The sequence below is a fragment of the Jeotgalibacillus salarius genome, assembly GCF_004405125.1.
Taxonomy (GTDB): domain Bacteria; phylum Bacillota; class Bacilli; order Bacillales; family Jeotgalibacillaceae; genus Jeotgalibacillus; species Jeotgalibacillus salarius.
Map to the genome: position 1 here is coordinate 1 of NZ_SORX01000009.1, position 57,671 is coordinate 57,671.

General features: G+C 40.8%; 51 protein-coding genes and 2 riboswitches (1 of these 53 running past the window's edge). Of the genes, 33 read left to right on the top strand and 18 right to left on the bottom strand.

Annotation, left to right across the window (positions count from 1 at the left end; genetic code table 11):
- Positions 1-95 precede the first annotated feature (95 nt).
- Together E2626_RS13735 and E2626_RS13740 are read right to left on the bottom strand one after the other, a co-directional pair.
- Positions 96-1,919, bottom strand: a complete 1,824-nt coding sequence (locus E2626_RS13735; RefSeq protein ID WP_134382357.1) for a methyl-accepting chemotaxis protein — start codon at positions 1,917-1,919, stop codon at positions 96-98.
- Positions 1,920-2,114: 195 nt separating this feature from the next.
- Positions 2,115-2,414 carry a DUF6509 family protein gene (locus E2626_RS13740; protein WP_134382358.1) on the bottom strand — a complete coding sequence of 100 codons (300 nt, stop codon included), beginning with the start codon at positions 2,412-2,414 and terminating at the stop codon, positions 2,115-2,117.
- A gap of 89 nt (positions 2,415-2,503) precedes the next feature.
- On the opposite strand from E2626_RS13740, the gene E2626_RS13745 reads away from it, so the two are divergent.
- The 4 genes from E2626_RS13745 (at position 2,504) to E2626_RS13760 (ending at position 8,603) form a co-directional block, all read left to right on the top strand.
- Positions 2,504-3,025 (top strand): type 1 glutamine amidotransferase domain-containing protein, encoded by a 522-nt coding sequence (locus E2626_RS13745; protein WP_134382359.1) that lies wholly within the window; start codon positions 2,504-2,506, stop codon positions 3,023-3,025.
- A gap of 251 nt (positions 3,026-3,276) precedes the next feature.
- Positions 3,277-4,785, top strand: a complete 1,509-nt coding sequence (locus E2626_RS13750) for a potassium/proton antiporter (protein WP_134382360.1) — start codon at positions 3,277-3,279, stop codon at positions 4,783-4,785.
- Between the two features lie 262 nt (positions 4,786-5,047).
- Positions 5,048-6,778 carry an ABC transporter ATP-binding protein gene (locus tag E2626_RS13755; protein WP_134382361.1) on the top strand — a complete coding sequence of 577 codons (1,731 nt, stop codon included), beginning with the start codon at positions 5,048-5,050 and terminating at the stop codon, positions 6,776-6,778.
- Positions 6,768-8,603, top strand: coding sequence for an ABC transporter ATP-binding protein (locus E2626_RS13760; protein ID WP_134382362.1), 1,836 nt, complete (start codon positions 6,768-6,770; stop codon positions 8,601-8,603). The genes E2626_RS13755 and E2626_RS13760 overlap by 11 nt, the downstream gene beginning before the upstream one ends.
- Positions 8,604-8,674: 71 nt before the next feature.
- On the opposite strand, the gene E2626_RS13765 is transcribed toward E2626_RS13760, so the two are convergent.
- Positions 8,675-9,625: a cation diffusion facilitator family transporter gene (locus E2626_RS13765; RefSeq protein ID WP_424955138.1), complete on the bottom strand. Its 951-nt coding sequence runs from the start codon at positions 9,623-9,625 to the stop codon at positions 8,675-8,677.
- A 127-nt stretch (positions 9,626-9,752) separates the two neighbouring features.
- On the opposite strand from E2626_RS13765, the gene E2626_RS13770 reads away from it, so the two are divergent.
- The 4 genes from E2626_RS13770 (at position 9,753) to E2626_RS13785 (ending at position 13,059) form a co-directional block, all read left to right on the top strand.
- Entirely contained in the window at positions 9,753-10,880 is a 1,128-nt protein-coding gene (locus tag E2626_RS13770) for a DEAD/DEAH box helicase (RefSeq protein WP_134382364.1), read from the top strand.
- Positions 10,881-10,965: 85 nt separating this feature from the next.
- Positions 10,966-11,625 (top strand): cobalamin B12-binding domain-containing protein, encoded by a 660-nt coding sequence (locus E2626_RS13775; protein WP_134382365.1) that lies wholly within the window; start codon positions 10,966-10,968, stop codon positions 11,623-11,625.
- Positions 11,626-11,628: 3 nt separating this feature from the next.
- The gene (locus E2626_RS13780; RefSeq protein ID WP_134382366.1) at positions 11,629-12,375 is read left to right on the top strand and encodes an STAS domain-containing protein; all 747 of its coding nucleotides are present in this window, start codon (positions 11,629-11,631) and stop codon (positions 12,373-12,375) included.
- Positions 12,376-12,402: 27 nt separating this feature from the next.
- Complete coding sequence (locus tag E2626_RS13785) at positions 12,403-13,059, top strand: potassium channel family protein (protein ID WP_134382367.1); 657 nt, start codon at positions 12,403-12,405, stop codon at positions 13,057-13,059.
- Between the two features lie 34 nt (positions 13,060-13,093).
- Here the strand turns inward: E2626_RS13785 and E2626_RS13790 are convergent, their stop codons facing one another.
- Positions 13,094-13,738 (bottom strand): SOS response-associated peptidase, encoded by a 645-nt coding sequence (locus E2626_RS13790; protein ID WP_134382368.1) that lies wholly within the window; start codon positions 13,736-13,738, stop codon positions 13,094-13,096.
- A 149-nt stretch (positions 13,739-13,887) separates the two neighbouring features.
- On the opposite strand from E2626_RS13790, the gene E2626_RS13795 reads away from it, so the two are divergent.
- From E2626_RS13795 to metH, 3 genes are all read left to right on the top strand, one after another.
- Complete coding sequence (locus tag E2626_RS13795) at positions 13,888-14,427, top strand: DUF4352 domain-containing protein (RefSeq protein ID WP_134382369.1); 540 nt, start codon at positions 13,888-13,890, stop codon at positions 14,425-14,427.
- Between the two features lie 376 nt (positions 14,428-14,803).
- Positions 14,804-14,909: riboswitch (SAM riboswitch) on the top strand.
- An 89-nt stretch (positions 14,910-14,998) separates the two neighbouring features.
- Positions 14,999-16,849: a bifunctional homocysteine S-methyltransferase/methylenetetrahydrofolate reductase gene (locus E2626_RS13800; protein ID WP_134382370.1), complete on the top strand. Its 1,851-nt coding sequence runs from the start codon at positions 14,999-15,001 to the stop codon at positions 16,847-16,849.
- A complete protein-coding gene (gene metH / locus E2626_RS13805; protein WP_208528153.1) occupies positions 16,797-20,264 on the top strand; it encodes a methionine synthase in 3,468 nt (1,155 codons plus the stop codon). The genes E2626_RS13800 and metH overlap by 53 nt, the downstream gene beginning before the upstream one ends.
- A gap of 213 nt (positions 20,265-20,477) precedes the next feature.
- Here metH and E2626_RS13810 read toward each other — a convergent pair whose 3' ends face one another.
- Positions 20,478-21,500 carry an aromatic acid exporter family protein gene (locus E2626_RS13810; RefSeq protein ID WP_134382372.1) on the bottom strand — a complete coding sequence of 341 codons (1,023 nt, stop codon included), beginning with the start codon at positions 21,498-21,500 and terminating at the stop codon, positions 20,478-20,480.
- Between the two features lie 109 nt (positions 21,501-21,609).
- Positions 21,610-21,712: riboswitch (TPP riboswitch) on the top strand.
- Positions 21,713-21,819: 107 nt separating this feature from the next.
- On the opposite strand from E2626_RS13810, the gene thiT reads away from it, so the two are divergent.
- The gene (thiT, locus tag E2626_RS13815; protein WP_134382373.1) at positions 21,820-22,392 is read left to right on the top strand and encodes an energy-coupled thiamine transporter ThiT; all 573 of its coding nucleotides are present in this window, start codon (positions 21,820-21,822) and stop codon (positions 22,390-22,392) included.
- A 481-nt stretch (positions 22,393-22,873) separates the two neighbouring features.
- Positions 22,874-23,626: a type I methionyl aminopeptidase gene (map, locus tag E2626_RS13820; RefSeq protein ID WP_134382374.1), complete on the top strand. Its 753-nt coding sequence runs from the start codon at positions 22,874-22,876 to the stop codon at positions 23,624-23,626.
- Positions 23,627-23,661: 35 nt separating this feature from the next.
- On the opposite strand, the gene E2626_RS13825 is transcribed toward map, so the two are convergent.
- The 3 genes from E2626_RS13825 to recQ all read right to left on the bottom strand — a co-directional run bounded on the left by E2626_RS13825 (position 23,662) and on the right by recQ (position 27,025).
- Positions 23,662-23,997, bottom strand: a complete 336-nt coding sequence (locus tag E2626_RS13825) for a DUF3810 domain-containing protein (protein WP_166786832.1) — start codon at positions 23,995-23,997, stop codon at positions 23,662-23,664.
- A 70-nt stretch (positions 23,998-24,067) separates the two neighbouring features.
- On the bottom strand, positions 24,068-24,823 hold the full coding sequence (locus tag E2626_RS13830; protein ID WP_134382376.1) for a tryptophan-rich sensory protein: 756 nt from the start codon (positions 24,821-24,823) through the stop codon (positions 24,068-24,070).
- 51 nt (positions 24,824-24,874) lie between these two features.
- On the bottom strand, positions 24,875-27,025 hold the full coding sequence (gene recQ / locus E2626_RS13835; protein WP_134382377.1) for a DNA helicase RecQ: 2,151 nt from the start codon (positions 27,023-27,025) through the stop codon (positions 24,875-24,877).
- A gap of 153 nt (positions 27,026-27,178) precedes the next feature.
- Here recQ and E2626_RS13840 point away from each other — a divergent pair, with 153 nt between their 5' ends.
- From E2626_RS13840 to E2626_RS13875, 8 genes are all read left to right on the top strand, one after another.
- Positions 27,179-28,975, top strand: coding sequence for a M3 family oligoendopeptidase (locus tag E2626_RS13840; protein ID WP_134382378.1), 1,797 nt, complete (start codon positions 27,179-27,181; stop codon positions 28,973-28,975).
- A gap of 142 nt (positions 28,976-29,117) precedes the next feature.
- Positions 29,118-29,663 (top strand): GNAT family N-acetyltransferase, encoded by a 546-nt coding sequence (locus tag E2626_RS13845; protein ID WP_134382379.1) that lies wholly within the window; start codon positions 29,118-29,120, stop codon positions 29,661-29,663.
- Positions 29,664-29,869: 206 nt separating this feature from the next.
- Positions 29,870-30,205 (top strand): lmo0954 family membrane protein, encoded by a 336-nt coding sequence (locus E2626_RS13850; protein ID WP_134382380.1) that lies wholly within the window; start codon positions 29,870-29,872, stop codon positions 30,203-30,205.
- Between the two features lie 30 nt (positions 30,206-30,235).
- Positions 30,236-30,826 carry a PspA/IM30 family protein gene (locus E2626_RS13855; RefSeq protein ID WP_134382381.1) on the top strand — a complete coding sequence of 197 codons (591 nt, stop codon included), beginning with the start codon at positions 30,236-30,238 and terminating at the stop codon, positions 30,824-30,826.
- 93 nt (positions 30,827-30,919) lie between these two features.
- Complete coding sequence (gene liaF / locus E2626_RS13860) at positions 30,920-31,651, top strand: cell wall-active antibiotics response protein LiaF (RefSeq protein WP_134382382.1); 732 nt, start codon at positions 30,920-30,922, stop codon at positions 31,649-31,651.
- Complete coding sequence (locus E2626_RS13865) at positions 31,648-32,667, top strand: sensor histidine kinase (RefSeq protein ID WP_134382383.1); 1,020 nt, start codon at positions 31,648-31,650, stop codon at positions 32,665-32,667. Before liaF ends, E2626_RS13865 begins: the two co-directional genes overlap by 4 nt.
- Positions 32,664-33,296 (top strand): response regulator, encoded by a 633-nt coding sequence (locus E2626_RS13870; protein WP_134382384.1) that lies wholly within the window; start codon positions 32,664-32,666, stop codon positions 33,294-33,296. Before E2626_RS13865 ends, E2626_RS13870 begins: the two co-directional genes overlap by 4 nt.
- Before the next feature lie 73 nt (positions 33,297-33,369).
- Positions 33,370-33,972: a DUF1349 domain-containing protein gene (locus E2626_RS13875; protein ID WP_166786833.1), complete on the top strand. Its 603-nt coding sequence runs from the start codon at positions 33,370-33,372 to the stop codon at positions 33,970-33,972.
- Positions 33,973-34,001: 29 nt separating this feature from the next.
- Here E2626_RS13875 and E2626_RS13880 read toward each other — a convergent pair whose 3' ends face one another.
- Both E2626_RS13880 and msrB read right to left on the bottom strand, forming a co-directional pair.
- The gene (locus tag E2626_RS13880; protein WP_134382386.1) at positions 34,002-34,559 is read right to left on the bottom strand and encodes a beta-class carbonic anhydrase; all 558 of its coding nucleotides are present in this window, start codon (positions 34,557-34,559) and stop codon (positions 34,002-34,004) included.
- An 88-nt stretch (positions 34,560-34,647) separates the two neighbouring features.
- On the bottom strand, positions 34,648-35,796 hold the full coding sequence (msrB, locus tag E2626_RS13885) for a peptide-methionine (R)-S-oxide reductase MsrB (RefSeq protein ID WP_134382387.1): 1,149 nt from the start codon (positions 35,794-35,796) through the stop codon (positions 34,648-34,650).
- A 166-nt stretch (positions 35,797-35,962) separates the two neighbouring features.
- On the opposite strand from msrB, the gene E2626_RS13890 reads away from it, so the two are divergent.
- From E2626_RS13890 to E2626_RS13910, 4 genes are all read left to right on the top strand, one after another.
- Positions 35,963-36,430 carry a GyrI-like domain-containing protein gene (locus E2626_RS13890; RefSeq protein WP_134382388.1) on the top strand — a complete coding sequence of 156 codons (468 nt, stop codon included), beginning with the start codon at positions 35,963-35,965 and terminating at the stop codon, positions 36,428-36,430.
- A 150-nt stretch (positions 36,431-36,580) separates the two neighbouring features.
- Positions 36,581-37,078 (top strand): preQ(1) synthase, encoded by a 498-nt coding sequence (gene queF, locus E2626_RS13895; protein WP_134382389.1) that lies wholly within the window; start codon positions 36,581-36,583, stop codon positions 37,076-37,078.
- A gap of 680 nt (positions 37,079-37,758) precedes the next feature.
- Positions 37,759-38,874 carry a hypothetical protein gene (locus E2626_RS13905; RefSeq protein WP_134382390.1) on the top strand — a complete coding sequence of 372 codons (1,116 nt, stop codon included), beginning with the start codon at positions 37,759-37,761 and terminating at the stop codon, positions 38,872-38,874.
- Between the two features lie 654 nt (positions 38,875-39,528).
- Positions 39,529-41,496: a DUF262 domain-containing protein gene (locus E2626_RS13910; protein WP_134382391.1), complete on the top strand. Its 1,968-nt coding sequence runs from the start codon at positions 39,529-39,531 to the stop codon at positions 41,494-41,496.
- Positions 41,497-41,950: 454 nt separating this feature from the next.
- Here the strand turns inward: E2626_RS13910 and E2626_RS13915 are convergent, their stop codons facing one another.
- Positions 41,951-42,700, bottom strand: a complete 750-nt coding sequence (locus E2626_RS13915; protein ID WP_134382392.1) for an esterase family protein — start codon at positions 42,698-42,700, stop codon at positions 41,951-41,953.
- Between the two features lies 1 nt (position 42,701).
- A complete protein-coding gene (locus E2626_RS13920) occupies positions 42,702-43,874 on the bottom strand; it encodes an ATP-grasp domain-containing protein (RefSeq protein WP_134382393.1) in 1,173 nt (390 codons plus the stop codon).
- A 262-nt stretch (positions 43,875-44,136) separates the two neighbouring features.
- On the opposite strand from E2626_RS13920, the gene E2626_RS17250 reads away from it, so the two are divergent.
- The 4 genes from E2626_RS17250 (at position 44,137) to E2626_RS13935 (ending at position 47,388) form a co-directional block, all read left to right on the top strand.
- Positions 44,137-44,289, top strand: coding sequence for a hypothetical protein (locus tag E2626_RS17250; protein ID WP_166786834.1), 153 nt, complete (start codon positions 44,137-44,139; stop codon positions 44,287-44,289).
- Entirely contained in the window at positions 44,286-45,119 is an 834-nt protein-coding gene (locus E2626_RS13925) for a DUF421 domain-containing protein (protein WP_134382394.1), read from the top strand. Before E2626_RS17250 ends, E2626_RS13925 begins: the two co-directional genes overlap by 4 nt.
- A gap of 168 nt (positions 45,120-45,287) precedes the next feature.
- Positions 45,288-46,133, top strand: a complete 846-nt coding sequence (locus E2626_RS13930; protein WP_134382395.1) for a YitT family protein — start codon at positions 45,288-45,290, stop codon at positions 46,131-46,133.
- A 124-nt stretch (positions 46,134-46,257) separates the two neighbouring features.
- Entirely contained in the window at positions 46,258-47,388 is a 1,131-nt protein-coding gene (locus tag E2626_RS13935) for a nitric oxide synthase oxygenase (protein ID WP_134382396.1), read from the top strand.
- Positions 47,389-47,446: 58 nt separating this feature from the next.
- Here E2626_RS13935 and mreBH read toward each other — a convergent pair whose 3' ends face one another.
- From mreBH to E2626_RS13960, 6 genes are all read right to left on the bottom strand, one after another.
- The gene (gene mreBH / locus E2626_RS13940; protein ID WP_134382397.1) at positions 47,447-48,454 is read right to left on the bottom strand and encodes a rod-share determining protein MreBH; all 1,008 of its coding nucleotides are present in this window, start codon (positions 48,452-48,454) and stop codon (positions 47,447-47,449) included.
- Between the two features lie 276 nt (positions 48,455-48,730).
- Complete coding sequence (locus E2626_RS13945) at positions 48,731-50,407, bottom strand: methyl-accepting chemotaxis protein (protein WP_134382398.1); 1,677 nt, start codon at positions 50,405-50,407, stop codon at positions 48,731-48,733.
- Between the two features lie 10 nt (positions 50,408-50,417).
- Positions 50,418-51,395 carry a BMP family lipoprotein gene (locus tag E2626_RS13950; protein WP_134382399.1) on the bottom strand — a complete coding sequence of 326 codons (978 nt, stop codon included), beginning with the start codon at positions 51,393-51,395 and terminating at the stop codon, positions 50,418-50,420.
- A gap of 171 nt (positions 51,396-51,566) precedes the next feature.
- Positions 51,567-52,073, bottom strand: a complete 507-nt coding sequence (locus E2626_RS13955; RefSeq protein WP_134382400.1) for an acyl-CoA thioesterase — start codon at positions 52,071-52,073, stop codon at positions 51,567-51,569.
- A gap of 65 nt (positions 52,074-52,138) precedes the next feature.
- Positions 52,139-52,282, bottom strand: coding sequence for a hypothetical protein (locus tag E2626_RS17255; protein ID WP_166786835.1), 144 nt, complete (start codon positions 52,280-52,282; stop codon positions 52,139-52,141).
- Positions 52,283-52,371: 89 nt separating this feature from the next.
- A complete protein-coding gene (locus E2626_RS13960) occupies positions 52,372-53,601 on the bottom strand; it encodes an aminopeptidase (protein ID WP_134382401.1) in 1,230 nt (409 codons plus the stop codon).
- A 187-nt stretch (positions 53,602-53,788) separates the two neighbouring features.
- Here E2626_RS13960 and motA point away from each other — a divergent pair, with 187 nt between their 5' ends.
- From motA to E2626_RS13980, 4 genes are all read left to right on the top strand, one after another.
- Positions 53,789-54,589 (top strand): flagellar motor stator protein MotA, encoded by an 801-nt coding sequence (gene motA, locus E2626_RS13965; RefSeq protein WP_134382402.1) that lies wholly within the window; start codon positions 53,789-53,791, stop codon positions 54,587-54,589.
- A complete protein-coding gene (gene motB, locus E2626_RS13970; RefSeq protein WP_134382403.1) occupies positions 54,576-55,406 on the top strand; it encodes a flagellar motor protein MotB in 831 nt (276 codons plus the stop codon). The genes motA and motB overlap by 14 nt, the downstream gene beginning before the upstream one ends.
- 218 nt (positions 55,407-55,624) lie before the next feature.
- Positions 55,625-57,004 carry an alanine/glycine:cation symporter family protein gene (locus tag E2626_RS13975; RefSeq protein WP_134382404.1) on the top strand — a complete coding sequence of 460 codons (1,380 nt, stop codon included), beginning with the start codon at positions 55,625-55,627 and terminating at the stop codon, positions 57,002-57,004.
- 156 nt (positions 57,005-57,160) lie between these two features.
- A protein-coding gene (locus E2626_RS13980) for a class I SAM-dependent methyltransferase (RefSeq protein ID WP_208528152.1) crosses the window boundary here: on the top strand, positions 57,161-57,671 show its 5' portion. 479 nt of this gene lie beyond the right edge of the window; the window shows 511 of its 990 coding nt (coding positions 1-511); its start codon is at positions 57,161-57,163; its stop codon lies off the right edge, out of view.

The window sequence follows — 57,671 nt, forward strand, 5'->3', positions numbered from 1 at the left end:
GTCCGCGGAAAGCGAAGGAATGATCCGGCACGGCTTATGAAATTCAACAACCTGAGGTTTCAGCTTTTTAGAAAATAAAAGCTGAAACCTTTTTCTTATGAGGCCTTTTCGTTATCTTCTTTTGGATCATTTTCAAATTCTTCATCGAAATGTTCCTCATGTTGGTCATCTTCATATTCATATACAATTTCCGAATTGTCACTTTCCTCATAGACTTCATTTTCATCCGGGAGCTCAAACGTTGCAATCAATCCCTGTAGCTCTTCTGCCATTCCAGTTAATGCTGAGGCAGAGGAGGTGACTTCTTCCATCGAAGCTAATGTCTGCTGTGCAGCGGCGCTGACACTGGCAGAGTGATCATTTGTATCCTTTGCAATACCAGTCATACTGCCAACTGTATCTGTCACTTCGTCTGACTTTGCAGCGATGGACTGTGCAGTTTCATTCATCTGCTCAATCTGTGTGGTCATCTGCTCTACGGAACCTACGATCAGCTGGAACTTCTCTCTTGTTTCCTGTGCAGAAGTAATTCCACGTTCAACTTCTGCTTTTACAACGTTCATGGTTTCAACAGAACGAGAAGAGTCTTTTTGCATTTCCGAGATCAGATCATTAATTTTATGTGTGGACCCTGCAGATTGTTCAGCAAGCTTTCTGACTTCATCTGCAACCACGGCAAAACCTTTTCCGTGTTCACCGGCACGTGCAGCTTCAATCGCAGCATTCAGTGCTAACAGGTTTGTCTGATCCGCAATCCCTCTGATCACTTCTAAAATAGAGCCGATTTCATCAGTACGGGAAGACAGGTTTTGAATTGCCTGATCCGACTCGCCGACACGCTGATTAATTGATTCCATATTATTCACTGTTTTTTCTACTAATGCGCCCCCATCATTGGCATGAGAGAGGGACTCGTTTGAATAGCCTTCAATGACATTGGCACTCTCAGCGATTGCCTGAATCCCAGTCGTCACATTACGCAGTGATTCAACACTGCGGCCGGCAGCTGAAACCTGGTCTTCAGAACCGCGTGAAATTTCTTCGATAGAACCTGCAGTCTGCTCCGTTGCTTTAGATGTCTGTTCTGCGTTAGCTGAAAGTTCTTCAGAGGAAGCAGCTACCTGAGCGGAATTTAGTGAGATTTTTTGAATCAGATTTTTCAAATTATCCTGCATGGCATTAAAAGAATGCTGCAGCTTCGCAATTTCATCGTTCCCTTTAACAGATATCGGCTGTTCTCTTAAGTCTCCGGCTGCAACACGCTCTGCCATTGCAGTCATAGATTTCAGCGGTTTTGTAATTCGGGATGTAAGAATGATACCCATTAAAATCGCGATGATAAATGCTGCTCCCATGATGACTGCAGAAAGTGTCCGTGCTTGAGCAATTGCCGCATTCGATTCTTCTAGCGTAGTCGTAATTTCTCCATTAATTGCAGTGATCATTTCATTCGCTTCATCTGCAAGCTGATTAGCTAAAGGAGTCATTGATCCTGTTGCTCTTGCTCGTGCTATATCAGGATTAGATTCAAAAAGTGGAAGGAGGCCTTCACCAATTGTTAGCATCTCTGCATTTTTTTCTGTAATGGATGCCAGCAGCTGTGAGGAAGAATCTCCAGAAATCAGTGTTTCGATTCTTTCTCCAAGTACTGCTGTTTCTTCATTTAACTCATAAAAGCGGTCCAGATAGATCGTTTGAGAGGATAATAAATAACCTCTGTATGTACTATTTTGTTCATGAACTGTACTCTCGAGCTCCAAAATGGCTGCCCTGGCTTCAAATAATGACTCAGTAACTTCTTCAAATGTCTGGCTCATTTCCCGCATATTCATATAAGAATAAACGCCGGATGCTGCGAAAATCAGCGCAACGATCAGAAATGCAGAAACCAGCTTTTGACCTACAGACCCTTTCATCATGTCATCCTTCCTCCATGTATATATAGGTATAAAGTAATAATCATTTCATCCTCATATTATGGGAATATTTATTTCGAGTCAAGAAAATATTTTGACGATTCTTAAATTTCTAATAGAGTTATCTTGAAAAAAATTTTTCAAATAGCAAAAAAGCAGGTACCCCAATGAAGGGGATACCTGCTTCAAGCGTTACGATTAATTTTTTTCAAGGGCTTCCTGCCATCGTGAACTGCAGAAAGATTTGATTGCCTGAATTTCTTCATCTTCAAGCTCAAAGTCTAATGCATCACCATCACTGGTTTTGATCAAATCATATTTCAGCAGTTGTTCTTCGCCGTCCTCAACTTTGTAAAGCGCCTTAATGCTAACGCCGCCATCCTGATAGAGTTCATCGTCCTCTTCAACTTCTACTTCAAGCATAAATTCGAAACGATCTCCTGTAAGAATACCAAATGAGTCATTTATTTTTTCAACTGTGTAAGATTTAATGTCCATATACAACTCCACCTTTCAAGTATGATTGTTTCAGTATACAACAAAGTGGCTATTGTATGTACCAGAGGCAAAAAAGGAGGCAGTTTAATATGAAATTAAAAGATAAGAAAATAATTGCTTTAGTAAGTGATGACTTTGAAGATTTAGAACTATGGGTCCCGGTGATGAGATTGCGTGGGGAAGGAGCCGTTGTTCATATTGTTGGAGAGAAAAATGGTGAGGTATACAAAGGAAAATATGGTGTGCCCGCACAAAGCGACTATGCATTCAATGAAATCAATGTAAGTGAATATGATGGAATTCTTGTGCCAGGCGGGTGGTCACCAGATAAGTTAAGACGTTATAAAGAAGTGATTGACATGGTTCAGTATATGGACCAGCATAAAAAAGTGATCGGCCAGATCTGCCATGCAGGATGGGTACTGATCTCAGCAGGGATATTGGAAGGACGAAACGTCACAAGCACACCTGGTATTAAAGATGATATGACCAACGCTGGTGCGATCTGGCATGATGAGGCAGTAGTAACTGACGGTCACATTATTTCAAGCAGAAGACCGCCTGATTTACCGGCATATGGCAATGCATTGGTTGAGGCATTCAGTTTGTAAATAGCTGTTTGCTTATATAATCAGCATGTTGCCATATAATAGTTTTAAGAGATGAATTGCCCGCAATGTCAAAATTTTTAGCATTGCGGGCAGTCTTTATGTTGATTGGTGAGAATTCTTCAACAGGTATCCAACATTCATTCCGGTCAATTTACATTCGCTCTGAATGATCATGATCAAGTCTTCACAAGCACCTTCAATGACACTTTTTGTTATAATTAATTTACCGCACGAATTGAAGGAGTGAGCTTGTGGATTTTACGGTAGACGGTTTAATTTTTCTTATGGCTGCCATGCTGATCATCGGGGTAGCTGCTACAAAATTCTCTTCACGTTTAGGAATGCCCTCGCTAGTTCTGTTCTTAATCGCTGGTATGTTACTCAGCGAAGTTATCTACTTTGAAAACACCGAATTTGTTCAGCTCGTTGGAATATTAGCGTTAATTATTATCTTGTTTGAAGGGGGAACGCAAACCAGATGGCAAAGTATTAGACCGGTGCTTGGAGCGTCAACTTCACTTGCAACATTTGGTGTCGTGATCACTTCAGGTATTGTGGGTCTTGCGGCTGTCTGGATTCTCGATTTAACCTGGCTTGAAGGCCTGCTGCTCGGTGCCATTGTAGGTTCCACAGATGCGGCAGCAGTATTTTCTGTCCTGGGTACTAAAAATATTAAAGCCAAGTTGACTTCCACGCTTGAAGCAGAGTCTGGAACCAATGATCCAATGGCTGTATTTTTAACTGTCATGTTTATCGAACTCATTCAAATTCCCGAAACAGGAACCTGGTCATTGATAGGTGCTTTCATCATGCAAATGTCTGTTGGGCTAGCGGCCGGACTGATTCTTGGCAGGCTGACAGTGTTCACAATTTCGAGAATAAACCTTGATGCTTCAGGACTCTATCCTGTACTTGCGCTGTCATTCGCTATTTTTACATATGCCAGTACAACTTTTATGAATGGAAGCGGCCTGTTGGCAGTTTACGTAATGGCCGTTGTTGTAGGGAACTACGAAATACCATACCGCCATTCGATATTACGATTTAATGAAGGTTTTGCATGGATGATGCAGATTGTAATGTTCATCATGCTTGGGCTGCTCGTCTTCCCTAATCAGCTTCTCGAAAATATATGGCAGGGAATCGTGCTGTCGCTCATTTTAATGCTGGTTGCACGGCCTGTTGGCGTATTTTTGAGTATGCTTGGCATGAGGTATAACGGTAAAGAAAAAATATTTGTTTCCTGGGCAGGTTTAAAAGGAGCAGTTCCAATCGTATTAGCTACTTATCCAATCGTAGCCGGGATAGATAACGCTATGCTTATATTTAATACGGTATTTTTCGTTGTGCTTACTTCTGCACTTATCCAAGGCGGAACGCTTTCATGGCTGGGTAACAGACTGGGGCTTGCCGGAGAAGAGAAACCGGCAAGTCCATACAGCCTTGAACTTGTTGCTCTTGGAAAAACTGAATCTGAAATGATTGAACTGACAATACCTAAAGATGCTGTTGTGGCCGGGATGAAGCTGGCGGATATTACGCTGCCGAAATACACGCTGATTACGGCAGTGATCAGAAAAGAAAAAATCCTGACTCCAACTGGCGTAACAAGGCTAAAAGAAGGAGACACACTTTACGTTCTAACAAAAAAGAAAACCCGTGACCTTGTAAAGATCCGTTTTTATCAAAAGAGCTGGAAAGAAGAGCAGGATGAAGAGAGAAATACAGTTAAAGCAAAAAAGTCAGGCTCAAAAGCCTGACTTTTTTTGCTTCAGAGAAAGTAGGTCTTTTGACGCGAATGCGACAATTCGGATGCTGAAACCGACAACTTGCTGCTATTAACTGATGAAAACGGACGCCGAACTGACAAAACTCCTTCCAGTACCCACAAATTCCGATTCACAGCTCACATTCATGATCATCCAGCATTCGCAAACGTAAATCTCTCTGAAAACTCTTAAAATTGTGGTAAAGTACGAGTATGTATTTCGAGTCTCAAATGTTTTGGAAGGAAGAATGTGTATGACAAAAATCACTTCGTTTTTAACACCATATAAAATCGCTATCATGATTGCCCTTTTATTAATGCTGACTGAACTGGCAGTTGAGCTCGTTCAGCCTCTTATTATTTCGTACATTATTGATCAAGGAATTCAGCAGAATAATTTATCGGCTGTGCTGATGTGGGGAGCCGTGCTTGTCGGATGCTCGCTGGCTGCATTTGCAGCGGGTGTAACGAACTCGTTTTACTCTTCTCACGTCAGCCAGAGTTTTGGGTTTGATATTAGAGAAGCGCTATACAAAAAAGTGCAGGAATTTTCGTTCTCCAACTTTAGTGTATTTCCGACTTCTTCATTGATCACCCGTCTGACAAACGATGTAACGATGCTGCAGAATACTGTGTTTATGAGCTTGAGAATTATGATGCGTGCTCCGCTTTTAGTGATCGGAAGTGTCATTATGGCACTGCTTGTTAATCCGATGCTTGCACTCGTGCTTGTCATTTCTGTACCGGTTCTCATTTTATTTTTGCTAGTCATTATGAGTAAAGCGGGAAATTTATTTAAGTCTGTTCAGGAACGTCTTGATCATGTAAATAACGTAATGCAGGAAAACCTGATTGGTATTCGACTGATTAAAGCTTTTCTGAGAGGTAAGCATGAGATGAAAAGATTTCATCAGTCGAGTGAGCAGTTGATGGATAAAACGGTTTCAGCACTGCGCCTGATAGAAGTAACAATGCCTGTGATTCTATTATTAATGAATTTAAGTATTCTTGTGATTCTCTGGTATGGAACAGTGGAAGTTAATACCGGGGGAGCAAGTGTAGGTGAGGTTGTAGCGATTGTGAATTATGCGACCAGAATGACTGGTGCGCTGTCTATCGTTACGATGATTATTATGGTTTTTTCAAGGGCAAAAGCGTCAAATGCACGTATCAGTGAAGTGTTAAATACCGACGTTGACCTTTATGATCAGGAGTCCAGTAAAAGTTTTATGATTAAAAAAGGTGAAGTAGCTTTTGAACATGTCAGTTTTACATATCCGGAAACGTCTGTGAAAGTGCTGGATGATCTTTCATTTACAGTAAAAGCAGGTGAAAGAGTCTCGGTGCTGGGCGGAACAGGTTCAGGTAAGTCAACGATTTTTCAGCTTATACCTAGGCTGTATGATGTGAATGAAGGAGCTGTAAAAATTGATGATCAGAGTGTCCATGAGATGACACTGAAAAATTTACGCAGCCAAATCGGATTCGTCCCACAGGAAGCCATGCTGTTTACAGGAACGATTCAGGAGAATATTAAATGGGGAAATGAACAAGCAACGTTTGAAGAAGTGCAGGAAGCAGCTCAGCGCGCACAAATTCATGACACAATCATGAGCCTGCCGAAACAATATGACACAATCCTCGGACAAAAAGGGGTTAATCTCTCAGGCGGACAAAAGCAGCGTCTGTCAATTGCCAGGGCACTCGTTAAAAAACCGGTCATCCTCTTGCTGGATGACAGTACGAGTGCATTGGATATGAAAACAGAAACAAAACTCCTCAATGCGCTTGAAGAGTTGTCCTGTACGACTATTATGATTACACAAAAAATCAGTACAACAATGGCTTCTGATAGGGTGCTATTGATTGAAGATGGAAAACTGCTTGATGAAGGCAGTCATGAAGAGCTCGTGAAAACGTCTGATCTTTACAGAAAAATCGTTGAATCACAGGCAGGAAAGGAGGCTTTGCCATATGCTGAATGAAATTAAACGCCCTTTTCGCTATAAAAGAAGAACACTTGAAGAATTGGATGAATCAGCTGCCGGGACAAAAAAACGTAAAGCAGATGATTTTGCAGGTACTGTGAAAAAGATCTGGCGCTATCTGTCTATGAATAAAGGAAAGCTTTATCTTGTGTTACTTATGGTTTTCATCAGTTCGGCTATGGCATTGCTTGGTCCATTTCTTGTCGGAATGGCGATAGACGATTATATAGTGAATGGTGATGCAGATGGATTGATCCAGCTGATCTGGCTGCTTGCTGTTGTTTATATTATTTATTCACTCTCGATGTGGTTTCAGGCGATGTGGATGGTCAGAATCGCTCAGCAGACAGTTTTTACGATGCGTACACAGCTTTTTAATCACTTGCAAAAGCTCCCTATCCCTTTCTTTGATAAAAGGCAGCATGGTGAACTGATGAGCCGTGTGACGAATGATATGGAAAATGTCAGTTCAACGTTAAACAGTTCGGTCATCCAGATCGTTTCAAGTGTGCTGACGCTGGTCGGGACGGTTGGAGTTATGCTTTACTTAAGCCCGCTTCTGACATTGATTACAGTCCTTGTTATTCCAGCAATGGTACTTGGTTTGAAGTGGATTACAAAGAGAACTGGCAGGCTGTTTAAAGAACAGCAGCGTAACCTCGGAGAACTGAATGGTTACATACAGGAAACACTGTCAGGCCAAAGAATTATTAAAACATTCTCTCAGGAAGACCGGGTTATTCACCAATTTGAAGAGAAGAATGAAAAGCTGAGACTGGCAGGTTTCTGGGCACAAACATTTTCAGGATTTATCCCGAAGCTGATGAACTTTTTGAATAACCTGAGCTTTGCAGTGATCGCGCTGGTCGGGGGCGTACTTGCATTGAATGGCCAAGTTACCATTGGTGTTATCGTTATTTTTGTGGAGTATTCACGCCAGTTCACGAGACCGCTGAATGATTTGGCTAATCAGTTCAATACGCTATTATCAGCAGTCGCTGGTGCAGAGCGGGTATTTGACATTATGAGCGAAAGTGAAGAAAGAAAAGATGAGAAGGATGCGAAAGAGCTTGAAACGCTTGAGGGCCATGTTGCATTTAAAAATGTTTCTTTCTCATATGAAGAGGATGAGATGATTCTCCGTGATATCTCATTTGCGGCATCTCCCGGTGAAACGATCGCGCTGGTCGGACCAACCGGTGCCGGCAAGACCACGATTATTAATTTGCTGTCCCGCTTTTATAATCCAACGGGCGGTAAAGTGTACATTGATGGCACAGACCTCACAAAAATAAAGCGTTCAAGCCTGAGAAGTCACATGGCATTTGTGTTGCAGGATTCAATTCTCTTTCAGGGAACGATTCGTGAAAATATTCGCTACGGCCGGTTAAATGCGTCGGATCAGGAAGTTGAAAAAGCAGCTGACATGGCGAATGCGGGAAGTTTTATAAATAAAATGCCTGACGGTTATGACACGGTTCTGAAAGCGGACGGTGAAGGAATCAGTCAGGGACAGAGACAGCTGCTTGCTATTGCGAGAGCGATGCTCGCAGATCCTGATTTGCTGATTTTGGATGAAGCGACCTCAAGTATTGATACAGTGACGGAAATTAAAATTCAGGAAGCACTTGAAGTACTCATGAAGGGAAGAACAAGTTTTGTAATCGCCCACAGACTGAATACAATTCAGAGTGCTGATCAGATTCTGGTATTAAATAATGGACAGCTGATAGAACAGGGTAATCATGAAGAGTTGCTGCAGCAAAATGGTTTTTATGCAGATCTTCAGCGAGGTCAGCTGAAGGAACAGCTCCTTGGTTAATAAAAATATGAGGCAAAGCCGGCAGCCCCGGCTTTGCCTCATATTATGTGTTACAGATGCAGGAGTTTCAGTTAATGAAGAGGCTGCCAGTCTGTTGTCATATTATCTTCGTCAAAGTAGATCACAACATCTGATACATCCTTTTGTGCATAAATTAGCAATGAAAGACGATCCCGTATATCATCTGCTTCTGCAACCGTTAAAGTATGATCAACTTCCAGGCTGGTCTCAACGTGCAGACTTTCTCCTTCTTTCACCACATTCAGGCTCTTAATATCCTTCACGTTTTCATCTTTTAAAATAATTTTACTGATGTGCGCACGCATTTCTTCATCAGTTTCACCAATGGCACCACGTGCATTTTCAAGGAAAACACGTCCAACTACATAAAACATCATTAAACCAATCATCACTGAAGCAATGCCTTCAGCTTTGTGAAAGCCGGTAACATAAGAGATCAAAACAGCTATAATTGCTAAAATGCCTCCACTGGTAGCAACAAAATCCTCCATATAAACCAGCTTAGTCGCCGGTTTTGCCTGATTCAAGTGTGTAAAGCTTTTGGTAAAGACACTGACTCCTTTACCCTCGGCCCCGACTTCGTGTAGTATCTCTTTACCGGCTTTATAGAATACGAACAGTTCAAGGACGACACTAATGGCCAGAACGCCGAGTACAATTGCGATACCGGATGTCTCAACCGGGTGAAGAAAATGGTGAATACCTTCTTTTATGGTTTCATAGGACAACACTCCGACGATCAGGACTGCACCGAGGCAGACAAGATTAACAACCCGTCCGAATCCATTAGGGAATCGTGGTGTTGGTGCTTTCTTTGACAGCGCAGACCCGATAAAAACAAAAAACTGATTGGCAGCATCACCGAAGGAGTGCATCATTTCTGCAAACATTGCCACATTTCCTGTGATTAAATAAGCCCCCATTTTAAGTAATGCAATAAAAGTATTTACGATTGCAGCAAGCAGCGAAGGCTTATTTCCGCCTTTTAGCAGTTTAAACATTTTAAGTTCTCCTTTCATTGTCAGCTTTCCATCTATATTCCCCAATTCTTGTGATTTTCTCCAACCTGCGTAAATTTAATGAAAATGGTACAATAAGAAGCAATGAGATGAACGGAGAGTGGATACGATGCTAGAGAAAACACTGACTAAATGGAATGAATCCGGATTTGAAAAAATGACAGCTGTCCAGGAGAAAGTAATTCCGCTAATGATGACTGGTAAAGACGTGATTGCGGAGTCCCCAACAGGTACTGGAAAGACACTTTCATATGTATTGCCTTTAATTGAAAATCTAAAAGCTGATCAGAAGCTGCCACAGGCACTAATTCTCGCGCCTTCAAAGGAGCTTTCAATGCAAATTCTTGATGTATTGCAGGTATGGGGAAAAGAGGCAGGGCTGAAATCAGCATCAATCATTGGTGGTGCCAACCCGAAAAGACAGCTTGAAAAATTAAAGAAACAGCCGCACGTAATCGTAGGTACACCAGGACGTATCCTGGAACTGATTCGTCAAAAGAAATTGAAAACGCATGAAATCAGAACAGTGATTCTTGATGAAGCAGACCAGCTGCTTTTACCTGAACATAAAGAATCAATCGGAGAGATTATTAAAAGCACACTTGCAGATCAGAGGCAGCTGGCAATGTTCTCAGCAACACTGTCGGCAGATGTCATTCAGGATGGTCAGGGAATCATGAAGACGCCTGAAGTCATTAAAGTTGGACGTGAGGATATTAACCTTGGTGACGTACGCCATCAGTATATGGTGTGTGAAAACCGTGAAAAAATAGATATGATCAGAAGAATGGTCCGTATGGATGCAATGAAACATGAAAAATCGCTTGCCTTTATGCAGGAAGTGCTTGAAGTCATGACAGCAGCGGAAAAACTGAACTATAAAAACCTGGAGATTGCTGTACTGCACAGCGATCTGACAAAAGAACAAAGAGCCACTTCTATGCGTAAATTCCGAAAAGGCGAGCTGCCGTTACTTTTAGCAACTGATCTGGCAACGAGAGGCCTTGATATTGAAGAAGTGACTTATGTGATACACATGGATGCTGCAGAATCACTCGATCAATATATCCACCGTTCAGGCAGAACTGGCAGAGCAGGAGCAAAAGGTACAGTATTATCATTTGTCACACCTGGTGAAGTAAAGAAAATCAAGCGTTATACGAAGGAATTGGGCGTTGAACTTGAAGAAGTAACGATGTATCGGGGAGACTGGGAAACAGTGACACCTGTATCCTGAAAGTGGAATAGTTGACTTTCTATAGTAAAAACATGAGAATTTGTTTATAATTTGGACGCACTAATGAGCAGGGAGTGATCGATAAATGGAGACAGTGACGCATTTTACTCATGTACTTCTTGATGGTGATCAGGAAAAGGCATGGGAATATGTTGTGAATGAAGTAGAAAATGGCACGTCTACTGAAGATATTTTTTATCAGCTCCTGACGCCGGCAATGGTTGAAATCGGAAAGAAGTGGCAGGAAAATGAAATAACAGTTGCAGATGAGCATCTGGCAACAACTACCTGTGATTTTACACTTGCCCGCTATAAACATGAGATTATCCTGCCGCGTATGAAAAACACGCCGACTGACCAGGGAAAAGCATTATTTTTCTGTGTTGAACAGGAAGAACATGACCTGGGCATCCGGATGATTGCGCAAATCTTTGAAGAAAGCGGTTATGAAGTCCGCTTAATGGGAGCAAACCTGCCCGTGGAATTCGTCCTGACGATGGCAGTTAACTGGAAGCCGGATATTATTGGTATGTCAGCGAGTATGCTGAGACAGGGAGAAAAAGTACCCTCCTATATTCAGCGGCTGATGGAGCGATTTGAAGATATTGAACTATTAATCGGAGGCCGTTTTTTATCGCTTCCTGATCAGCTTTTAGATAAAGCTGATGATTCAAAAGTGACGATGATTCAAGAAGGAAGCGAGCTGTCAGCGTGGATTTCTAATCGCGCTAAAGGAGGAAAATAAAAGTTGATCCACCTTGATGCCATGCCTATGCCGATGGTGATCATTGATCATTCTTTGAATATTATAGAAGCCTCTGGAAAAGCTGAGAAATTGTTCGGCAGATCGGCTTCATTTCTAAACTGGGTTGATCATGAGAGCAAAGATAAAGCTGTCAGGTTTATGCAGCATAAGCATGTAGAAAAATTAGAACTGAATTTAGTCACTGCAGAAGGTGTTATCTCGTTATTTACTGTTTTTATCAACTGGGATAAAAACACGGCAGCTGTTGTTCTTCAGCTGGAAGATCAATTAATTGTGCAACTGATGAATAAAGTGAAAGAACACCAGCGTCGTCTGGAAGAAAGTGATATGGAACTCATTTTAAAAAAGAATGAATTGGAAGTTTCATTTGGCCGTATCAGTGAATTGAGTACTGCAGCCATTCATTTAACGGATGAGGTCGTATTGATCCCTATTTTTGGAGATTTGTCTGTATCGCTCATTCATTATAATCAGGAACGTATTTTAAACAACATTTATTCACAGAATATAGATGAAGTCATTATTGATCTGCAATCTGTTGGCCGTATGGACGAAGCAGGTGTAGAAGAATTAATGAAAATGATTCAAAGCTTTTCTCTTTTTGGGGCAGAGTGTACAATTACCGGTGTGAAACCGGAACATGCGCCTTTTCTTAATCAATTTAAAACAATTAAAAAGCTTACATTTATTAATAATCTTGAAGATAAGGTTGCCCGCATCATTTGCTAAAGGACAAGTAAAGAAAGAAGGATTGACATGAACAAACAATTTGCAGTACTCGGACTTGGCAGCTTCGGAGGACACCTGGTTGAAGAGTTTCATGCAATCGGTGCAGAAGTGTTTGCGATGGACCGTAATGAAGAGTTAGTAGATAAGTACTTCGATATTGCGACGCATGTCATCCATGGAGATGCACAGGATGAACAGCTCCTGGTTCAGGCCGGTATCAGAAACTTTGATCTGGTTGTTGTATCATTCGGTGAAAACATTGAAGCCAGTATACTTACAACCATTATTTTGACTGATCTCGGTGTAAAAGAAATCTGGGTTAAAGCATCAAGTCTTTATCATCAAAAAGTACTGGAGAAAATTGGTGCTACACGAGTGATACGTCCTGAAAAAGATATGGCCCGTCGTATTGCACATAGGCTGGCTTCAAAACACTTTATCGATTATGTAGAGTTAACTGAAGAACATTCGATGGTTGAAATTAAAGCCACACCGAGAATTATTGGCAAAACGATTGCAGCGCTGAATGTTAGAAACCGTTTTGGCTGTAACATTGTGGGCATATACAGAAGTCATGATATGATCGTGTCACCGAGCGGAGAAGATCGTATTGAAAAAGAGGATGTCCTGATCGTGATTGGTGAGAACAGAAAGCTGCACCGGTTTGAGAAGCAGGGTGTCTGATCAAATCAGGTTAATAGCGGGAAAATCCAGATCTCTATGAAGAGGATCTGGATTTTTTGAATCGTTTTCCTGAAATTTCATCTGCTGTAATCAGGTCACTCGGGCAAGGCTTTAATAATTGTTGAAGGGAGGCTTTGCTTTCGTCCGGATTGAGCCATTGATCGAACGAAGAACGTTCAAGAATGACTGGCATCCGGTTATGAATATCAGACATCAGCTCATTCGGTTCAGTAGTTAAAATCGTACAGCTTCTGATCAACTCTTCACCATTTCTCCAGGATTCCCAAAGCCCGGCAAATGTAAGAGGGTCACCATCTTGCCTTGTTATTTCAAATGGCTGTTTAGTCTCCCCTGTTTTTTTCCACTCATAGAAAGAAGTTGCCGGAATGAGGCAGCGCTTCGATTTGAATGCCTCTCTAAAGCTGGGTTTTTCAGATACCGTTTCTGAACGTGCATTGAACGTTTTAAAACCGATCTTATCATCCTTAGCAAATGGAGGAATTAATCCCCACCTGAAAGTGGCAGGATAACGTTTACCATTCAGTTGTACGACAGCAGCGGCATGCTGACTGGGTGCCAGATTCTGATTAGGTGTATATCCGAAATCATCACGCATTTCAAATTGATAGTAAGCTTGCAGATCAATCATTGCTTCTACTAAAGAAAACCTTCCGCACATGAAACATCTCTCCTTTAAAGAAATTGTAACAAAATATTGCGAAGATAGAGAAGATTTAAACTTATTTCCTAATAAAGGTAATCAGTTGATTTGTTTCGACTTACGAATCATAATGTTACAAGACATACATATCTAGGAGGGTATTCCAAATGAAGAAATTTTGGTTAGTATCTGCATTAGCAGCTGCACTTATGCTTGCTGCGTGCTCAGAAGATTCAACAGAGCCTGCAGAAACAGAAGAAGAAACGGCAACAGAAGAAGTAGAAACAGAAGAAACGCCAGAAACAGAGGAAGAGACGACTGAAAGCGAAGAAGAAAATTCAGAAGAACCGGCTCTTGCGCTCGTTGGCGACGAAGTAACAGCAGGCGATCTGACGATGACAGTTACTGATGCGGGGGTTACAGAGGAAATTGATGAGACAAACCGTGTATACGAAATTAATATGACTGTAACCAATAATGGTGAAGAAGAAATGTCTTTATCTACAGAAGATTTCACTTTAACTGATTTAACAGATGAGGAAAAATCAGCTTATGGTGAACCAGCAGAATGGACAATTGCTGCCGGAGAAACTGCTGAAGCTTCACTGCAATACGAATCAGCAGCAACAACTGCATTCAAACTTTTCGGCACTTTTAACGAAGAAGAAGTTGAATGGAGACTCCAGGGAATCACTTCATTAGACTGATCCGAAGATTTATAAATTTTGTTTACCATTAATATTTAGTAAAAGTATAAAATAATTAATACGGGAAAGTGACGCTTTATTTAAAGAGTCACTTTCTTTTTTAATAGCTATATTAAAGCTAATTGTTTTTTTAGCACAGCTGGTGATTGAAGCGGAAGGGGACGACTCCAGCAGGAGAAATCGGACAGGTAAGACCCCGCAGGCGCTTGCGCCGTGGAGGCTTGATTGAACCGGAGCCAAAAGACGGCTCATGCGGAAAGCGTTCCCCTGGAGCGGAAATCAACAGCCAACTTTTTAGCAACATTTTAAAAGCCTCACTATTGACATAACGGTCTTTCTTCTTGTAAAGTTGTCATAATTAATTGAATAGCGTGGATTCTTATCATGAGAGGCGGAGGGAACAGGCCCGTTGAAACCTCAGCAACCTTCACATATGTGAAAAGGTGCTAAATCCATCCTGCAACATGCAGGGAAGATGAGAAGCTTAGATACTTAAAGCCTTCTTATTTATTCCTTAAGAAGGCTTTTTTGTATAGACAAGAATCCATAAGCATACAGGAAGGGTGAAAAAATGAATTTACTGGAAGAAATGAAAAATAGAATTCTGATTGGTGATGGCGCAATGGGTACCCTCCTGTATTCATATGGTTCTGACCAGTGCTTCGAAGAACTGAATTTGTCACAGCCAAATCACATTCAGCAAATTCATCAGGCTTATATTGAAGCAGGTGCAGATGTCATACAGACAAATACTTATGGTGCAAACTATCATAAGCTCGAACGCTATGGACTGGAAGAGAAAGTAAAAGAAATCAATACCGCTGCTGTTAAAAATGCAAAAGCAGCTGCCGGAGAACATACATTTATACTCGGTACGATCGGCGGAATCAGAAGCTTTCGTCCTCAGTCGATCGATATAACTGAAATTAAGCGAACATTCAGAGAGCAGCTTTATTGTTTACTCTTAGAAGGAGTAGATGGTCTGCTATTCGAAACATATTACGATTTTGAAGAGCTGGCAGCAGTGATTGAGATTGCCAGAAAAGAAACGGACCTTCCGATTGTTGCTCATATTTCAGTACAGGATCCTGATGTGATGCAAAGCGGTAAGCCTGTTGCTGAAGCACTTCTTGAGCTCGAACAGCTTGGAGCAGATGTGGTAGGTCTGAATTGCAGACAGGGCCCTTTCCATATGATCAAGTCACTGGAGCAGGTTCCGCTGCCGAAAAAAGCTTACTTATCGTGTTATCCGAACGCGAGTTTGCCTTCTTATTCAGAAGGCTCTCTTCAGTATAGTAATAATGCTGACTATTTTGGTGAAGTCGCCCCTGCATTCAGAGAACAGGGAGTAAGGCTCCTTGGAGGCTGCTGCGGTACGACACCTGACCACGTCAGATCATTCAGTCAGGCATTAAAAGGACTAACACCTGTCACAGAAAAAAAAGTGGAGAAAGCGGAAAAGATTATTCTGCGATCACACCAGAAGGATCTGCCTGAACCACTCACTGACATTGTAAGAGCCAGAAAATCAGTGATCGTTGAATTAGATCCACCTAAAAAGCTTCATACAGATAAATTTATTGAAGGTGCAAAAGCTCTCAATGCAGCCGGAGCAGATGCAGTGACACTGGCTGATAACTCACTGGCAAGCCCGCGTATTTCAAATGACTCTCTAGGGTATCTGATCAAGCAGCAGGGTGTACGTCCACTCGTTCATTTAACTTGCAGAGACCGCAATCTGATCGGTCTTCAGAGTCACCTCATGGGGCTTCATACCCTGGGACTGCACGATATTCTAGCGGTAACAGGAGATCCGACAAAGGTTGGAGATTTCCCCGGTGCGGCTTCAGTCTATGACGTCTCATCATTTGAACTGATCGAGATGATTCAGCAGCTGAATAACGGGATGTCGATGTCAGGGAAAGACCTTGGAGAAAAGGCGTCATTTACAATTGGCGCTGCATTTAACCCGAATGTCCGCAGCATAGAAAGAGCAGTACAGCGTCTTGAAAAGAAAATTACAGCTGGAGCTGATTATTTCATGAGCCAGCCTGTATTTTCAGAAGAAAAGCTAATTGAGACAGCTGACTCAGTTAAAGGTTTAGGTAAACCTGTTTACATTGGTCTAATGCCGCTGACCAGCAGTAAAAATGCAGATTTCCTTCATAATGAAGTACCCGGAATTAAACTGACTGAACAGGTAAGAGATCGTATGGCAGCCGTATCAGGTGATCGGGAAAAGTCTTATCAGGAGGGACTTGCCATTACAAAGTCATTAATTGATACAGCGCTGGATCTCTTTAACGGTATTTATCTGATCACACCATTTATGCGTTATGAAATGACAGCAGAACTAACACGCTATGCCAATGAGCAGGCGGCAAAGCGAGGAGGAAACCAACGTGCGCACATTATTCACTAAACAACTGGAAAAAAGAATTCTTATTATGGATGGTGCGATGGGTACCATGCTTCAGGATGCAAATCTTTCAGCAGAAGACTTTGGCGGAGAAGAACTCGAAGGATGTAATGAAAACCTGAACCGCACCCGTCCGGACGTTCTTGAAAAGATACATGATGCATACTTCGAAGCCGGTGCAGACATTGTGGAGACCAACACGTTTGGCAGCATGAGTGTCGTGTTAGAAGAGTATGATATTGCGTCTGAAGCTTATGAGCTTTCACGACTCGGAGCTGAGATTGCTAAAAAATCAGCACAAAAATGGTCTACAGTAGAGTATCCGCGTTTTGTGGCGGGTTCAATGGGACCGACAACAAAAACATTAAGCGTCACGGGCGGAGCTACATTCGAACAGCTGAAAGATTCATATGCTGAACAGGCAAGAGGCCTGATTGATGGTGGCGCAGATTTGCTGCTAATTGAAACGAGTCAGGATTTATTAAATGTAAAAAGTGCCTTCCTTGGCATTCAGGACGCTTTTCAAAAGACAGGCAAAGAGTTGCCAATGATGATTTCCGGAACGATTGAGCCGATGGGCACGACGCTTGCGGGTCAGACCATTGATTCGTTCTATATTAGTGTCGAGCATATGAATCCTGTATCAGTAGGATTGAACTGTGCAACAGGCCCTGAATTCATGCAGGACCACATCCGTTCACTTGCTGAAATCAATCAGTCTTTCGTCAGCTGTTATCCAAATGCCGGCCTCCCTGATGAAGAAGGTATTTATCACGAAACACCTGAAACGTTAGCGAAAAAGCTGAGCGGTTTTGCTGAAAAAGGCTGGCTGAATATTGTGGGCGGATGCTGTGGTACAACGCCGGATCATATCCGTGCAATCGCGGCAGAAATGAAAAAGTATAAGCCACGCAGCTATAAGCCGAAAAAGGAACATACTGTGTCAGGCATTGAACCGCTGATCTATGATGATCCATCAATGCGGCCGCTAATGATCGGAGAACGTACAAATGTGATCGGATCTAGAAAGTTCAAGCGTCTGATTGCAGAAGGAAAGATTGAAGAAGCATCAGAAATTGCGCGTGCCCAGGTGAAAAAAGGAGCACATGTGATTGATATCTGTCTTGCTGATCCTGATCGTGAAGAAGAAGCTGATATGGAAGTCTTTATGCAGGAAGTTGTAAAGAAAGTGAAAGTTCCGCTTGTAATAGATTCCACAGATGAAAAAGTGATTGAAGTGGCATTACGCTATTCACAAGGGAAATCAATCATTAACTCAATCAACCTTGAAGATGGACTTGAACGGTTTGATGCAGTTGTTCCACTTGCAAAGCAATATGGTGCTGCGCTTGTCGTCGGCACAATTGATGAAAAAGGAATGGGCGTTACAGCTGAAAGAAAGCTCGAAATTGCAAAACGCTCTTATGAGATCTTAACAAAAGATTATGGTGTGGATCCGACAGACATTATTTTTGATCCGCTTGTCTTTCCGGTAGGAACTGGTGATGAACAATATATTGGGTCTGCCAATGCAACCGTTGAAGGCATTAAACTCATTAAAGAAGCTTTTCCGGCAGTGCAGACCGTCCTTGGGGTCAGTAACGTATCATTCGGCCTGCCACCAGTAGGACGTGAAGTATTAAACGCCGTATATCTCTATCACTGTACACTTGCAGGGTTAGATTATGCCATCGTAAACACAGAAAAACTTGAGCGCTTTGCTTCGATCAACCCTGAAGAAGTAGAAATGGCTGAAAAGCTTTTGTTTGATACAACAGATGAAAATTTAGCAGAATTTACTGCTTTCTATCGCGGTAAAAAGAAAGAAACATTATCTGACCTACCTGATATGACGCTTGAAGAAAGACTTTCTTATTATGTAGTAGAAGGGACAAAAGAGGGATTACTGCCTGACCTTGAGCAGGCTTTAAAAGAGTATGATGAACCCTTATCGATCATTAACGGCCCTCTAATGACAGGCATGAAGGAAGTTGGCCGGCTGTTCAATGACAATCAGCTGATCGTTGCTGAGGTATTACAAAGTGCCGAAGTGATGAAAGCAGCCGTTGCATTTCTTGAACCGCATATGGAAGCATCTGATGAATCTTCTTCTAAAGGAAAAGTCATACTTGCTACAGTTAAAGGGGATGTCCATGATATCGGCAAGAACCTCGTAGAAATTATTTTAAGTAATAACGGCTACGATGTTGTCGATCTCGGTATTAAGGTAACGCCTCCAGTGTTAATTGAAGCAATTGAACGTGAAAAGCCGGATATCGTCGGTTTATCAGGACTGCTTGTAAAATCAGCTCAACAGATGGTGATTACAGCAGGTGATATGCGTGAAAAAGGGCTAGATGTTCCGATTCTGGTTGGTGGCGCAGCTTTGTCCCGTAAATTTGTAGATACTAAAATCTCGAATCATTATGATGGACTTGTTTTATATGCGAAAGATGCAATGAATGGTCTCAGCCTTGCAAACCAGCTGCAGGACGAACTAGAACGTGCAAAGCTCAGTGAAGAAATCTTTGCCAAACAGGAAAAGCTGCAGTCTCAGGAGCCGCGTCCTGCGAGAGAAACGGCAGTAGGTGTATTAGAAAAAGCTCCAGTACGTGAGGCGCCTGTTTTTGTGCCGAATGATACAAAGCGCCACGTGATCAGCTCCTATTCAGTTGCGCACGTTGAAGCCTATATCAATATGCAAATGCTGCTTGGGCATCACCTGGGCGTAAAAGGAAAGATCTCCAGACTGCTTGAAGAAAAAGATGAAAAGACGTTGAAGGTTAAGTCGACAGTTGATCACCTGATTGAAGATGTGAAAAAGGAAGGATTGATCACACCAGCCGCAGTGTATCAGTTTTTCCCTGCTCAAAGTGAAGGCGATGACGTCATCATCTACCATCCCGAAACAGGTCAGGAGATTGAGCGTTTCACTTTCCCACGTCAGCCAAGATCACCATATCTCTGTTTATCAGATTATCTCCGTTCAAAAGAGAGCGGTATAATGGATTATGTCGGATTTTTCACTGTTACAGCAGGCAGGGGGATCCGAGAAAAAGCCCAGCAGTATAAAGAAGAGGGTAGATTCCTCGAAAGTCATGCACTCCAGGCACTTGCGCTTGAAACAGCTGAAGGGTTTGCAGAGCTGTTACATCAGCAAATGAGAGATCGCTGGGGCTTCCCGGATCCCGTTGACTTTACGATGCAGGAACGTTTCAGTGCAAAGTATCAGGGTCAGCGCTTTTCATTCGGCTATCCTGCATGCCCTGAGCTTGAAGATCAGGAAAAACTATTTAAGCTGATCAGTCCGGAAGATATCGGTGTTCAGCTGACGGATGGGTTTATGATGGAGCCTGAAGCGAGCGTTTCAGCGATTGTATTTGCCCATCCTGATGCGAGATATTTTAATGTGATGTAGGTATATGCCGTAGTTTTCGACATTCGATAGATGTTGTTAGCCAGTATTGGGTCATGTTCGAGTGTAAATGACCTGGGTTCACTACTTAAAGTGGAATGTTCGACGAATAACAGCTACACTTCGAAACTTAGTGACTATTGACTTATAACCATGAGATCATCTTATTCATAAAAAAAGCCGGGGGAGCAATCCCCCCGGCTTTTTTTGAATACTCTAGAGTTCTTCCGGTTTTGCACTTGGCACGTTTACGAAAGATTTTCGCTTTTTCAGTAATGCGTGGATTGTTAAGAGTTCAAAATAAATATAGCTTTTATCCGGCAGTTCTTCTTCATCTGTTTCACCTTTTAATTCATGTCGCAGAAGAGCAAGTGCCTCAGCATCCATCGGTTCCTGCTCACCGCTCCTGATAATCCTGTTGTTCAGTTGAGAGACGAGTGTGCGGACGGCCTGTTTTTCTTTGATTGACCACCCGGGTGCATCATCTGATGGCAGTGAAATCAGGTTCGCTAAATGAAAAGACAGCTGTCTCAGGAGGTAAATCTTCTTTTGCAGCGTCTGTATTTCATTCATTTCCTCACGTTTATAAGAATGGTAGTGCCATTCCTGCAGTTGAAACCTGCAAAACATTTCTGCACGATCAAGATTGGTGCGAAGTTGATTAGAGGCACTTTCCAAGTTAATCGGTGAGTTTTTCTGGTCCAGAAGCTCGTTTGTTCTTTCAGCGAGAAGCTGTGTAAGTTTAGCTTCCGCCTCACCTATTAATGAAGTGATTTGAACTTTATACTTTGGTGGCATCAGTACAAAGTTGACTAAAGTTGAAGTCAAAATTCCAATACCGGTTGTGCCAAGCCTTTTGACAAACTCCATAAGAAAATGATCTTCCGTCCCTGGAATCATTGCAACTGCAGTCAGCGTAGCGACCAGCATGCCAGCATCCAGCTTTAATTTATAGCATATCCAGATCGTCAGGACTGCTGAGATCGTGTATGTAATGGCAATATCGCCGAGTAAAAATGTAGCAAGCATTGCAATGAAGGCACCGATCGCAGATGCAGGAAAACGGATTAAGCCTTTTTTTATTGAATCTGCTGCGGTTGGTTCAATTGTGACAATTGCCGTGATTACTGCAAACACGACTGGCAGATTTAATAGCTGGCAGATCAGTGCAGTTAAAAATACTGCAACACCCGTCTTTAAAATTCTGCCGCCGATAAATCTTCTTTTTAACCATTGCATATGAGTCGGGAACCTCCTTTTTTAGTAAATTAGACGTGTTATAGTATAGCATACAAAAAGTGGGGGAGATGACATGATTCCGAATATAAGTTACAATACTAATAGATGCAATTTCCACAAGGGGAGCCATATAGGCTGAGAGTGAACAGATTTGTTCAGACCCTTCGAACCTGTAAGTTAATGCTTACGCAGGAATGTGGATGGAAACGGACTTTTCAAGGGTCCCGGGTTTCTATCCCAGGGGCCCTTTTTCTATGGAGTGGCCCGTTGAATTCCCCTGTGTGCGAGCTGCATCGATTTCGCAAAAGGAGGAAAACATATGGAGCGTAAAAAGTTATTATTTTTAGTTGAGGTTGCGATCTTTTCAGCAATCGGGATTATTCTTGACCAGTTTTCATTCAGTCTCTGGCCGCAGGGAGGTTCTATCAGCTTTGTGATGGTGCCCATTATTCTGATGGCATTTCGCTGGGGGTTAAAAGGCGGTCTGTTAACAGGATTTCTAGTAGGTCTGCTGCAGACAATGTTCGGTGCCTATATTATTGATCCTGTTCAGGGGATACTTGATTATCCGCTGGCATTTACTGTGATTGGATTTGCAGGTCTGTTTGCAGGGGTTGTGAAGCGTTCACTTGAAGAAGGATCGATGAAAAAAGCTGCCGTGTACATCACAGCAGGTGTATTTATCGGTGCACTGTTAAGATTCATCTGTCATTTTCTTGCAGGTGTTATCTTCTTCGGTTCAGGAAGCGAAGGTGTTCCTGCGTGGCTGTTCTCACTTGGCTATAACGGTTCATACATGGGCCCTGCCTTCATCCTGACATCAATCGTTCTTGCGACGCTACTGATCTCAGTACCACGAGTTGCAACAAACCGTCAGATGACAAGTGCCTGATATGTTTAAATAAACGGTTCATTTACGCTTCAGGCAGACGCTTTCCGGACGGAGGTTGCCAAGCCTCCTCGCCTTCGGATGCGGGGTCTCGGCTTCACTCTACTCGTCCCGGAGTCGCCGCCTTACGCTTTAATGAACCTTAAATTTAATATGGAAAAGAAGATGGCTTTTAACAAAAACGTCATCTTCTTTTTATTTATAGTGTGGGGGTATATTACTAACTACAAACTTAATAAGTAGTTTATTATCTAAAAGGGTTACATACATAGTTTAATTGGAGCGTAAGGGGTCGACTCCAGCGTGAGAAGCCGGACAGGTGAGACCCCGCAGGCGCGAAGCGATGAGGAGGCTAACCGCCGGCCACGCGGAAAGCGTCCCCCTGCAGCGGAAATTAAACGGTTATTAAAAGTCAGCATCTTTCATGCAATCCACACCATACATATGATATAGTGAACCATTATAAAGCAAGGAGAGAATCAGAATGATTGTACAGAATAATGAAGAACTAGATGCGCTGAAAAAAATCGGTTCAATTGTTGCTGAGATACGCGATGAGATGCGTGAAGCGACTAAACCCGGTGTTACAACTGCTGAACTTGATAAAATCGGACAGCAGAAATTTGAACAATATGGAGCTATTTCAGGCCCAAAAGGTGAATATGACTTTCCTGGTTATACATGCATCAGTGTAAATGATGAAGTGGCACATGGCATTCCTGGTGATCGTGTAATTAATGAGGGAGACCTTGTTAATATCGATGTTTCCGGATCACTTGACGGCTACTTTGCTGATACAGGTATCTCCTTTGTCGTTGGTCATAACGCTGAGCTTGAAAAGTTATGTGCAACAGCAGTTGAAGCTTTTACATTGGCACTGAAAAAAGCGAAAGCAGGCTCTAAGAAAAGTCAGCTCGGAAAAACAGTATCCCGTGTTGCCAGGCAGAATGGTTATCAGGTTATTACAAACCTGACTGGACACGGAGTTGGAAAATCACTTCATGAAGCACCAGACCATATTCTTAACTATCATGATCCATGGGATAACGAATTGTTAAAAGAAGGTGCAGTGCTGGCATTTGAACCATTTATTTCTTCAGGCGCCGACTTTGTTGAAGAGCAAAACGACGGCTGGACTTATAAGACACCTGATGGCAGCCTTGTTGCACAAATCGAACATACGATTGTGATTACAAAAGGTGAGCCGATTATTTTAACAGAATCAAAAGAGGCATAATAAAAAGGACTTGTGGATGCCACAAGTCCTTTTTATTATGCCTGAATTTCTTTCGCTTTCTTCCGCTGTTCCATAAATATTGCACCTGCAAGCAGGAAGAAGGAAATGGCGGTCGGAATGGAAATCCATGATGAAATCAGCAGCATGATTAATACACCGGTTCCACCTGGAGTCGGGTTCTGAGTGGCGATCTGATCAACCTGCAGCACATAGTAAGCAGCAATTACGATTGTCAGGACCAGGAATAAGATATTGGTAACCCATAGCCACTTAACACCTTTTTTATATCCGAAAACAATTGAAATAATCATTAACACAGGCCCCACAAGAAGTGTGGCCAAAAACATTGCAAACAATAACTGCCCGTCCAACATAAAACCTCTCTTCAAAAAATCTTCTTTCACTATTTTAACCTATTAGTAAAAAAATTGCCCGGCTGATTTATTTAAAAGATAATTTTCTACTGCTGAAACTGCTTTTCTTCTTTTTGCGAAGTGCAAAGATTCCTATAAATATGACCACGCTTAAAACATAAGCGGCAAAGACTACTGCGGATTCTCCACCTTCGTTTTTTACGCCTATGCCAATAAAGGCCCAAATAAACACAAGTGGATAAACCCAGTCGCTTTCCTTATAACGAATACCAAGCGCAATAGCAGCAGCAACAATCAGCAGTGCGACTGTCCAGATGACCGATGAAATTCCGAGGCCGTCCCAACCTGCTTCATTCACTGTATAAGCCGTGTTTGCCACAACTGCGACACTGACCCAGCCCATATAGACAGAGAAAGGGAGAAGGTCCCAAAAGCTGTGCTTCGTATGTTTGATTTTTGAGTAAATAATGATAATGGAAATTAATAGTCCAACGATAACAGCAACTGATACTGGAAAGAACTCGTAGTGCCAAAGGAGAATCCAGGAAATATTTAATATACAGCTTATTAAAAACATAAATGATGTAGTTTTATAGACATCTCTTTTCCTTTGAGATCTAAAAGCACCTCTAAGCACCCACAGTCCTAAAAGGAGGTAAATCAAACCCCATATTGAAAATACATAGCCTGCAGGAGTGAATAACACGTTCAGTCGATTTGAAATCTCTCCTGTTGTCTGGCCGTTAATTGGAATAATATTAGCCAGTGCATTTACTGTTACGACCGCAGCAAGTGCAATTAAATTGGTCCAAAATTGCTTCATCAGAAAACCTCCTGTCATCACTCTATTCCCTGCGGACAGAAAAAAAACCTTTTACACCAGCTGATTTTTTACAAGGACCATTTTGATTTGTACATAGCTTACTTCTTCAGGGAGTGATTCTTTTAATGACTTAAGTCCCGGCATTTCCATTTCAGCTCTTTTGGTTAGAATCATTTTTTCAGTTTCTTCATCAAACCAATTTTGGAAGTCGAGCGGATAACCTTCCTCAAAAGCTTTTTGCAAATGTTTTTCGATAGTCTGTGAAGTCAGTGCTCTCAGTTTGGCGATTTCACCGATAGATTGCCCGTCCTGATAAAGTTCATAGCTGAAGAGGTGACTTGGAAGATCAGGATCGCCCGTTACTTCAGGCTGCTTCTGCATAGTTGTTTTTTCAGGAAGTGGTACCATATTTTTATTTTTACCATGTTCTTTAACATAATCAATAATCACTTCTGAGAAAGGAGTGCCGTATGCATCGAGCTTTCTTTCGCCAACACCTTTAATCAAACGCATTTCTTCTTCAGATTCAGGATAATGCTGGGCCATTTCACGCAGTGTAGCGTCTGAAAAGATGACGTAAGGGGGCACAGCATGCTCTTTTGCCAGCTGGGAACGCACCTGTCTGAGCTGTTCAAACAGTGACTCATCATAGTCCGTCTGCTGCTGATGCAGTTGGAATCCTGACTTCAGCCAAACTTCTCTTTCATTTTTTAAAACTGGTACAGCGTCCTGCGTTAAACGGAGAATCGGATATTGTCCGCCATCAAGCGCAAGATAGCCTTCCGCAATTAACAGCTGGATCAGCTCAGTAATTTGTTTTTCAGTTTTTTGATTCATAAGACCATAAGTTGTCACGCGTTCTAAGCCGGTTTCGAGCAATTTTTTTGTGCGTGAACCTTTTAAGACTTTCGCTGTCATTCCCGTTCCGAAACGCTCGCCCATTCTTTTTACTGTCGATAAAATCATTTGGACTTCTCTCGTCCGATCAGTCTTTTCACGGCTGTCAAGGCAGCTGCTGCAGTGCCCACAGTCAGAGGTCATCTGGTGATCTTCGAAGTACTCAAGTATAAATCGGGGCAGACAGCTGTGACTGTGGCAGTAGTTGATCATCTGCTGAAGTTTTTCGTACTCCTCATTCCGCTTCCGTTCGTTTGCGATAGACTGCTCTATTAAGAATTTTTGCAGCATAGAATCCTGCGGGCTGTATAGAAGATAACAGTCAGCAGGTTCTCCATCACGACCGGCACGACCGGCTTCCTGATAATAAGATTCCATATTCATCGGCAGCTGATAGTGTATAACAAACCGTACGTTACTTTTATCGATGCCCATCCCGAATGCATTTGTAGCAACAATGAGCTTTGCTTCATCATAGATGAACTGACGCTGTGCTTCATTACGGTCCTGTTCGGAAAGTCCGGCGTGATAGCAGACGGCACTAGCATTTTGCTGATTCAGCCAGGTGGTCAGCTGGTCTGCTTCTTTTCTTGTTGCTGTATAAATGATCCCTGTCTCATCCTGTTTTTCCTTTAAAAAGCTGGTGAGAAATGAATGCTTGTCTGCACCTTTTACGACATGGAAAGACAGGTTATCACGTGCAAATCCTGTATTGACAATGTGCTGAGGATCAATTGACAGGAGAGCGGTGATATCCTGAATCACTTTATCCGTAGCAGTCGCTGTCAGTGCTGTCAGAACCGGAAGATTTGGGAGCAGACGGATTGTATCGACAATTGTCCGGTAACTTGGTCTGAAGTCGTGACCCCATTGTGAAATACAATGCGCTTCATCAAAAGCAATAAGCGACAGGTCAATATCCGAAATCGCATTGAAAAATGAAGAAGAATCAAAGCGTTCGGGAGCAGCGTAAATAAATTTATAGCGGCCTTCCCTCAGGCCCTGAAGCCGTTCTCTTGTTTCTGCTGCAGTGAGCGTGCTGTTTATGTAAGTGGCAGAAATACCATTTTCATTCAGTGCATCAACCTGGTCTCTCATCAGTGAGATCAGTGGTGATATCACGAGGGCAGTACCGTCGCTGACTAAGCCGGGAATTTGGTAACACAGTGATTTACCTCCGCCTGTTGGCATGATCCCGAGTGCATTTTTCCTATCAAGTATTGATTCGATCATCCGGTCCTGTCCCGGCCTGAATGAATCATACCCGAAGTATGTATGTAACACCTGCTTTGCCTGTTCAATCATGATGAATCATCCCTTCTAGTATTGCTATTTTGTTATTTTAACACGAATGACAAGTGTTAAAGTGCGTAGAAACTAATTGTTTCGGATGTCGAATTATTGTGATAAAATATTACTTGCAGGATTCAGAATATTTGAAATTGGGAGGAATTTTTTATGTCTACAGCTACATATCCGGAAACATGGGATTTAGAAGTATTTTTTAAAGGTGGAAGTGATTCTGCCGAGTTAAAACAGCATTTACGTACATATGAAGAAAAGACTGCAGCATTTGCAAATCAGGTTAAGCAATTTGAAACACCTGATTCAAAAAAAGATGCGGATCAGATTTACAAACTGATTCAGGAAGCGAAAGAATCAATGATGGGACTTCGACAGGCAGGTGCATTTGCAAGCTGTCTGGAGGCGGAGGATATGAATGATTCCGGAGCGGGTGTTCTTCGCGGTAAAGTTACGTCGTTATTTGCAGATTTTGGTACAGCTTTTCAGGCATTTCAACAAAAGCTTTCCAAGTCTGATGAGCATGTGTGGAGTGAGCTTTTAGAGGATGACAAATTAAGTGAATATGCTTTTATTATGACAGAATGGCGAAAAGATTCAAAAGATAAATTATCAGAAGATGAAGAAGGCCTGATCAGTGCGCTGAGCGTAGATGGTTATCACGGCTGGGGACAGATGTACAACGCACTTGTTTCTGAAATGACGATTGATGTTGAAGTCGACGGAGAAACAAAAACACTGTCAGTAGGTCAGGCGAATAACCTGAAATCACATTCTGATGCGAAAGTAAGGGAAGAAGTTACGAACAAACTTGAAGAAGCGTGGAAAAAGCAGGAGAATTTATTTGCACAAACGTTGAATCATCTGGGCGGCTATCGTCTTGCTAAGTATAAAAAGCGCGGCTGGAATGATTTTATGAAAGAACCTTTGGAGTACAACCGTATGAAAGAGGAAACGCTTGATGCAATGTGGGGAGCCATCAGTAAAAGTAAAGAGCCTTTTGTGAAATTCCTTGAACATAAAGCAAAGCTGCTTGGTCTGGAAAAGATGAAATGGGCTCACATTGGTGCTCCGATTTCTTCAAGTGTAAAAACATTGTCTTACAGTGAAGGTGCTGAATTCATCCTGAAGCATTTCAAAAAATTTGGTCCGGAAATGGCATCATTTGCTGAAAAAGCTTTTAAGGATGGCTGGATCGAAGCAGAGGATCGTGCCGGCAAACGACCGGGCGGATTCTGTACCGGTTTCCCACAAAGTGAGCAGTCACGTATTTTCATGACTTACAGCGGTTCAATGTCCAATGTTGCGACGCTGGCACATGAATTGGGTCATGCATTCCATACGTACGCACTTCGTCCAATGGATCCGTTAAATCGCATGTATGCAATGAATGTGGCTGAAACAGCATCCACTTTTGCTGAAATGATTGTATCAGATGCTGCTGTAAAAGAAGCGGATACGAAAGATGAGCAGGCAGCTCTGTTGGAAGATAAAGTTTCGAGAAGTATTGCTTTCTTTATGAATATCCACTCAAGATTTATTTTTGAACAGCGTTTTTATGAAGAACGTAAAGAAGGTTTTGTTACGGCAAAACGTTTGAATGAACTGACAATAGAAGCACAGAATGAAGCGTATGCTGGCGCTGTTGAAGATAACGAGCCGCACTTCTGGGCATCTAAACTTCACTTCCATATTACAGGGGTCCCATTCTACAACTTCCCTTACACATTTGGCTACCTGTTCTCACTAAGCGTGTATGCAAGAGCGCTGGAAGAAGGAACAGATTACGAAGAAAAATATATGGCACTGCTGCGCGATACAGCTGTGATGACGACAGAAGATCTTGCAATGAAGCACCTTGGTGAAGATATCACCAAAGAAGCATTCTGGATGAAAGGGATTGACCTTTGCATAAAAGATGCAGAAGAATTCATCCGTTTGACTTCTGAATGATCATTCGGCCCTGGCAAACTTGCCAGGGCTTTTACTGTTACAGAATGACGGAAAATTATTTTTTCTTTTTGCATTTTACTGGTCGATCTTTTTGAAGCGGGGGTATACACTTATTATAGAATCTTGAAATGGGGAGAATTCCATGGTGCTACTAAAAAGCAGTCGGCTTTACTTTCGTCCGCTTACAGAAAGTGATATTGATGAATTTGTAGAGCTGCTCATCCGCAATAAGCAGTTTTGGACGATCTTTGAACCGAAGCATCCAGAACCATTCTACACACGTGAAGCTCAGCTTGAAAAACTTGTTGAGGCAAAGCAGGCGCAGCGACTTGGGAAGGAATACAGCTGGGGCATCTATCATAATGATACAAACCGATTAATCGGCAGTGTCTCAATCTATTCAATAAGAAGGTTACCTTTCGCTTCAGCTTATATCGGCTATTCTCTTGATGAACACCATACAAAACAAGGTTATGGTACTGAAGCTGTTGAGGCGGCATTAAAGTTTGCATTTCGTGAATTTGGACTTCACAGAGTGGAAGCGATGGTTTCGCCAAGAAATGAAGCTTCTCAAAAAGTATTGGAAAAGGTCGGGATGTTCAAAGAAGGTACCTTAAGAAAAAACCTTTTTATTAACGGAGTCTGGGAAGATCACTACCTATACAGCATGCTCGAGGAGGATTTTTGAAAGGGTAAGCCCTTCTGGGAACGCATCGTCGGCAGGCTGTTAAATAAACTGAATCAGTAAAGGCCGCTTCGTTGAGAGGTGGCTTTTTTGTATTGTCCTGCATATATATACGCCTCAGGTCCTACTACAAAATCAAGCCGGGGCTCCTGTCGGCGGATTCAAAACAAACGTACACTAAGGTTACAAATAACAAAGGAGGCAACAACATGAACAAATTTTGGCTAACAGTCATCGGGATTACCGCTGCAATTGTCGCACTATCAAACCTAGGATCAATCGTCGGTCTTGCAGTCAGCCTTGTGATTACTTATATCGGGGTGAAAGGTTACTTCTCAAGCAGAAAAACATGGCTGAAAGTCGTCTTCGCGTCAGTCGCAATCATCGCAGGTTTGTCTGCAGTCCTTAACGTACCGGCAATCTTAGGCGTAATCGCAGTCTATGTCCTATACGTCGTATGGAAAAAGTGGAACAACAGCGAAGCAGTCAGCGACTTTTCCTACTTTGAGAAACAATGGCAGGACCTTAAGAAGAAATCATATTAATACAATCATAATTAAAAGGAGACGATCATAATGAGTAACGTACTGACAAAAATTACTGAAGTCATCAGGCAGGATATTCTGGAAGCAAAGCGTAACAGAGAGCATTCTAACCCGGTTAATGACATTCAGCGTGAACTGAAAGACTGCCAGGCGGCAGTAAAGAAAGCGAAGCAACTGACAGATCGTCAGGAATTGTTGAAGAAAGAATTTGAAAAAGAATATTCACATGCAAAGTCAATGGCAGATAAACGCAAGGAGCATGTGCAGCTTGCAGAAGAAGCAGGTGAAGAAGCGCTCTCAGCAGCCGCACTTAGAGAGTTCACATATTACAGTGGACGTGCTGAAAGACTCGAGAAGACACTTGCAGAAGCAAATGCTCAGCTTGAAACGCTCGAACTGCAGCTTGAACAATTGACATTTGAACTGAAAGACCTCGAACTGAAACGGCTTGAGTATATGGCAAAAGAAAATGCAGTGATCGGTGAGAAGCAGTCGGCGACACCTAAAAAGGTAACAGAAGAAGATCGCCGCTACCATCAGATTGAACAATATTTAAAAGGAACCGATAAGAAGAAAGAAGAACAGTCTATTGATGAACAGATTGAACAGTTAAAGCATTAATTATTCGGGAGCGGGTCTTACACCTTCTCCCGAATTCAGTCTTTCTGAACTCATGAATACAAGATAAAATAGAGAAGCAGGGAGGTGGACAGAATGGGAAAGTTGCAGCAAATGACATTATCGAACTGGCTGACCGCCATACTGATTGTGGTCCTGGTTGAAATCATTTTATTTAATAGCGGAATGATTTTCTCTTTAGTGCTGTCCGGCGGGCTGCTTTACTTTGGAAAACAGGGTTGGCAGCATATGTATGGGAAAATTATGGTTGGTATCGGGGCAGTCATGCTGCTGATGGCGATTCTATCTATGGTAACTCTCCGAATTCTTTTTGTCGTATTGATCATTTATCTTATTTTAAAATATATGGAAACCAAAAAGAATCCTCTTATCTTTGAACCAGTCGTAAAAACTGAACAGACTTCAGAGGGGGAGAAGGTTTTTACGACTAAAAAACCATTCTTTTTAAATAAATGGGTCGGTTCTCATGAAACACCGAATCAATCGTATGAATGGGAGGATATTCACCTTCAGAACGGAATAGGGGACGTTTTGATTGATTTAAGTAATACAGTGCTTCCGGATCGGGAAGTATTCATATCATTGCGCAATGTTACAGGAAACATTACCATTCTGATTCCATATGAACTGGAGCTTTCTGTTCAGCATTCAGCTTTTGCGGGAGAGGTTTCCATTTTAAAAGCATTCTCAGCAAGACTTTGGAATGAAAATGTGGTGTATCAGTCTGAAGGGTATCAGCATGCACAGCAGAAATGTACAATCCTGTCATCAGTATGGATTGGTGATCTTGAGGTGAAGCGGGTATGACAGCTAAAATGATTCTCCACGCTGTCAGCATTAGTCTGTTCAGCGCGATCATGACCCTCGGATTATATTTGTTATTTTTCCCTCCAGCTGACTGGGGGCTTTTGTGGAACTTAACTATTCTGGATGTTCCATTTATTTTCTTTTTAATTATTCAGCTATTATTAGTCGGCTTCTTATGGGGAGCAATCCAGAGCAGTGGTGTAAAAAAACAAGTGATTACAGTTGAAAGGCAAGTTGATGATCTCCTGCAGGGGCGTGCAGCTTCACATGAAAACACGCCACACATAGCTGAGTTTTCACGGCTTTCTGAAAAAGTGTCTGATCTTCAGAAAATGTGGAATGAGCAGGTTAAAACCAATCAGCGGCTGGCAAGTGAGAGAGTGGAGCAGCAGGAACAGAAAATTCAGGAGATGGTCTCACTTGAAAGACAGCGTCTGGCGAGAGATCTGCACGATTCAGTCAGCCAGCAGCTTTTTGCAGCGTCAATGCTGATGTCAGCTATTAACGAGACTGAAGAATCAAATCATCAGCTTCAAATGGTAGAAAAGATGATTCACCAGTCTCAGGTTGAAATGAGAGCTCTATTGCTTCATCTGAGACCAGCTGCTTTAAAAGGGAAGACACTGCCTGAAGGAATAGAAGAACTATTAGTTGAACTTCAGCAAAAAGTACCGTTGAATATTTCCTGGAAAGCAGATTCCATGGAACTTGCACGCGGAATTGAAGACCACTTATTCAGAATCCTTCAGGAATCAATTTCGAATACGCTCAGGCATGCTGAAGCCACTATGTTAAATGTATTGTGTATTTTAAGAGATGGTTACGTCATTATGAGAATTTCTGATGATGGAAAAGGATTTGAGCTTTCTGAAGATAAAGCGGGTTCATATGGTCTGAATAACATGAAAGAAAGAGCAGCTGAAATAGGCGGGACCTTCAAGGTTGTATCATTGCCCGGTCAGGGAACACGTCTTGAAATAAAAGTACCTTTTGAAGGAAAGGAGGAACTGACATGATTCGCGTATTATTTGTAGATGATCATGAGATGGTCAGAATTGGAGTCGGCTCGTATTTATCATCACAAAAGGATATTGAGGTCGTGGGGGAATGCGATGATGGCGGACCAGCTGTTAAAATGGCGCTTGAACTGAAACCCGATATTATTTTAATGGATTTAGTGATGAAAGAAATGGATGGAATAGAAGCAACTTCTAAGATTATTGAACAATGGCCTGAGGCGAAAATAATGATTGTCACAAGTTTTCTGGATGATGACAAAGTATACCCTGCACTGGAGGCCGGGGCAGTCAGTTACCTGCTTAAAACCTCAAAAGCGAGCGAAATTGCAGAAGCGATCAGAAAGACTCACTATGGAGAAACAGTTCTTGAACCTGAAGTAACTGGTAAAGTCATGCAGCGAATGAGAAGAAAAGAAGTGAAACCTGCTCACTCAGAGCTGACTGCAAGAGAGCTTGAAATTCTCATGCTAATCGCCGAAGGTAAAACAAATCAGGAAATTGCTGATGAACTCTACATAGCTTTGAAAACTGTAAAAACACACGTCAGCAACCTCCTTGGAAAGCTTGAAGTTCAGGATCGAACACAGGCTGTCATCTATGCATTTAAGCATGATCTTGTAAAATAGTGGATCTGCGGTGTTAAGATCTGACTTTATGGGTAAACATGAAGTCATAACCGTATCGAAAGGAGTCCTCAACATGCTTTCATTATTGGATGATCAGGGAAATGACTGCAGCTGGCTGAATAAACCCGAAAATTGGACCCTTCATAATAAAGAGCTCAGTATGACCACCCAGCCAAAAACTGATTTTTGGAGAAAAACCTTTTATGGCTTTGACCAAATGAATGGTCATGCTATTTATAAAGAGCTGCTTGGCGCATTCGAAACAGAAGTAACACTCACCATGAAGGACCCATCAGAACGCTATGACCAGGCAGGGGTCATGATCTTGATTTCTGACGATTGCTGGATGAAGGTATCTCTTGAATACGTACCTGAAAAGTATTCATACCTTGGTTCAGTCGTAACAAATAGTGGTTTTTCAGATTGGTCATCCAAGAACGTCCCGACTCCTGAAGGAGAAATTTCGTTATCCTTTAAGGTGACTCGCGCCGGAGGAGATTACCGTGTATGGGCGAAGTTTGCAGCGGATGAAGAATATGAGCAAATCCGGATTATGAGACTTCATGATGAACCGAACGGACCAGTCAAACTTGGACTTTATGCGTGCAGTCCTTCTTCAGAAGGCAGCTTTACAACCGTTTTTCATACGTGGACAGTACAGAAAGAAGTAAAATAAAAAAGTGTGCGGGATTCCCGCACACTTTTTTAATATCCTTCTTCAATTAAATCAAGTTTCCCGTTACTTGGGTCCACAACTAGACCGTGTACCGGTACTTTTTTGTCCATGAGTGGATGGTTGCGTACCATTTCAACACTGTTCTTTACACTTTCCTGTACGTCATCAAAGCCTTTCAACCAGCTGTGAAGATCGATTCCTGAGTAAGACAGCGTATTAAATATATCTTCTGACACACCGCGTTCTTTCATCTTTTCAACAGTAGCGTGACTATTAACAGCGCTCATTCCACAGTCATAATGGCCAATAATTAACACTTCTTCAGCTTGTAATTCATAAATCGCTACAAGAAGACTTCTCATAATACTGCCAAATGGATGTGTAATGACTGCACCGGCATTGCGTACCATTTTCACATCACCATTTTTTACATTCATGGACTTTGGCAGAAGCTCTACCAATCTTGTATCCATACAAGTTAAAATAACGAGTTTCTTGTTAGGGATTTTTGTTGTTACGTAAGGCTCATATTGCTTTTCTTCTACAAATGTCTGATTAAAAGTTAAAATATCCGATAATAATGTCATATGTATCTTCCTCCTTAACACAACTTTCTTTTATTTTAAAAAATTAAAAGCCATCTGTCTAATTTAACGTGACAGATGACTTTAAGTTCTATTCTTCAAACAGGTATGAAAATTCTTCATAACCTTCTTCTTCAAGGTCTTCAGCCGGGACGAAGCGCATGGCTGCAGAGTTCATGCAGTAGCGAAGTCCAGTAGGCTCAGGACCATCTTCAAACACATGTCCTAAATGCGAATCGGCAAATTTACTTCTTACTTCAATACGCATTCCGAAAATGCCCGGGTCTTCAACTTCTACAATATTTTCAGGAACCAGTGGCTTTGTAAATGAAGGCCAGCCTGTGCGTGAATCGTACTTATCTTTTGAGCTGAAAAGAGGTTCACCTGAGACAATATCGACGTAAATACCATCTTCATAAAATCCGTCATACTCATTGTCGAAAGCTTTCTCCGTTCCGTCTTCCTGAGTCACTTCATATTGAATGTCTGTCAGCATTTCTCTTAATTCCTCTTCAGTATAATTAACTGCGTAAGGACTTTCCTGTTCAACTTCATTTTTTGTCGGAAGATCAACTTCACGTTCATCTTCTTCCCAATATTGATTCAGGAACCGGTCACGTCCGGAGCTGGTCCGGTAGAAGTAATAACGGTCTCCATTTTTCAAGTAGTAATCCTGGTGATATTCTTCTGCTACATAAAACGTTGAAGCTTCAGTGATCGGAACGATAATTTCATCTTCAAAACGCCCTGATTCAATGATCTCCTGTTTGGAAGCTTCGGCAGCTTCACGTTCTTCTTCATTCTTCACAAAAATCTCAGGGCGGTATTGTTTGCCCCGATCGACAAACTGTCCTTCAGCATCAGTCGGATCGATTTGTCGCCAATAGACATCAAGCAGATCCTCATAACTGATCACCTCAGGATCATAAATGACCTGAACTGCTTCCGTATGACCGGTTTCTCCGTTAGCCACTTCTCTATATTCAGGGTTTTCTTCATCTCCACCTATATATCCCGAAACGGCGTCTCTGACACCAGCTAACTTTTCGTAAGGAGGCTCCATACACCAGAAACATCCACCTGCAAAAATAGCTGTCTCTTCATTTGGTGCCAGATCAGCTTCTGTACTTGCTTCACTTCCATATGAGCGGTTCAGAAGTTCATCCGAAAACACAAAAAAGATGATAGCTGCGATAATTAAAACGCCGGGGATCAACATCACCCAACTTTTCTTTTTCATTTCTCCACCCCATTTAGTAGAATTGAAACCAATCCTTCTAGCTTAAAAATAACATATTTAACGTACCTTTAATAAAAATAATGTGTTGAATACACCATATGTATTCAGAATTTGCTAAAATATAAGAATAATAGATCGTTTACAGCTGAAAGAAAGGAGAGCGGAGATGGCTGATTTTGAAATCGTTAGGAAATCCAGCTTTTATTTTATTGGCATGAGATGGACAGGTACTTATGAAGCGGCTGCACAGGGAGACATTTTTCCGTTGATTGAGGAAGCGCGTGACAGGCTTTTAAGTATGGGGATTGCTCAGGGAAGTTCAGATTTCATCGGTTTATCCTATCAGGACAGACAGGACGGTTTCACATATTACTTTGGCACAGAAGCTCTTGGAAAAAAGACGTTCCCCTCAGATATGCACAGAATCATTGTTCCTTCCCATGATTATGCGGTAACCGAACATAAAGGACAGCATGCCTGGAAAAGTTATGAGAAATTAAAAAAATGGGCAACTGAGCAGGGATTACAGGTCCAACTCAACGGGCTCGACCATATTGAGGTATACAACTCCGACTATAATCCATATAAAATGTCACCAACTTTAAAAATCGGTATCCCTGTAAAAAAACGCTGACCTTGCAATTAAAAACTGCTGAAAGTAAAATAACTTTACAGGATAAAAAGCATCTGACTCAGATGCTTTTTTAACGCTGAAATATTAATATGTCTAGCTTCAGCACTTATAACAAGTGTCTGAACTTTTCAAATCTGGAGGTAACCACTTATGACAGGACGCAATGAAAAAGAGCTTGAAGGAGTTAATCTGCTTGGTGAAATGAATGTTCCCTATTCTTTTGACTATGCACCTGAAGTCCTTGAAGCATTTGATAATAAACACGTAAACAGAGACTACTTTGTGAAATTCAACTGTCCTGAATTTACTTCACTATGCCCTAAAACGAATCAGCCGGATTTTGCGACGATTTATATCAGCTATATTCCTGATCAGAGAATGGTTGAGAGTAAATCATTAAAGCTTTATCTTTTCAGCTTCAGAAATCACGGTGACTTTCATGAAGACTGCATGAATATCATCATGAACGATCTGATTAAACTGATGGATCCGCGCTATGTTGAAGTCTGGGGGAAATTCACTCCACGCGGCGGGATCTCAATTGACCCATACGTAAACTATGGCAAACCTGGGACAAAGTATGAAGAAATGGCATTTCACCGTTTGATGAATCATGACATGTATCCGGAGACGATTGATAACCGATAGGGGATTAGTGGGGTTAAAGAATGGGGTCACATGAAAATGGAGTGTTTTGTGACCACGGTAATCTGCTGAGAAAGAGATGTCTTAATAAGGCGTCTCTTTTTATTTTTATCAATTGCATGGTGCTGGACGACATGATTAAGGCTCAAGAAAATTTGAAGGAAGCAGAAAAAGCTTTGAACGATGCTGAGCAAAAAATTACTTAATTAGAAGTGCAATAGTTATCAAAAGAGGAAGAGGCTGCAAAGGTAAGTGAATTTTTGATAAAGGAGGGGGGGTATTTTCACCATTTATTGATCTTCTTGTTGTAGAATAGGCGAGTAGCACCTTAAGCCACTCGCTAAGCTGTAATAAATCTCCGATACGAGACAGATATTAGATGCTTTTCATCCTACAAAAACAAGTCTCTAGATGTTTCGATAATTGTTGGATTGAAATAAAGTTTTGGGAAACCATTAATATTAAAGTTGATCAAAAGATTAAAGAAGGTGCTAGAGAGAATGATGTTAAAGTTTTGCTATCTCTACTGGATTTGAGTAATTTTGTCCAGTAAAAGGATGCTGTAGCGCGAAAATTGTCGTAAAATTTTTAAACTATCATAAGTGTCCCTTCAAACTTATGATAGTTTAAATCATGATATAGTTAAAAAAGTTGATATACACCTCATTTAAGGGGATGTTGAAATGGCCATGCGAAAGAGAATCGAATTAATAAACATTGACGGTGCTTGTCATAAGGAATGTACAAAATGCGGTAGCATTAAGAAATTAGAAGAATATAGCAACGATAAAAAAGGAAAATTAGGCAAGCAATCAGCCTGTAAGGTTTGCAGAGCTAAGGATAATAAGGAATATTTAAAGAATAATGCTGAAAAGGTTGCAGCTACTAAAAAACGTTACAGAGAAGAGAATAAGGAAGCTTTCAAAGAAAGGGATTGTAGGTATCGAGAAGCCAATAAAGATCGTATTAGGGAGTATATGCGGCAATATCAACAATTGAACGCAGAAGCTATAAGGGAGAGAAAGAGTCGGTGGCATTTTGAAAATAAAGACGATCAAAATGGGAAAGCACGTCACTACTACAGTAAGCATGCAGGAAAAATAAGAGAACGTAATAAACAGTACTATTTGGAAAATATAGATGTAATAAAAGAAAGAAACAAAAAATACATAGTTAAAAACACTCAAGTAATAGCAGAGAGGAAGCGGTTATATGCAAAAAAAAATACAGAAGCCATTGCAGCTTATAAAAAAAAATGGCAGGAAGACAATGGTCAACGAATAAGAGAACAGCGTAAACAATTTCGTCAAGAGAATGCTGATAAAATTAAGGAAAGTAAACGTAAGTATTATAAGGAGAACCCTCACATAAAGGTAGCTAGCGGACAAAGGAGAAGAGCTAGGTTAAAAAAGTTACCTTCTGATCTCGCAACTGCACAAGCATTCGAGATATTAAATCTCTTTAATGGGTGTGCCATTAGCAATTTAGATGAGGGTACGCATTTAGATCATTTTATCTGTTTGGATACAGGTCATGGAGGTACAACTTTAAACAACATGCTGCCTATGGCTTCAAGTTTGAACATCTCAAAAAATCATTATAACCCTTTCGAATGGGTACAGAATAAGGACGTTGCGGCTCAGCTAGATATTAAGAAGTGGCATACTGCACTTAAATACTTAGCTGAGCTTAATGAAATGACAGTAAAAGAGTATAGAGATTATGTTAACTATTGTTATACACATCCAAGAGACTTATCGGAAGAATCCTACAAAGAGGATGAAGATAGAGTAACATAACATCAATGGCCAGAATAGGTAAAAGGGGTCAGCATTAAAAACCCGATACCAAACTGTTTTGTTAATATTTAGAACGTTAGAAATTGTTGAAACTCCTTTTATTTTCCTATAAATTCAGACGCATTGTTCTTTAAAACGTAATTATTAGTGCAGCGTTCAAGGGAATTATTAAATAATAGTAGTGAGAGGATAGCGATTGTAGCTACCCTCTTTTTACTTAGAACAAAAATAACCTTTGAATTTAATTGAAAGATACAGAGAGCATTGCAGAATGCTTAACATAATTTATATGCGTGGAGGGAGAGGAGAAATAAGCGATAAAATCATTGATAAGAATGTGAGGCTAACAAGTGTTCATATATTTATAAAACAGTTACCAAAAACATGGATTTGAGATATAGAATGATTAGAAAAATTAAATGTTCACTTCAACTCGTGGAAGGGGTATATTTTAACATATTCCCCCTATTATTTTGTGTATAGGATGGGTCTCTTCTTTTTATTGAAAAAATCACTTTATAGAAAATGTAAAATTGAGGTAAAGCCTATTTAGTCTAATATGATACAATTTAACTACTGAAAAAGAATTAGAAACGGAGAGTGTGAAATTATTATTATGGAAAATAATCAGATGTCTAGGAGGCTTCACTATTTATGAAAGCAACAGAGTCTATCATTCAGCCAATGATTGAAGGTACAAAACAATATGTAATCCCACTATTCCAAAGAACATATAGTTGGTTAAATCCACAATGGAAGCAATTGTGGGAAGATATTCAAGATATTCGTTTAACAGATGAAAATAGGAGTCATTTTATAGGTTCAATAGTAAGCATGTCAATTGACTCTGAACCGCATGAAGTACAACAGTACTTAGTTATAGACGGTCAACAAAGACTAACAACACTCTCTATTCTATTAATAGCTATTAGGGACAAAGCTAAAGAAGAAGGTAATATAGACCTTGCGGAAGAAATACATCAAAATCTACTCGTAAATAAATGGAAGAAGGGTAATAGCTATTATAAGCTTTTACCCACACAATTAGACAGAGCAGCATATAAATCTTTAGTTGATTCAATTGCTCTTGAGGAGAAATCAAATATTGGAGAGGCTTACGAGTATTTTAAGAAAAAAATTAGTAAAACCGAAATTGAACTAAATATGCTTAAATCACTGGTGTCAAATAGACTCTCGCTGGTAAGTATCGTCCTTGCTTCCGATGATAATCCGTATTTAGTGTTTGAGAGTTTAAATGCAAAAGGTAGACCATTAACTCAAGCTGACCTGATTCGGAATTTTTTCTTTATGAGAGTTAGTAACGATAAGCATGAGGAAATATATCAGAAATATTGGAAACCAATGCAAGATTACTATTTAGATTCGTTAACAGAATATATTAGGCATTTTTTGATGAGGGAAGGAAAAATAGTAAGAAATACTGAGGTTTATTTAGAGTTAAAGAATTCAGTTAGTAATGGAAATGTAATTGAGCATATTAAAGAGTTGTATCAACTATCAGACTATTACAAAATTATAAAAAACCCAAAGTTTATTAATGATCCTACTATAAGGAGAATGTTAAATAGACTTAACAGACTCGATGCAGGAACATCATACCCTTTCTTTTTAAATATGTTCACCTTATATAAAAGGGGATACTTATTAGCGGAAGACTTTGTTAGTATCGCAGAGATAATAGAAAATTATTTAATAAGAAGGTTTGTCTGCAACATCCCAACAAATGAATTGAATAAGATTTTTCCTCTCCTAATACAAAAAGTTCAGGGTTTTTCAGGAAAAGAGCTTATAGATGAGATAAAAGCTTTCTTACAGAATAAAGGTTATCCAAAAGACCCAGAATTTAGAGATAATTTACTTGCAACTCGCTTATATGGGGGTGGAGATAGAGCAAGAAAGACCAAGTTTATTCTCGAATCTATTGAGGAGTCGTATAATCATAAAGAGAAAATAAATTATGATAATCTAACCGTTGAACATATTATGCCACAAACGATTTCTGACCCTTGGAAAATCGCTCTAGGTGATGAGTGGGAGAACATACACGATACAAACTTACATGTTCTGGGGAATTTAACATTGACAGCCTATAACTCTGAAATGTCTAATGAACCCTTTCAAAAGAAACGAGAGAATTTGGCTAATAGTCATTTAGAAATAAATAAAACATTTAGAAATGTTAATAATTGGACGATTGGTGAAATTAAGGCAAGAACAAATTTATTAGCTGATAAGAGTTTACAAGTATGGAGTTATTTTGGTTCTAAAAGTAATGAAATAAAGGATGTAAAAGGTACTTCTCCTAGGTTATTAACAATTGCGGGAAATAATTATGAAGTCTCAAATTGGAGAGAGGTGTGGGTTACAACTCTTAATACAGTGATTCAGTTAAATGATTCTAACTTTTCAGTTATTCAGGAAAAATACCCGAATTTGTTTTCTCCAGATATTAATAAATTCAAAAGGAGAGGGGTGTTACAAAATGATATGTACATTAATGTTGATTTAAGTGCCAGAGATGTTTATCGATTAAGTCTAAAGGTAATAGAAACCATTAACTTGCCAAAGGAAGAATGGGAGGTTGAATTGGTTGTAAACTAATGCTTAATTAAAGTGGATGGTTTTCACTGTAAACAGGTATACTTTTCTTACAAAATGGAAGTTATAGTATTTTTAAACACTCTAACGAGTATCTACCTAAGATAGTAGACGCTTTTTACGGATCAAGGTAGTTTATACTATTAATGAAATATCGATTTTATTCACTTTCCTTTTAAACTATTTTTTGTATAAATGTAGTATAATGGTAAAGAAAAACCTCACACATCATCTCACTTGAGGGTTCATATCCGCTCCAGCTAATCTGTGTTTTAATTATTTTGCTGGTTAATCAATAAGTAAAAATTATTTTATACAAACAATGCCCTCACGAAATTTTTGTTTGTGAGGGCGCTTTTTTAAAAATTACTGATTTTTGCTATTGTGCCCCAAGGAAAATGAGCGTCTGCAGCGGGAATCAACAATCTCGTATACAAAAGTCTGGTTTTACTTGTCCTTACATCCACCCACTCACATAATACCTCAGCTGTTTCCTCCACCAATTCCAATCATGATTAACGTCATCTCCCCAGAAATCAACGCGTGCAGGAATGGATTTCTGTTCCAACACCTGCTTTAATTCATGCGTATCTGCAATCATTTCATCCTCAAATGCACCCTGACCCGTACAGATGACAAGACGACTATTCCGAAAAGCCTCCAAATAGCTTTCATCGTTCAGCCCGCGTAAATAATGCAGAGGAGAATGGAAATAAATCTTTTCATTCATTTCTTCCCCAAAAAAGTATTTCGTTGAATAAACGCCACTTAATGCAAGTAAACCATCGAAATGATGAGGGTGTCGAAAATAAATGTTCGCACTATGGAAAGCACCCATTGAGCATCCAGTGATCCACAGTTTTTGATCATCTCCCTGATTATTCCACTTGCTCTCATTTAAAATAGAAGGGATAAGTTCGTTTGAAATATAGTCATCGTATTGATTTTGACGATTCATGCGGGCGTATATATCAGGGTCTGCTGAAAAAAAAGTCTCTTCATCAATTCCATCACATGCCCAAAGTTGAATCTTACCTTCATTTATAAAGTCACTTAGGACTTCTACCATTCCGTTATCTTCAAATTGAAAAAATCTGCCGCAAGAAGTAGGAAAAGCTAAGACAGGCTTACCACTATGCCCGTAAACTTTAAATTCCATATCCCTTTGCAAAGCATGGCTGTATTCCTTATGGTATGAAACCTTCATGTTAATCCCTCTTTTCCTCCTGCACAAAAGCAGTAATTGCTTCTACCTCTTCAAAGGTTTCGGCTCTAAATTGGTACGCATAATTTCCCATAGCCTGACTAAATACATCCTCAATACGATTATGCTGAACCAATTGAGATGAATAAGAATGAAGGATATCATCGTGACTGAACACATAGTTCTTATGGTTTTTTCGACTGGCATAAGCAGTAAAATATTTACCTTCCTGATTGCAGTCCACCTGGTTGAGTACAACTAAATTCGCCCATTCTTTGTAAATATTAATATCATAAGTGTAATTAATCGAATCTGTCATCCATGCGCCTGGGGGACGCATGTTTACTTCTAATCCGTATAGTTTGCCGTCTTTTAAGGATTTGAATAATTCGATGTGAAAAAATCGTTCTTTAATTCCGAATACTTTTAAAATACTTTGCCCGGCTTGCCGCACATTGCCAGGGACTTCCTTTAAACAATAATAGTGTAAGTGATCATCGGAATTTACCACAGTCATTATGTTTTGATCGAAAAAGTGTGACGCATCAAAAAGCACCTGTCCATCCCGATCGACTAATCCATCATAGGTAAAAATATGTCCATCGATAAATTCTTCTGCAATAAAAGCGCCAGAATCCCTATTGTGATTGAAAAACTGAACCAGTTCATCATGATTCGTAATTTTTGATGTCATGCTTGCACCAGATCCATGATCAGGTTTAATGACAATCGGATAATCAACCTCTTGTAAAAATTTTTCGACTTTTTCTAAATTAATTTCTTTGACGCTTCGAATCTTTGAAATATCACACTGATCAAAAAACATTTTCATTTTCGATTTATGAATAACCTCGTAAACGGTATCGAGTTTTGTTCCATAAATATTAAAATCGGTTCGTATTTTTGCTTCAAGTTCAAGCCAGTAATCATTTAAGGATTCAAAACGATCTATTTTTCCATATTTATAAATAAACAAACCAACACTTTTAAACACGTCCTCATAGTTTTCCAATTGAGGAATTTGAATATAATCCGTCAATGTGTTTTGCAGCTTGGTCGAAAGTTGATCAAAAGGAGTGTCCCCAATTCCAAGGACGTTTGCACCGTTTTTCCTTAAATATACACAAAATTCTGTACTGTTCTGAGGGAAATGAGGTGAAAAGAAAATGATGTTCACTGTAAGTTCCTCCTTCAAGGTTTCAACTTAATCTACCTTATTCCTAATAGAGAGGCAAGTACTAGAAGTAAGCTTCCGCCATAGAAATTGATAACCAGTTCAGATAGAAAAATAATGGTAGTGACATTGAAGTATGAAGTGATTTCATTCCAATTGGCGATATTTCAATTAATCCATGTAAGGCCGGCAGACGTGTGCAGCAGGTTTTTGTATGTCTGAAAAAAGAATTGGGGAAGATAGATAAAAAAGGAAGTGGTATTCTTTGCAGCATCAGACAGAGAAAATTGAGCAGCAGCTCGCACACATACAGAAATGGCTGGAAGATAAAGATAAAACACTTGAATATGCAGCAATCTATGAAGAGATTTCAAAAATGGAGAGGGAATTGCTGCAGTTAAAGGAGAAGCGTAAATGAGTGACTGGCTAATGGTCATCATCAGAGGCCTGTTGATGGTCATCGTTTTATTTGTGTGTACCAAATTACTGGGGAAGAAGCAGATTTCACAATTATCTTTCTTTGAATATGTGACAGGTATTACGATTGGAAGTATTGGTGCAGAAGTGATTACAGGGTTGGACCGGAAATTCCTGCATGGCGTCCTTGGCATACTGTCATTTATCTCAATTCCGCTTGCAGTGGATTACCTCTCTTTAAAAAGCAAGAAGCTGAGGGACATTGTTGAGGGTGAGGGGACAGTATTTATTCAGCAGGGTAAGTTGATTGAAGGGAACTTAAAAAAAGAGCGTTATACGACGGATGAATTAATGGAATTGCTGAGAAGAAAAGATATCTTTTCTGTGTCGGATGTCAACTTCGCCATTCTTGAACCTTCCGGAGAGTTGAATGTGATGTTGAAAAAATCCAGGATGCCTGTCGTGCAGGAGGATATTAAAAAGATCTCTCAGGAAGGGAAACCCGCCGAAACAATTATTATGGATGGAAAACCTATTGAAAAGGCACTCAATTCTATTAACCGGGATGTTGACTGGCTAAGAGAACAACTGGAGAGGCGAAGTGTTAATATCACAGACGTGTTTCTTGCGCAGATTGAAGCTGACGGAAAGCTATTCTTAGATCTTTATGATCGCTCTGAAGATGAAAGGGAATTGGTCTCACTGCTTGAAAAATGCAGAGCAGAGTTTCTTAAGATGAGTAAAAAATCTTCTGAAAAGGAAGGGCTGTTATTTCATAAAAATGCCGAAATTCTTGAGGAATGTATAAGGACGGTCCGACAGCATGAATAATTATTCAAACGCAGGAATCATTAAAAATATCTGAAAACGTACACGATTCTGTATGAATTGAAACTCCTTTACATGCTGTTTGAGAGGGCGTATAATGCGTTTTTGTGAATGAAAAATGCTGAAATAACGTGCTTTTAAATAATCCTTAAAATGAAGGAGGTATTTCGTATGAAGAAGCTTATTACGTTTTTATTAATGAATCTCGGTGCATTTTTTGTTGCTGTGAATGTTCACTTTTTCTTATCACCGAACAATCTGGCCACTGGTGGCGTCAGCGGGATGTCGATTGTGCTTAATTCGTTAGTTCCGGGAATTTCAATAGGACTATTTATGATTTTAGTTAATATTATTTTATTTATTCTGGGCGTCATTTTTTTAGGATTTCAATTTGGCACAAAAACGATTTATACAAGCTTTGCACTGTCAGGGTATGTATGGCTGCTTGAATGGCTTGTACCCATCTCAGCGCCACTCAGTGATGATATTTTAATACAGCTGATTATTGGTCAGTGTATTGCAGCGATTGGTATGGGGATTGTTTTTCACCAGCGGGCATCTACTGGTGGTACGGATATTATCGCAATGATTTTAAACAAATATATCAAAATTGAAATTGGCCGGGCTGTGTTGTTTTCTGACCTTGCTGTTGCACTTTCGTCTTCACTGTTATTTGGACCGCAGGCAGGCATGTACGCTTTCTTCGGTGTTATTTTAAACGGACTGATGATCGATTACACACTTCAGCAGTTCAATGCTAATAAAGAAGTTGTGATTATCAGCCAGAAGAGCGCGTTAATCCGGATGTTTATTGTAGGTGAACTTGGCAGAGGTGCAACCATTCACACAGCCAAGGGAGCTTTTAACTATGAACAAAAAGAAGTCATTACGACGATTTTAGGACGTAAAGATTTATCACGTCTAAAAAATTATGTTGGCAAACAGGATGAGAAAGCTTTTATAACGGTTCACAATATGAACGAGATATTGGGTCAGAATTTCAAAAGACTTGCTTAAAAGAGACAGCTTTCGGGCTGTCTCTTTTAAATTGTTGTTCATTAAATGGTGCATATTCGCGTCTCCGTTTTTAGATTGTTGTGTGATATGATGAGCCATATATCAGTACGGGGTTGTGATTATAATGACTGAACATCCAATTTATCAAAAAGCAGAATCATTTATTAAACAATTTTATATAGAGAATCAATTCAGTTCAGAGGCTTGTAACAACAGGCTTTCTGAGATAAAAAAGAGCCTGTCGGACAGTGGAAGCTATGAACATACGTATGAAGAGCTTGAATACGGTGCGAAGCTTGCGTGGCGAAATAGTAACCGGTGCATCGGTCGCTTATTTTGGAACAGTCTGAACGTATTTGATATGCGTAAAGCTGATACTGAAGAGCAGGTGAAGGAAGCTTTGATTCAGCATATAGCTTACGCAACTAATGATGGGAAAATCCGTTCAACGATTACGGTATTTAATCCTTCAGAGACTTCTGGCGATCCGGTCAGAATTTTTAATCATCAGCTGATCAGATACGCAGGTTACCTTCAGGAGGACGGAAGGGTCATGGGAGATCCTCATTCTGTGAAAATGACGGAATTTTGCCATGCGCTTGGCTGGAAAGGCGAAGGAACCGATTTTGATGTATTACCTATTGTGATCCAGATTAAAGGGAATGACCCTTATTATTTCGATGTTCCAAAAGATTTAATCAAAGAGGTGGAGATTACTCACCCTGACTCCGCAGCATTTAATAAGCTTGGACTGAAGTGGTATGCAGTACCAATTATATCTGAGATGAAGCTTGAAATAGGCGGGATCGAGTATCCGGCAGCGCCTTTCAACGGATGGTACATGGAAACAGAAATTGCAGCGCGGAATTTTACTGATGAAAATCGATATAACATGCTGCCGAATACGGCCAAAGCTTTTAACCTGAGTACTAAACTTCAATCGACAATGTGGAAAGACCGTGCAGTGCTGGAACTGTGTACGGCAGTGATGCACTCATTTAAGAAAGCGGGGGTCAGCATTGTAGATCATCATACAGCAAGTCAGCAGTTTGAATTATTTGAGCAGAGGGAAAAAGAGGAGAACAGAAAAGTAACAGGCGACTGGACCTGGCTGATTCCTCCCGTATCTCCTGCTTCGACACACATTTTTCATAAGCAGTATGATAATACGTGGAAATCACCCAACTTCTTTTACCAACCGTCCTTGCTTCAGGAAAGTAAAACAAGTGAATATACCTGTCCGTTTATGAAATGAAAAATAAATGAAAGATCAAAAAAAGAGTGAGCATGTGCCCACTCTTTTTTGACTGTTACTATTTAGCTGCTTTTTGCAGTTTATCAATAACTGATAGTGATTTACCTGTTCCGATCGCAACTGATTCAAGCGGATTCGGAGCAATGTGTACAGGTACGACGATTTCTTCGCTCAGCCACTGCTGAAGACCATTCAGTAATGCGCCGCCTCCTGTAAGAATTACACCACGGTCCACAATATCACCGCTTAGTTCTGGAGGACAGTTTTCAAGTGTGGAGCGGATAGCCTCTAAGATACTGAAGAGTGATTCTTTAATTGCAGACTGCACTTCAGTGGACTGTAATGTGATTGTTTTCGGAAGACCAGTCACAAGATCCCGCCCGCGAATCTCCATTTCTCTCATTTCGTGCTCGATTGGCGCATGACTCACTTCCATTTTAATCTGTTCAGCTGTACGCTCACCGATTAATAGGTTGTAAGCCTTTCTGACGTGCTGAATGATGTCTTCGTCCATTTTATCTCCGGCAACGCGGATTGTGTTACAGGAAACAACTCCGCCGTATGAAATAATGGCTACTTCTGTTGTTCCTCCGCCAATATCAACAATTACGTTTGCAACCGGCTCACCAACTGGAAGATCTGCTCCGATCGCAGCAGCAACCGGTTCTTCAATTAAGTGAACCTGCTTCGCACCACTATGTTTTACAGCATCCTGAATTGCTCTTCTTTCGACTGAAGTAGCGCCTGAGGGTGTACAGACTACTACACTTGGTTTACGCATTGAGAAGCCCATCGTTTTACTGATTGATGACATGATGTGCTTCAGCATTTCAGTTGTAACATCAAAATCGGCAATCACACCATCTTTTAAAGGGCGGACAGCGATAATATTGCCAGGTGTTTTACCAATCATATTTTTAGCATCTGTTCCGACTGCCAGAACTTTTTTTGTGTTAACATCGATCGCAACAACCGAGGGCTCGTTCATAATAATTCCTTTATTTTTACTATATACAAGTATGTTAGCAGTACCTAAGTCGATACCGATTTCAGCGTTTGAAAACATAATTAATTCCTCCATCATCGTCCGGATTTTGCAGTATTCTCCGAGTAGTATAGACTAATTTCCAGAATGCGTAGAGTGACAAAGGTAGGTAGACGGAAATGTTACACGTGTCAAAATATATCAATCCGGACATTTGGAGCGACTGAATCCTTTTAAAACAGTAATCACAAAATAATTGGGATTGAGTCTTTTTAGCTTTGTAATAGAATCATAATGGTTTTGTAACGAAAAAACCCCTTTCATATAGTCATATGAAAGGGGTTTTCAACACCTTTTCTAACTTTTATCCCCGTTAGTGGGTAATTTGAATTGGCTCATCTCCTGTTGCATTGTGAGACTCATTTCCTGTAAGTGAGCGATAGACTTCCTGACTTTACCAAAAGAAATTTGCTGTTCTTCAGCTGAGGCAGAAATTTCTTCGGTTCCTGCTGCAGTTTCCTCTGTAACGGCTGAAACATTTTCCATGGATGCCGTTACTTCTGAAGTATAAGATAATGACTGCTTCATACTTGATGTGAGTGAATGTAATTCATGATCAATTTCCTGAACTTTAAGTGCAATATCTTCAAAAGCTTGTTCAGTTAAATTCATAGAATCAAGCTGTTCTGAAGACAACCTTTTTCCAGTTGAAGCAGCATCTGTAATACCGGTCATCCCGTTTTGAATGTTTGTGACCATTGCCGTAATTTTTTCAGTTGCTTCTGATGACTGTCCTGCAAGTTTTTTCACTTCATCTGCAACTACAGCAAAACCTTTACCCTGTTCACCGGCTCTGGCAGCTTCGATTGCTGCATTCAGTGCTAACAAGTTTGTCTGATCAGCGATTTCTCTTACAAATTTAGCAGCATCCTGAATTTCAGTCGTGAAAGCTGAAAATGCCGAAAGTTCTCTTGAGATCAGAGAGGAAGCTTCTGTATTTTCAATTGTAAATGTTTTTTGTCTTTCCAGTGACTCACGGCCTGCTTTAACAGATGCTAATGCCTGACTGCCTTTTTCAGCAGAACGTTCTGCGAGTGCTTCGCTTTCTGTAAATGTGTGATTCAGTTCAGCCATCTTTTCAGATGTAGACTGAATGTCTTCTGATATAGCCTGACTGCCTTTAGCAAGGTCGTCAGTAGAGGCGGCAATTTGATTTCCGCTTTCTTCTAATTCACTTACTTTGCCTGATACATCTTCTGCAAAATCAGCAACGCGGGTGCTTGTCTGGTCTACTGACTCTACTGTTTGTCGCAGACTGAGAATCATTTCTCTGAATGAATTGTACAGCAGATGTATTTCAAATTTTGATTTACCCGACTGAACTGGAATGTCTACAGTCAGGTCACCTTCTGCAACACGTGATGCCTGATTCAGCATTGTGTGAAGAGGGCGGGTGATCCTGTTTGAAATGATCGTCGCAGCAGCAATTGAAATCGTGATAATGATCGCCACTGCACTGAGTGCCACAATCACAATCATAGATATCTGTCGCGTGTTCTCTGCTAATGTATTGCGATACCAGTCGTCTGCCAGTACTTTAAGGTAGAATACATCATTGATGATTCCGCCAACCCGGGCAGACTGGCGGCTCGCTTCGGCAATATCTCCCTGATCAAGTGCAGTTCCAGCATCAAACTCCAATTGATCAAATTTATTCTGAATGGTTAGAAGCTGGTCTTCCAGTGATGATTCAGGTAGTTTTGTATATAATTCTTCCATCAGTGAAATCGTACTATTCATCTGATTTTGAGTTGTTAAGCGGTTATTTTCAGTCGGACTGAGACTGAAATTGGCCAGGGACTGCTGAATGATTAAGAATTCACTATTCAACTGCTCCAGGTCTGTCAGGATTTCTACATCCTCTTCTCCGGAAGCATTCAGACTGACCATTTGCCATACAATGAATAATATGATCGCAGTAGAGAGGATTAATGGAATAAGTGATAATAAATATAAACGTTTGCGCAGTGTCATAATAGCTCCTTTACTGGACGGTTTCAGGTACTGCTATTTCACCTGAAATAATTTTCTTTCTTGTATCCATCATTAGCGCCTGCCCTGTTGTATCAAGCTGGAAAAGCCTGATCTCTGCTAGACCGACACCATCTTCAGCAAGACCCAAATGGTACTGGTCAGCTGATAATTCACCTTCTGTTAGTTCCTGCAGGAGGTTAAAAACTGATGTATCAATATTTTTAACCATGGAAGTCACTACAGACTTCTCAGCTGTATAGAACTGATCAGAATCGACTCCGGCAGTAAAAACTCCCTGATCCTGTGCTTCTAAAATTGCGCCTGTCCCCGTATAACCGGCAGCAGGATAAATAAAATCAGCACCTTCTTTAATTTGGGCATCAGCAAGTGAACGTCCCAGGTCTGCATCGCCAAAACTGCCTGCATAATCGGAGATAATCTCAATCTCAGGATTGACCGATTCTGCTCCGGCACGGAACCCGGCTTCAAATCGATTAATAACAGGTGCGTCAACCCCACCTATAAATCCAATAACACCAGAGTCCGAAGCTAACGCTGCTAGTGTCCCAACGAGGTAGCTGCCTTCGTGATCTTTAAAAGTCATTGATATGATATTATCCACATCTGATACGCCATCAATTAATATATACTGCTGATCCGGATATGTAACTGCAACCTCCTCCAGTGCTTCCTGTACAGAAAAACCGAGACCGATAATTAAGTCATAATCCTGTTCTGAAAGCTCCTGCAGATGTTCGAGATAATTACCTTCAGGTGCTTCACGATAGTCAAATAGTATATTAAGCTCATCTCTGGCACGCACCAGTCCGTTGAAAGCACCGTCATTAAAAGAGCCGTCTCCCAGTCCGGTGTCTGAGAGCATAATGCCTACTTTAGCCGCAAATTCTGTTTTTGTGTTTTGTTGTTCTGTGCAGGCTGATAATATGAGCACAAAAATCAGGACACTAAAGCCCAAAAATCTTTTCATTCTTCAATTTCCTCCAATAGCTAAGCTGATTTCACGAAAGTTCTGATCCGTTTAAATAATTGAATGACAGGTGTTACCGAAATCCACATACTTTTATACTATCGACAAAAAACCTCTCACTTTAACAAAAAAGTGAGAGGTTTACATAAAAAAATATATTGAAATAATTGATTAAGCATGTGGTTTAGGGGTGAAGAACTTCGCCAGCTCCTGACTGTGAAGTTTACGAGCTTTTCGATGAGAAGCGCGATTTTCGGCAGTTTCGTTCAGCCAGATTTCTTCTTCAGTTTCCGGAATCACATCAGGAACTTTAACCGTATTGCTATCACTGTCAATCGCTACAAAAGTCAGAAATGAAATAGCTGCGACAGACTGGTCACCTGACAGCAGGTTTTCTGTCGTCACCCTGACGAAAACTTCCATGGAACTTGTGCCTGTGTAAGAAACAAAAGCTTCCAGAGTGACTGCGTCACCTACTCGGATCGGCTTTAAAAAGTCGACAGAATCAGTTGAAGCAGTCACGACTAAAGAGCGTGAATGTTTTGTTGCAGCAATAGAAGCAACATTATCGATATACGCCATCAGCTGTCCGCCGAATAATGTCCCGTGGTGGTTTGTATCAGGCGGCAGCACGTGGCTTGTCTGTATTGTTCTGCTTTCTTTCATCGTTTTTTTCATAAAGTCACTCCTCTAAAAAACCAGACCTCTCTGCTGCTGAGCGCAGCAAAGAAATCTGGTGTTTTTTAATATTCGTTGTGTTCAGGCCTTGGGTCAATTCTCTCTGCATCCTTTGTGTTCAAAGGAAGACGCAAAAAGTACATTAACGCTCCACCGACCAATCCGATCAGCGCACTGAATCCAAGCAATACTGCAGTCATATAAGCCATCAGCTGGAGCCTCCTTTCACCTTACAAATAATTGTATCAAACTAATTATAAAGGATAACAGGTGAATAGGAAATGGTTTTTAAGATAACTTAAAATGCCCAGTCACCATTTCTGAACACTGGCTCTGATGATCCATCTTCAGAAATGCCATCAATATCCATCTTTTCTGATCCAATCATGAAGTCAACATGTGTAATGCTTGAATTAAGTCCTTTTTCAGCCAATTCTTCTTTTGAAGCGGTCTTGCCACCTTCAACACAAAATGCATAAGCACTGCCGATTGCCAGGTGGTTAGAAGCATTTTCATCAAAGAGAGTATTGAAGAATAGAACATTTGACTGAGAAATTGGTGATTGGTGTGGTACTAGTGCCACTTCACCAAGACGATGAGAACCTTCATCTGTATCAATCAGTTTTTTCAAAATATCTTCGCCTTCTTCAGCCGTCACGTCTGTGATACGCCCATTTTCAAATGTGATTTTAAAGCCGTCGATGATATTGCCGCCATAGCTTAAAGGTTTCGTGTTAGTAACATAACCTGAAACACCATCTTTATGCGGCACAGTAAAGACTTCTTCTGTCGGCATATTAGCCATGAAGGTATTTCCTTTTTCATTCACGCTTCCTGCACCAGCCCAGATATGGCCAGCGGGCAGGTCAATCGTCAGATCAGTTCCAGGTGCTTTGTAGTGAAGCTGCTTGTATTTTTTATTGTTCAGGTAATCAGCTTTTTCATGAAGTGTCTCATCATGCTTTTTCCATGCAGCGACCGGATCTTTCTGATCTACTCTTACAGCTTTGAAAATCGCATCCCAGAGCTTCTCAATTGCTTCGCTTTCTTCCACATCAGGAAAGACCTTTTTAGCCCATCCGGCAGATGGAGCAGCAATCACGGTCCAGCTGACTTTGTCAGACTGAATATATTGACGGTATTTTTCCAGTGCCTGTCCTGCAGCACGCTGGAAGTCTGATATTCTCTGAGAATCAACACCTTTCATCAGGTCAGGACTCGCAGAAACAATATTCATAAATGCAGCGCCTTTATCTGCTAAAGCTTCACGCTCAAGCTTCTTCCATTCAGGAAATTCACTGAATGAATCAGAAGGTGCCATTTCATAGCGCATACGGGATACTTCGTCATCAGCCCAGTCAACAAATACCTGACGAGCTCCGGCTTCATAAGCTTTTTTTGTTACAAGCCTGACAAACGGAGCGTTATCAATTGAAGCGCCTATGTACAATAGTTGATCTTTTTGAACATTAACACCGACTCTTACAGCAAGGTCAGCATATTTTTCGAACATTTCTGAATGACTCATGATTCAAAACCCCTTTTCGTATTTAGTTACACTAAACATTTTAGCAGTCAATGGATAAAAATCAAAAAATAACGTAAATGACACATTTGCAAACTGCAATATGTGAGCAGAAAGTTCTAAAGACAGCAGGCTTTTAGCCGATAAAGAACATATAGAGATAGAAATTTAGTGATTGTGGGTGAATGTTTTGGATAAATCCTCGTTTATTGGAGTCATTTTGGGATTGATAGCAGTTGGAGTCGGCATGATTTTAAAAGGAGTGCCAGCTACTGCTTTATTAAATGGCCCTGCATTTTTAATTATTATTGTCGGTACAGTGGCAGCTGTGACAATTGCTTTTCCAATGTCGGAATTGAAAAGAGTCCCAAAATTGTTCGGGATTATTTTTAAAGAAACAAAAGGTACTGAAGTTCGAGATGTGATTCGGATGTTTGGAGAATGGGCAGAACTTGCAAGAAAAGAGGGCTTACTGGCACTTGAATCTAAAACGTCAGAAATTGAAGATCCGTTCTTAAGAAATGGTCTTGGTCTGGCAATTGACGGCCAAAATGCTGACTATATCAGAGACGTGTTGACAGAAGAAATAGATGCAATGGAAGACAGACATCTTGCGGGAGCATCGATTTTCTCCCAGGCTGGTACATACGCACCTACGCTTGGCGTACTCGGAGCCGTTGTAGGTTTGATCGCGGCACTTGGACATATGGACGACACCGCGGCACTTGGTGAAGCGATCGCAGCGGCATTTATCGCAACATTATTAGGGATATTCACAGGTTATGTACTGTGGCATCCATTTGCTAACAAATTAAAACGTAAGTCAACAAAAGAAGTAATGGTTAAACATATGATGATCGAAGGGATTTTATCTGTTCTGGAAGGTGAAGCACCAAGGGTAATTGAACAAAAGCTTGCCTCATATCTCCCTGCCAAAGAGCGTGAGCAGCTGATGGCTGAAGGCGGTGGCAAACAAGATGAAGAAGCGTAAAAAAAGAAAACACGAGGAACATATGGATGAAAGCTGGCTGATACCATATGCAGATATTCTGACATTGTTACTGGCGTTATTTATCGTTATGTTTGCCAGCAGTACGGTGGATGAGGCGAAATTTAATCAGATGTCCCAGGTATTTAATGAAATATTCGCAGGTGGCGATAACGTATTAGACTATGCCAGCCTTGTGGAAACAGAAGATACTGAAGATGATATAGACAATGCAGAAGGTGCTGACCCTGAAGAACTGACTGAGGAAGAACAGCAGATGCAGGAGTTTTTACAGGAACAGTCTGAGCTTGAAGATGCTGTAGCAGCTGACTTTGAAGAGCTAAGAGGGATACAGGGTCAAATTAATGAATATATCGCAGCAAACAGCCTCGGTGATCAGTTCGACACGGAACTGACCGATGAAGGGCTTCTGCTTACAATCCGTGATAACGTTTTATTTGCTTCCGGATCAGCAGATGTCAGATCAGAATATCAGGGTATCGCAGGAGACGTTGCAGCTTTACTTGAATTTGACCCTCCACGAAATGTGATTATCACCGGTCACACTGATAATGTGCCAATCAGTACTGCAGCATTCAGTTCGAACTGGGAATTAAGTGTCATGCGTGCAGTCAATTTCATGAAACTTGTCATTGAAAATCCGAATCTTGACCCGCGCTGGTTCAGTGCAAAAGGATTTGGAGAATTTCAGCCGATTGCATCAAATGATTCAGAAGCAGGCCGCGCACAAAACAGACGTGTAGAAGTTTTAATCCTTCCACGGGTTACAAGTGACGGTACGATCACGAATACACCTTAACTGCCGCATATTGCGGCAGTTTTTTATTTGGCCGCATGTGCACGGTGGGGACGGAGGTTAAAGTGTCATGAGATGACACTTTAACCTCCGTCCCCACGGTGTACACGTAAACCACGGGGGAGTATTGCATTATTTTTATCAGGAACAGTTTAATCTACTAATGTTAGGGAAAAAGTTTTACAGTTTACCAAATATACTATATTTAGGAGGAGATCCTATTGGAGGGATTTATTAGTGGAGTCACTGTGTTTTCAGAGTGGTTGTGGGGTATCCCATTAATTGCAGTACTTTTATTTTCAGGCTTATTTATGACTTTTAAACTAGGTTTCTTTCAATTCAGACATCCGTTATACATATTTAAACAAACATTTGGGAGTATTACGAAAAAACCTAAAGGTAAAGGAACAGTAACTCCATTTCAAGCGCTGACATCGGCACTATCATCAACAATTGGTGCTGCAAACATAGTTGGTGTGCCGGCAGCAATTATGTTTGGCGGACCTGGCGCAGTATTCTGGATGTGGGTGATCGCCTTGGTTGGAATGGCATTGAAATTTTCGGAAAGCGCACTTGCCGTTCATTACCGTGAAAAGAATGAAAAAGGCGAATTTGTAGGCGGACCGATGTACTATATGACAAAAGGGCTCGGGATGAAGTGGCTTGGCATCTGGTTTTCATTTGCATTAATGCTTGAATTAATTCCAAGCGTCATGGTGCAGGGGAACTCAGTCGCTAACACTGTGAACGAATCTTTTGGAGTGCCAACACTATGGACAGGTGTCATCATGGCAGTGTTAATCGGAATCATTGTATTTGGCGGTATCAAAAGAATAGGGCAAGTCACCCAGGTGGTTGTTCCATTCATGGCACTAATTTATATTGGTGGCGCACTTGTTATTCTTTTTATGAATCTGGATGCACTTCCTGAATTCTTCAGCTTGATTTTTTCAAATGCATTTTCACCGGCACCCGTTATTGGCGGATTTGCCGGAGCTGCCATAGTAGACGTTATACGGTGGGGCTTTGCAAGAGGACTGTATTCTAACGAAGCAGGACTTGGAACGGCTCCAATGGCACACGCAGCTGCAACGACAGATCACCCTGTCAGGCAGGCATTCTGGGCAGTGTCAGGTATTGTAGTAGATACACTGATTATTTGTACAGCAACTGCATTCGTTATTCTTTCTTCCGGCGTCTGGACAGACGAAGGTGCGATGGAAAACAGCAGTGCGTTAACAACGATCGCTTTTGCAGATTACTTTGGTGAATTTGGCAGTATTCTTGTCACGGTCTCACTTGTATTTTTTGTATTTTCAACGATTCTGGTTGTTATCTTTTACGGTGCAAAACAGGCTGAATTTCTATTTGGATTGAAAGCCTCTTATGTAATACAGGTTGTATATATCGTGGCAATTGTATTTGGAGCAGTCGGCGCAGCTGAAATGATTTGGAACTTCCTTGATATTATGCTGGCCATGATTCTTCTGCCGAATATATTTGCAATTTTAATGTTAAGTAATAAAGTGAAAGAACTGAAAACAGAATTTTTTACATCAGATAAATATTATTTAAAGGATATTGGGAAAAATAAAAAGTAATAGGATCAGAGTGCATTCGCTTTTTACGGCGAATGTGCTCTTTTTTGTGAAACTTAGTTTCTAAATGATGAATTAAGGATACACATTAGAGTAAGAATGTAATTACTGAAATTAGTGATTCTAAAGATAGTGATAGAGGGAAGAGGAGGGGTTTTGATGATTAAAGACCTTAATAATATGTGGAAAGCAAGAACATGGATGAAAACAAATGTACCGTTTTTATACAGCTGGCATGCTTATGTCGGATACGAACTGGATTTATTTGAAGCATTTAAAAAGCCGGTCAGAGCAGAAGATGTGGCAGATGCATATGACCTTGAAGAGGAACTTCTTAACCAGTGGGTGGAAGTAGGGGTTGCCTTAAAGCACCTGAAAAAAGATTCAAAAAATCGTGTGAAGATCGCAAAAGCATGGAAGCTTCCAGGTTCAAAAAAAGACAGTCCTTCTTCAGGAGATTTACTTAAAGAAATGATGGAACTCCATATCCCTTCACTCCTTCACTATCCTGAATTAATGAAAGAAAAGAAAAGGCAGCACTTTGATAATGAGAAGCATGGATCGACAGTGGCAAAAACATCAACATTACTTGAAATGCTGGCGTTCAGGCTCATTAATCAAAATGTGAAAAAGCATCAGACTGCTTCAATCCTTGATATTGGATGTGGAG

Bases quoted from the DNA above. Each gene is read 5' to 3' on its own strand.
- E2626_RS13735 (WP_134382357.1), bottom strand. From the start codon at position 1,919: ATGATGAAAGGGTCTGTAGGTCAAAAGCTGGTTTCTGCATTTCTGATC.
- E2626_RS13740 (WP_134382358.1), bottom strand. From the start codon at position 2,414: ATGGACATTAAATCTTACACAGTTGAAAAAATAAATGACTCATTTGGT.
- E2626_RS13745 (WP_134382359.1), top strand. From the start codon at position 2,504: ATGAAATTAAAAGATAAGAAAATAATTGCTTTAGTAAGTGATGACTTT.
- E2626_RS13755 (WP_134382361.1), top strand. From the start codon at position 5,048: ATGACAAAAATCACTTCGTTTTTAACACCATATAAAATCGCTATCATG.
- E2626_RS13760 (WP_134382362.1), top strand. From the start codon at position 6,768: ATGCTGAATGAAATTAAACGCCCTTTTCGCTATAAAAGAAGAACACTT.
- E2626_RS13765 (WP_424955138.1), bottom strand. From the start codon at position 9,625: ATGTTTAAACTGCTAAAAGGCGGAAATAAGCCTTCGCTGCTTGCTGCA.
- E2626_RS13770 (WP_134382364.1), top strand. From the start codon at position 9,753: ATGCTAGAGAAAACACTGACTAAATGGAATGAATCCGGATTTGAAAAA.
- E2626_RS13775 (WP_134382365.1), top strand. From the start codon at position 10,966: ATGGAGACAGTGACGCATTTTACTCATGTACTTCTTGATGGTGATCAG.
- E2626_RS13785 (WP_134382367.1), top strand. From the start codon at position 12,403: ATGAACAAACAATTTGCAGTACTCGGACTTGGCAGCTTCGGAGGACAC.
- E2626_RS13790 (WP_134382368.1), bottom strand. From the start codon at position 13,738: ATGTGCGGAAGGTTTTCTTTAGTAGAAGCAATGATTGATCTGCAAGCT.
- E2626_RS13795 (WP_134382369.1), top strand. From the start codon at position 13,888: ATGAAGAAATTTTGGTTAGTATCTGCATTAGCAGCTGCACTTATGCTT.
- E2626_RS13800 (WP_134382370.1), top strand. From the start codon at position 14,999: ATGAATTTACTGGAAGAAATGAAAAATAGAATTCTGATTGGTGATGGC.
- metH (WP_208528153.1), top strand. From the start codon at position 16,797: ATGAGCAGGCGGCAAAGCGAGGAGGAAACCAACGTGCGCACATTATTC.
- E2626_RS13810 (WP_134382372.1), bottom strand. From the start codon at position 21,500: ATGCAATGGTTAAAAAGAAGATTTATCGGCGGCAGAATTTTAAAGACG.
- thiT (WP_134382373.1), top strand. From the start codon at position 21,820: ATGGAGCGTAAAAAGTTATTATTTTTAGTTGAGGTTGCGATCTTTTCA.
- map (WP_134382374.1), top strand. From the start codon at position 22,874: ATGATTGTACAGAATAATGAAGAACTAGATGCGCTGAAAAAAATCGGT.
- E2626_RS13830 (WP_134382376.1), bottom strand. From the start codon at position 24,823: ATGAAGCAATTTTGGACCAATTTAATTGCACTTGCTGCGGTCGTAACA.
- recQ (WP_134382377.1), bottom strand. From the start codon at position 27,025: ATGATTGAACAGGCAAAGCAGGTGTTACATACATACTTCGGGTATGAT.
- E2626_RS13840 (WP_134382378.1), top strand. From the start codon at position 27,179: ATGTCTACAGCTACATATCCGGAAACATGGGATTTAGAAGTATTTTTT.
- E2626_RS13845 (WP_134382379.1), top strand. From the start codon at position 29,118: ATGGTGCTACTAAAAAGCAGTCGGCTTTACTTTCGTCCGCTTACAGAA.
- E2626_RS13850 (WP_134382380.1), top strand. From the start codon at position 29,870: ATGAACAAATTTTGGCTAACAGTCATCGGGATTACCGCTGCAATTGTC.
- E2626_RS13855 (WP_134382381.1), top strand. From the start codon at position 30,236: ATGAGTAACGTACTGACAAAAATTACTGAAGTCATCAGGCAGGATATT.
- liaF (WP_134382382.1), top strand. From the start codon at position 30,920: ATGGGAAAGTTGCAGCAAATGACATTATCGAACTGGCTGACCGCCATA.
- E2626_RS13865 (WP_134382383.1), top strand. From the start codon at position 31,648: ATGACAGCTAAAATGATTCTCCACGCTGTCAGCATTAGTCTGTTCAGC.
- E2626_RS13870 (WP_134382384.1), top strand. From the start codon at position 32,664: ATGATTCGCGTATTATTTGTAGATGATCATGAGATGGTCAGAATTGGA.
- E2626_RS13875 (WP_166786833.1), top strand. From the start codon at position 33,370: ATGCTTTCATTATTGGATGATCAGGGAAATGACTGCAGCTGGCTGAAT.
- E2626_RS13880 (WP_134382386.1), bottom strand. From the start codon at position 34,559: ATGACATTATTATCGGATATTTTAACTTTTAATCAGACATTTGTAGAA.
- msrB (WP_134382387.1), bottom strand. From the start codon at position 35,796: ATGAAAAAGAAAAGTTGGGTGATGTTGATCCCCGGCGTTTTAATTATC.
- E2626_RS13890 (WP_134382388.1), top strand. From the start codon at position 35,963: ATGGCTGATTTTGAAATCGTTAGGAAATCCAGCTTTTATTTTATTGGC.
- queF (WP_134382389.1), top strand. From the start codon at position 36,581: ATGACAGGACGCAATGAAAAAGAGCTTGAAGGAGTTAATCTGCTTGGT.
- E2626_RS13905 (WP_134382390.1), top strand. From the start codon at position 37,759: ATGGCCATGCGAAAGAGAATCGAATTAATAAACATTGACGGTGCTTGT.
- E2626_RS13910 (WP_134382391.1), top strand. From the start codon at position 39,529: ATGAAAGCAACAGAGTCTATCATTCAGCCAATGATTGAAGGTACAAAA.
- E2626_RS13915 (WP_134382392.1), bottom strand. From the start codon at position 42,700: ATGAAGGTTTCATACCATAAGGAATACAGCCATGCTTTGCAAAGGGAT.
- E2626_RS13925 (WP_134382394.1), top strand. From the start codon at position 44,286: ATGAGTGACTGGCTAATGGTCATCATCAGAGGCCTGTTGATGGTCATC.
- E2626_RS13930 (WP_134382395.1), top strand. From the start codon at position 45,288: ATGAAGAAGCTTATTACGTTTTTATTAATGAATCTCGGTGCATTTTTT.
- E2626_RS13935 (WP_134382396.1), top strand. From the start codon at position 46,258: ATGACTGAACATCCAATTTATCAAAAAGCAGAATCATTTATTAAACAA.
- mreBH (WP_134382397.1), bottom strand. From the start codon at position 48,454: ATGTTTTCAAACGCTGAAATCGGTATCGACTTAGGTACTGCTAACATA.
- E2626_RS13945 (WP_134382398.1), bottom strand. From the start codon at position 50,407: ATGACACTGCGCAAACGTTTATATTTATTATCACTTATTCCATTAATC.
- E2626_RS13950 (WP_134382399.1), bottom strand. From the start codon at position 51,395: ATGAAAAGATTTTTGGGCTTTAGTGTCCTGATTTTTGTGCTCATATTA.
- E2626_RS13955 (WP_134382400.1), bottom strand. From the start codon at position 52,073: ATGAAAAAAACGATGAAAGAAAGCAGAACAATACAGACAAGCCACGTG.
- E2626_RS17255 (WP_166786835.1), bottom strand. From the start codon at position 52,282: ATGGCTTATATGACTGCAGTATTGCTTGGATTCAGTGCGCTGATCGGA.
- E2626_RS13960 (WP_134382401.1), bottom strand. From the start codon at position 53,601: ATGAGTCATTCAGAAATGTTCGAAAAATATGCTGACCTTGCTGTAAGA.
- motB (WP_134382403.1), top strand. From the start codon at position 54,576: ATGAAGAAGCGTAAAAAAAGAAAACACGAGGAACATATGGATGAAAGC.